Origin of the sequence: Acinetobacter higginsii, assembly GCF_000369845.1 — a bacterium.
Taxonomy (GTDB): Bacteria; Pseudomonadota; Gammaproteobacteria; order Pseudomonadales; family Moraxellaceae; genus Acinetobacter; species Acinetobacter higginsii.
Map to the genome: position 1 here is coordinate 194,377 of NZ_KB850214.1, position 57,671 is coordinate 252,047.

At 40.4% G+C, this 57,671-nt stretch carries 55 protein-coding genes and 1 pseudogene (2 of these 56 only partly in view); 22 read left to right on the forward strand and 34 right to left on the reverse strand.

The genetic code is table 11. The features are described from left to right. Together nirB and F885_RS11460 are read right to left on the reverse strand one after the other, a co-directional pair. Positions 1-1,106, reverse strand: partial view of a nitrite reductase large subunit NirB gene (gene nirB, locus F885_RS11465; protein WP_005315892.1) — the 5' end (the start) only. The gene continues 1,441 nt to the left of window position 1, outside the view; only the first 1,106 of its 2,547 coding nucleotides appear in the window; it begins with the start codon at positions 1,104-1,106; its stop codon lies beyond the left edge, outside the window. A gap of 28 nt (positions 1,107-1,134) precedes the next feature. Then, positions 1,135-2,487 carry an MFS transporter gene (locus F885_RS11460; protein WP_005315893.1) on the reverse strand — a complete coding sequence of 451 codons (1,353 nt, stop codon included), beginning with the start codon at positions 2,485-2,487 and terminating at the stop codon, positions 1,135-1,137. A gap of 532 nt (positions 2,488-3,019) precedes the next feature. Between F885_RS11460 and F885_RS11455 the strand changes: the two genes are divergently transcribed. From F885_RS11455 to accC, 5 genes are all read left to right on the forward strand, one after another. Then, a complete protein-coding gene (locus F885_RS11455) occupies positions 3,020-3,610 on the forward strand; it encodes an ANTAR domain-containing response regulator (protein ID WP_004807526.1) in 591 nt (196 codons plus the stop codon). Further along, complete coding sequence (locus tag F885_RS11450; protein WP_005315895.1) at positions 3,611-4,645, forward strand: ABC transporter substrate-binding protein; 1,035 nt, start codon at positions 3,611-3,613, stop codon at positions 4,643-4,645. It abuts the gene before it with no gap. 728 nt (positions 4,646-5,373) lie between these two features. Then, positions 5,374-5,823: a type II 3-dehydroquinate dehydratase gene (gene aroQ / locus F885_RS11445; protein WP_005315896.1), complete on the forward strand. Its 450-nt coding sequence runs from the start codon at positions 5,374-5,376 to the stop codon at positions 5,821-5,823. 26 nt (positions 5,824-5,849) lie between these two features. Beyond that, a complete protein-coding gene (gene accB / locus F885_RS11440) occupies positions 5,850-6,269 on the forward strand; it encodes an acetyl-CoA carboxylase biotin carboxyl carrier protein (protein ID WP_004807532.1) in 420 nt (139 codons plus the stop codon). A gap of 17 nt (positions 6,270-6,286) precedes the next feature. Beyond that, positions 6,287-7,651 (forward strand): acetyl-CoA carboxylase biotin carboxylase subunit, encoded by a 1,365-nt coding sequence (gene accC / locus F885_RS11435; RefSeq protein ID WP_005315898.1) that lies wholly within the window; start codon positions 6,287-6,289, stop codon positions 7,649-7,651. A gap of 50 nt (positions 7,652-7,701) precedes the next feature. Here accC and F885_RS11430 read toward each other — a convergent pair whose 3' ends face one another. Then, a complete protein-coding gene (locus F885_RS11430) occupies positions 7,702-8,181 on the reverse strand; it encodes a hypothetical protein (protein ID WP_004807536.1) in 480 nt (159 codons plus the stop codon). 204 nt (positions 8,182-8,385) lie between these two features. Between F885_RS11430 and F885_RS11425 the strand changes: the two genes are divergently transcribed. Beyond that, entirely contained in the window at positions 8,386-9,876 is a 1,491-nt protein-coding gene (locus F885_RS11425) for an amidase (protein ID WP_005315900.1), read from the forward strand. Position 9,877: 1 nt separating this feature from the next. On the opposite strand, the gene F885_RS11420 is transcribed toward F885_RS11425, so the two are convergent. The 9 genes and pseudogenes from F885_RS11420 to F885_RS11385 all read right to left on the reverse strand — a co-directional run bounded on the left by F885_RS11420 (position 9,878) and on the right by F885_RS11385 (position 18,950). After that, on the reverse strand, positions 9,878-11,047 hold the full coding sequence (locus tag F885_RS11420) for an MFS transporter (protein WP_032859268.1): 1,170 nt from the start codon (positions 11,045-11,047) through the stop codon (positions 9,878-9,880). Between the two features lie 158 nt (positions 11,048-11,205). Beyond that, positions 11,206-11,823, reverse strand: coding sequence for a MarC family protein (locus F885_RS11415; protein WP_005203302.1), 618 nt, complete (start codon positions 11,821-11,823; stop codon positions 11,206-11,208). Positions 11,824-11,902: 79 nt separating this feature from the next. Beyond that, positions 11,903-13,078: a porin family protein gene (locus tag F885_RS11410; protein ID WP_005315905.1), complete on the reverse strand. Its 1,176-nt coding sequence runs from the start codon at positions 13,076-13,078 to the stop codon at positions 11,903-11,905. 167 nt (positions 13,079-13,245) lie between these two features. Next, on the reverse strand, positions 13,246-13,599 hold the full coding sequence (locus tag F885_RS11405) for a cupin domain-containing protein (RefSeq protein ID WP_005315907.1): 354 nt from the start codon (positions 13,597-13,599) through the stop codon (positions 13,246-13,248). 11 nt (positions 13,600-13,610) lie between these two features. Then, positions 13,611-14,927, reverse strand: coding sequence for an NAD(P)/FAD-dependent oxidoreductase (locus F885_RS11400; RefSeq protein WP_005315911.1), 1,317 nt, complete (start codon positions 14,925-14,927; stop codon positions 13,611-13,613). A 17-nt stretch (positions 14,928-14,944) separates the two neighbouring features. Further along, positions 14,945-16,150, reverse strand: a complete 1,206-nt coding sequence (locus F885_RS11395) for an FAD-dependent oxidoreductase (RefSeq protein WP_225761830.1) — start codon at positions 16,148-16,150, stop codon at positions 14,945-14,947. Then, positions 16,139-16,300: pseudogene (locus tag F885_RS21220) on the reverse strand (rubredoxin); the annotation flags it as partial. The gene F885_RS11395 and the pseudogene F885_RS21220, both read right to left, overlap by 12 nt. Before the next feature lie 27 nt (positions 16,301-16,327). After that, the gene (locus F885_RS11390) at positions 16,328-17,758 is read right to left on the reverse strand and encodes an aldehyde dehydrogenase family protein (protein ID WP_005315913.1); all 1,431 of its coding nucleotides are present in this window, start codon (positions 17,756-17,758) and stop codon (positions 16,328-16,330) included. Between the two features lies 1 nt (position 17,759). Further along, positions 17,760-18,950, reverse strand: coding sequence for an aromatic ring-hydroxylating oxygenase subunit alpha (locus F885_RS11385; protein ID WP_005315916.1), 1,191 nt, complete (start codon positions 18,948-18,950; stop codon positions 17,760-17,762). 523 nt (positions 18,951-19,473) lie between these two features. On the opposite strand from F885_RS11385, the gene F885_RS11380 reads away from it, so the two are divergent. After that, positions 19,474-21,141 (forward strand): BCCT family transporter, encoded by a 1,668-nt coding sequence (locus F885_RS11380; RefSeq protein ID WP_005315918.1) that lies wholly within the window; start codon positions 19,474-19,476, stop codon positions 21,139-21,141. A 97-nt stretch (positions 21,142-21,238) separates the two neighbouring features. Here the strand turns inward: F885_RS11380 and F885_RS11375 are convergent, their stop codons facing one another. Further along, positions 21,239-22,174 carry a LysR substrate-binding domain-containing protein gene (locus F885_RS11375; protein WP_005315919.1) on the reverse strand — a complete coding sequence of 312 codons (936 nt, stop codon included), beginning with the start codon at positions 22,172-22,174 and terminating at the stop codon, positions 21,239-21,241. A 293-nt stretch (positions 22,175-22,467) separates the two neighbouring features. Beyond that, complete coding sequence (locus tag F885_RS11370) at positions 22,468-23,856, reverse strand: amino acid permease (protein ID WP_005315922.1); 1,389 nt, start codon at positions 23,854-23,856, stop codon at positions 22,468-22,470. Between the two features lie 356 nt (positions 23,857-24,212). Between F885_RS11370 and fahA the strand changes: the two genes are divergently transcribed. The 4 genes from fahA to F885_RS11350 all read left to right on the forward strand — a co-directional run bounded on the left by fahA (position 24,213) and on the right by F885_RS11350 (position 27,767). Continuing rightward, positions 24,213-25,517 carry a fumarylacetoacetase gene (fahA, locus tag F885_RS11365; protein ID WP_005315924.1) on the forward strand — a complete coding sequence of 435 codons (1,305 nt, stop codon included), beginning with the start codon at positions 24,213-24,215 and terminating at the stop codon, positions 25,515-25,517. Next, positions 25,504-26,136 (forward strand): maleylacetoacetate isomerase, encoded by a 633-nt coding sequence (maiA, locus tag F885_RS11360; RefSeq protein ID WP_005315926.1) that lies wholly within the window; start codon positions 25,504-25,506, stop codon positions 26,134-26,136. The genes fahA and maiA overlap by 14 nt, the downstream gene beginning before the upstream one ends. A 19-nt stretch (positions 26,137-26,155) precedes the next feature. Continuing rightward, positions 26,156-26,704 carry a VOC family protein gene (locus F885_RS11355; protein WP_004653219.1) on the forward strand — a complete coding sequence of 183 codons (549 nt, stop codon included), beginning with the start codon at positions 26,156-26,158 and terminating at the stop codon, positions 26,702-26,704. 283 nt (positions 26,705-26,987) lie between these two features. Next, complete coding sequence (locus F885_RS11350; RefSeq protein ID WP_005315929.1) at positions 26,988-27,767, forward strand: IclR family transcriptional regulator; 780 nt, start codon at positions 26,988-26,990, stop codon at positions 27,765-27,767. 68 nt (positions 27,768-27,835) lie between these two features. On the opposite strand, the gene hppD is transcribed toward F885_RS11350, so the two are convergent. Beyond that, positions 27,836-28,891, reverse strand: coding sequence for a 4-hydroxyphenylpyruvate dioxygenase (gene hppD, locus F885_RS11345; RefSeq protein WP_005315933.1), 1,056 nt, complete (start codon positions 28,889-28,891; stop codon positions 27,836-27,838). A gap of 468 nt (positions 28,892-29,359) precedes the next feature. Between hppD and F885_RS21105 the strand changes: the two genes are divergently transcribed. The 4 genes from F885_RS21105 (at position 29,360) to F885_RS11325 (ending at position 34,161) form a co-directional block, all read left to right on the forward strand. Further along, on the forward strand, positions 29,360-29,593 hold the full coding sequence (locus tag F885_RS21105; RefSeq protein WP_004653215.1) for a hypothetical protein: 234 nt from the start codon (positions 29,360-29,362) through the stop codon (positions 29,591-29,593). A 442-nt stretch (positions 29,594-30,035) separates the two neighbouring features. After that, entirely contained in the window at positions 30,036-31,427 is a 1,392-nt protein-coding gene (locus tag F885_RS11335; RefSeq protein WP_005315936.1) for a GntP family permease, read from the forward strand. A gap of 37 nt (positions 31,428-31,464) precedes the next feature. Then, a complete protein-coding gene (locus F885_RS11330; protein ID WP_005203274.1) occupies positions 31,465-32,628 on the forward strand; it encodes an iron-containing alcohol dehydrogenase in 1,164 nt (387 codons plus the stop codon). 36 nt (positions 32,629-32,664) lie between these two features. Beyond that, a complete protein-coding gene (locus F885_RS11325) occupies positions 32,665-34,161 on the forward strand; it encodes a CoA-acylating methylmalonate-semialdehyde dehydrogenase (protein WP_005315939.1) in 1,497 nt (498 codons plus the stop codon). Positions 34,162-34,205: 44 nt separating this feature from the next. Here F885_RS11325 and F885_RS11320 read toward each other — a convergent pair whose 3' ends face one another. Beyond that, a complete protein-coding gene (locus tag F885_RS11320) occupies positions 34,206-34,955 on the reverse strand; it encodes an IclR family transcriptional regulator (RefSeq protein ID WP_005315942.1) in 750 nt (249 codons plus the stop codon). A 272-nt stretch (positions 34,956-35,227) separates the two neighbouring features. On the opposite strand from F885_RS11320, the gene F885_RS11315 reads away from it, so the two are divergent. After that, positions 35,228-36,898 (forward strand): FMN-binding glutamate synthase family protein, encoded by a 1,671-nt coding sequence (locus F885_RS11315; protein ID WP_005315943.1) that lies wholly within the window; start codon positions 35,228-35,230, stop codon positions 36,896-36,898. Positions 36,899-36,928: 30 nt separating this feature from the next. Here the strand turns inward: F885_RS11315 and F885_RS11310 are convergent, their stop codons facing one another. Genes F885_RS11310 through F885_RS11295 form a run of 4 tightly spaced genes read right to left on the reverse strand, consistent with a single transcriptional unit; the run spans position 36,929 to position 40,659 of the window. Further along, entirely contained in the window at positions 36,929-37,957 is a 1,029-nt protein-coding gene (locus F885_RS11310) for an alpha/beta hydrolase (protein WP_005315945.1), read from the reverse strand. After that, positions 37,957-39,093, reverse strand: coding sequence for a YdcF family protein (locus tag F885_RS11305; protein ID WP_005315948.1), 1,137 nt, complete (start codon positions 39,091-39,093; stop codon positions 37,957-37,959). The genes F885_RS11310 and F885_RS11305 overlap by 1 nt, the downstream gene beginning before the upstream one ends. 8 nt (positions 39,094-39,101) lie before the next feature. After that, positions 39,102-40,136: a UDP-N-acetylmuramate dehydrogenase gene (murB, locus tag F885_RS11300; protein ID WP_005203267.1), complete on the reverse strand. Its 1,035-nt coding sequence runs from the start codon at positions 40,134-40,136 to the stop codon at positions 39,102-39,104. Positions 40,137-40,149: 13 nt separating this feature from the next. After that, positions 40,150-40,659 carry a low molecular weight protein-tyrosine-phosphatase gene (locus F885_RS11295; protein ID WP_005315951.1) on the reverse strand — a complete coding sequence of 170 codons (510 nt, stop codon included), beginning with the start codon at positions 40,657-40,659 and terminating at the stop codon, positions 40,150-40,152. 600 nt (positions 40,660-41,259) lie between these two features. Between F885_RS11295 and F885_RS11290 the strand changes: the two genes are divergently transcribed. From F885_RS11290 to F885_RS21390, 3 genes are all read left to right on the forward strand, one after another. Beyond that, a complete protein-coding gene (locus F885_RS11290) occupies positions 41,260-41,892 on the forward strand; it encodes a glutathione S-transferase family protein (protein ID WP_005315953.1) in 633 nt (210 codons plus the stop codon). A 154-nt stretch (positions 41,893-42,046) separates the two neighbouring features. Then, positions 42,047-42,169 (forward strand): hypothetical protein, encoded by a 123-nt coding sequence (locus tag F885_RS21350; RefSeq protein ID WP_263974999.1) that lies wholly within the window; start codon positions 42,047-42,049, stop codon positions 42,167-42,169. Between the two features lie 11 nt (positions 42,170-42,180). Further along, entirely contained in the window at positions 42,181-42,282 is a 102-nt protein-coding gene (locus tag F885_RS21390; protein ID WP_322783564.1) for a hypothetical protein, read from the forward strand. Between the two features lie 491 nt (positions 42,283-42,773). Here the strand turns inward: F885_RS21390 and F885_RS11280 are convergent, their stop codons facing one another. Then, positions 42,774-43,241: a BLUF domain-containing protein gene (locus tag F885_RS11280; protein ID WP_005189133.1), complete on the reverse strand. Its 468-nt coding sequence runs from the start codon at positions 43,239-43,241 to the stop codon at positions 42,774-42,776. 39 nt (positions 43,242-43,280) lie between these two features. Further along, positions 43,281-43,730, reverse strand: a complete 450-nt coding sequence (locus F885_RS11275; protein ID WP_005189145.1) for a BLUF domain-containing protein — start codon at positions 43,728-43,730, stop codon at positions 43,281-43,283. 545 nt (positions 43,731-44,275) lie between these two features. Here F885_RS11275 and F885_RS21230 point away from each other — a divergent pair. Beyond that, a complete protein-coding gene (locus F885_RS21230; RefSeq protein WP_005203261.1) occupies positions 44,276-44,611 on the forward strand; it encodes a hypothetical protein in 336 nt (111 codons plus the stop codon). Between the two features lie 232 nt (positions 44,612-44,843). Here the strand turns inward: F885_RS21230 and F885_RS11265 are convergent, their stop codons facing one another. Beyond that, positions 44,844-45,833: a DUF6670 family protein gene (locus F885_RS11265; RefSeq protein ID WP_228253477.1), complete on the reverse strand. Its 990-nt coding sequence runs from the start codon at positions 45,831-45,833 to the stop codon at positions 44,844-44,846. A 293-nt stretch (positions 45,834-46,126) separates the two neighbouring features. Between F885_RS11265 and F885_RS11260 the strand changes: the two genes are divergently transcribed. Beyond that, positions 46,127-47,287, forward strand: coding sequence for an iron-containing alcohol dehydrogenase (locus F885_RS11260; protein WP_005315962.1), 1,161 nt, complete (start codon positions 46,127-46,129; stop codon positions 47,285-47,287). Next, positions 47,284-47,718 (forward strand): acyl-CoA thioesterase, encoded by a 435-nt coding sequence (locus F885_RS11255; protein WP_005203254.1) that lies wholly within the window; start codon positions 47,284-47,286, stop codon positions 47,716-47,718. Before F885_RS11260 ends, F885_RS11255 begins: the two co-directional genes overlap by 4 nt. Before the next feature lie 71 nt (positions 47,719-47,789). Here the strand turns inward: F885_RS11255 and F885_RS11250 are convergent, their stop codons facing one another. The 11 genes from F885_RS11250 to F885_RS11200 all read right to left on the reverse strand — a co-directional run. Continuing rightward, positions 47,790-48,371: a TerD family protein gene (locus F885_RS11250; protein WP_004807602.1), complete on the reverse strand. Its 582-nt coding sequence runs from the start codon at positions 48,369-48,371 to the stop codon at positions 47,790-47,792. 32 nt (positions 48,372-48,403) lie between these two features. Continuing rightward, positions 48,404-49,123, reverse strand: coding sequence for a TIGR00266 family protein (locus tag F885_RS11245; RefSeq protein ID WP_004807604.1), 720 nt, complete (start codon positions 49,121-49,123; stop codon positions 48,404-48,406). 12 nt (positions 49,124-49,135) lie between these two features. Next, a complete protein-coding gene (locus F885_RS11240; protein WP_005315963.1) occupies positions 49,136-50,434 on the reverse strand; it encodes a VWA domain-containing protein in 1,299 nt (432 codons plus the stop codon). Positions 50,435-50,513: 79 nt separating this feature from the next. Then, positions 50,514-51,089, reverse strand: a complete 576-nt coding sequence (locus F885_RS11235) for a TerD family protein (RefSeq protein ID WP_004653185.1) — start codon at positions 51,087-51,089, stop codon at positions 50,514-50,516. Between the two features lie 87 nt (positions 51,090-51,176). After that, a complete protein-coding gene (locus F885_RS11230; protein ID WP_005203250.1) occupies positions 51,177-52,247 on the reverse strand; it encodes a DUF475 domain-containing protein in 1,071 nt (356 codons plus the stop codon). 59 nt (positions 52,248-52,306) lie between these two features. Further along, entirely contained in the window at positions 52,307-52,885 is a 579-nt protein-coding gene (locus tag F885_RS11225) for a TerD family protein (RefSeq protein WP_005315964.1), read from the reverse strand. A 102-nt stretch (positions 52,886-52,987) separates the two neighbouring features. Beyond that, entirely contained in the window at positions 52,988-54,187 is a 1,200-nt protein-coding gene (locus tag F885_RS11220) for a TerD family protein (protein WP_005315965.1), read from the reverse strand. Between the two features lie 25 nt (positions 54,188-54,212). Then, positions 54,213-55,094, reverse strand: coding sequence for an HpcH/HpaI aldolase/citrate lyase family protein (locus F885_RS11215; protein WP_005315966.1), 882 nt, complete (start codon positions 55,092-55,094; stop codon positions 54,213-54,215). A gap of 4 nt (positions 55,095-55,098) precedes the next feature. Continuing rightward, complete coding sequence (gene stiP, locus F885_RS11210) at positions 55,099-56,250, reverse strand: cysteine protease StiP (RefSeq protein WP_005315967.1); 1,152 nt, start codon at positions 56,248-56,250, stop codon at positions 55,099-55,101. Beyond that, positions 56,234-57,055 (reverse strand): HAD family hydrolase, encoded by an 822-nt coding sequence (locus F885_RS11205; RefSeq protein ID WP_005315968.1) that lies wholly within the window; start codon positions 57,053-57,055, stop codon positions 56,234-56,236. The genes stiP and F885_RS11205 overlap by 17 nt, the downstream gene beginning before the upstream one ends. After that, on the reverse strand, positions 57,048-57,671 hold the 3' portion of the coding sequence (locus tag F885_RS11200) for a phosphoribosyltransferase domain-containing protein (protein ID WP_005315969.1). It continues 516 nt past the right edge of the window; only the last 624 of its 1,140 coding nucleotides appear in the window; the start codon falls outside the window, past its right edge; the stop codon is at positions 57,048-57,050. Before F885_RS11200 ends, F885_RS11205 begins: the two co-directional genes overlap by 8 nt.

Below are 57,671 nucleotides of genomic sequence, written 5' to 3' on the forward strand. Positions count from 1 at the left end.
AAGACTGCACCGAGCAACTTGGTTTTATCTGCATCCACCACGATCTTTTTATACACAAGGCTATCTTCATCGGCATAAAAATAGCTAAGTGAGTTTGGTGTCATGCCATGTGCATCACCGACAGAGGCAACGTCAACGCCCATCAACTTCAACTTGGTGCTCATATCTGCACCAGCAAAACAATGCGTATCTTCGGCTAAGATATGTTTTGCTGCAATACGTGCCATGTCATAGCCGGGTGCGACTAAGCCATAAATTTTATTATCCCACAGCGCACATTCACCAATCGCATAGATATGTTGATCTGAGGTTTGGCAATAATCATTAATTTTAATCCCGCCACGCTCACCCAACGCCAAACCACTCAAGCGCGCTAATTCATCACGCGGACGAATCCCTGCCGAGAATAAAATGATATCTGTTTCCAGCTCACTGCCATCAGCAAACTTCATGATGTGTGTTGTGCTATTACCGGCTTCAATACATTGCGTGGCTTTTTGGGTATGGACTTTTACCCCAAGATTTTCAATTTTACGGCGTAATACCTTGCCACCTAGATCATCAATTTGTACCGCCATCAAACGCGGTGCAAACTCCACCACATGTGTTTCCAGATTTAAATCTCGCAATGCTTTGGCAGCTTCCAGACCCAGTAAGCCACCACCAATCACCACACCTGTTTTGGCATTTAAGCTTGCAGCACGAATGGCGTCTAAATCTTCAATGGTCCGATAGACAAAACAGTTTTCACGATCATTACCTGAAATTGGAGGAACAAAGGCATAAGAACCTGTTGCTAAGATCAGTTTGTCGTAATGAATCACATCACCGAAATTGGTAGTCACGGTTTGCTCAGCTGCATTAATTTCTACCGCTTTGGTATTCAGTCTTAAATCAATACCGTGCGCGTCTGCAAAATCAAAGCGAGCCAGTGATAAGTCTTTTGCTGTTTTACCAGAGAAGTATTCAGTCAAATGGACACGGTCATAGGCAATACGTGGTTCTTCTGCAAGGATGGTAATTTCTAATTCATCATCAGCTTTCTCTAAGATGGCTTCGATGAATTTATGCCCCACCATACCGTGACCAATCATCACTAATTTCATTGTGTTTCTCCTCAAATCGAATCTTTGATTAAGCTGCGCTGCTTTGTTCTGAGCTACGTTCCAACATGGCTTGTTCAAACAGCTGTTGTTCTTTTTGTTTATGCTCTACCGAGAATCGGATCAGCATTACCGAGCTTGCAGCAATCACCACCAAGCCGCCTAAAACCATTAAACAGGTTTGAAAATCGACCATTCCTTTCAGCAAGAATCCTGCTGCCACTGCCCCGACATTGCCGCCTGCACCAATAATGCCAGCCACCCCACCGAGCGCTTCACGATCAATAAAAGGAACCAAGGCATAAGTCGCACCACATGCCATATGGGTAAACAGTGCGAAGATGGTCATACTAAGGATTGCGAGTACCGCGCTGTTCATATGCGCGAATAACATCAGGAATAAGCCTTCACCCAAGATCAACAGGAACAAGATTTTGGTACGACCATCCAAACCTTTTTTCAGCGCGACTTTGTCTGAAACAATACCGCCAAGTGCACGGGCAAACAGTGCCAGCAAACCAAAAACCCCTGCTGCCAGTCCTGCTTCTTTTAAACCAAAGTTAAAGTGCTCGACGTAATACATCGCAATGATGTTGTGCATGAAGATTTCAATGCCGAAACATGCCGCATAAGAGCAGAATAGAATCCAGACCCGATAGTTACGCGCTGCGTGCATTAGGATTGCCAAGCCACCTTTTTTGTCGCTTCCCACCACCACACCTTGCGCACGAAGCTCTTTGAAATCGCCTTGCGGGCAATCTTGAGTCAGCTTCCAATAAAGCACACCCACGATCAGCATCATCACACCCGGTACCAGCAATGCAATTCTCCAACCCATGGCTTGTTCAACACCGAACATCACTAAGGCAGACAATAGTAAAGGCATCAAGACTTGTGTCGCACCACCACCTGCATTCCCCCAACCCGCTGAAGCAGCATTTGCAGTGCCTACAACATTTGGCGCAAACATAATGCTGGTATGGTATTGAGTGATGACAAAGCTTGCGCCAATTGCACCAATCAATAGGCGGAAAAAGAGGAAGGATTCATAACTATTGGCTGCAGCAACACCAAATACAGGAATGCTGCCCAGCAATAACAAGGCAGTATACGTTTTACGTGGGCCGTATTTGTCACACAGTGGACCAACGATTAATCGAACCACAATCGTGATTGCAACAGCAGCAATATTAATATTGGCGATCTGATCTTTGGTGAGATGGAACTCGCCTGCGATCACTGGCATTAACGGTGCACAAGCAAACCAAGCAAAGAAACAAACGAAGAAAGCAAGCCAACTCATGTGGAATGCCCGCATCGCTGGTGCGGAAAAGTTAAATAACTTAATTGATGTGGCTTTTTTCGCCGATAAATCTAAAGACATTGCCATCTCCCATACTGAACGTATCATGTGTTGTTCATACAGCACGCTGTATCAACAAACCGATCAGATCGGACATCGTTGGCCGTCTTACAATTTTGCAAGTCATCTTTGACTCAAGGAATAGTTAGCAAATGCTGTGCCAAGTTCTAACCACAATCACACCAATAAAAAATTAGTTATTGTTTTATATTAATTTTATTCATTTACTCTTTATTTTTAATGAATACCAATTCGGTTGAAGAGAACAAGTTCAGTACAACGACCTGTTTTAAAGCACAATTCGCACTGCTTCAAAACAACTCTTTTTACGCACTTAAAAAGTGCAGTTTTTATTCTGGAAGATATAATTCAAATTTTTCATTTCTTCTACTTGGTCACAGCGATACAATAAAGCGCATAAACAAAACGCCCCATGGAGCGATTGCACCGAATAAGAAATCAAAATAGATTCACTGGCACTATTTTTGCTTCAAAAACAATACGCACAGCACTTTAATCTCTGTGCATAACCCCACCGTTTGACCTAAATACTATGCCGAAACTCAAGATCGCACTTATTGATGACGACCAGGCTCGGGCTGAATACATAAAAACCTGTTTGATTGAACATGACTTTGATGTAGTGGCTTGTTTTACCCTCGATCATCTCAATATTTTTAAACTCGAACATCTTCAAGCCGATGTCATTCTGCTTGATATGGATCACCCACACCGCGATGTGATCGAAAGTTGTGTCAGCAACTTTGATCTACCTACGGTACTTTTTACCAAGAACACCGATAAGGATATGATTAAACAAGCGATTGATGCAGGGATTACCGCCTATATCGTCGATGGTATAGACCCAAGCCGCTTACACACCATTTTAGATATTTCGATTGAGCAGTATAAAAAGCATAAAAAACTGGAATGTGACCTTAAAGATGCCAAGACCAAACTTGCGGACCGTAAAGATGTCGAAAAGGCCAAAGTGTTGCTCATGCAACTGCATGGCTTAACTGAAGATACCGCGTTTCAATTACTCAGAAAAAATGCCATGAGCCACCGTATGACCATTGGAGAAATGGCACGCCGTTTACTCGATGCCCAACAACTTTTAAATAATCAACTAAAGGATGAATAGATGAGCCATTTAGTCGAATTAGCAAAAGTAGAAAAAACCGAATTACAACTGGGCTATATTCCCTTACTTGATTGTGTCGCATTACTCTGGGCAAAACAGCGTGGTTTTTTTGACGAAGTCGGTTTAAATGTCAATTTAGTCAAGGAAGCTTCTTGGGCCAGTTTACGTGATCGTTTAGCTTTTGGCTTACTCGATGCAGCACATTGCCTATCTGCCATGCTCCCAGCAGCAGCGGTCGGCACAGATCAAATTGGCATTCCACTACAAACCCCTCTCGTGCTGAGTGAAAATCGAGCCTTTATTAGCTTAAGCCAAAAGCTCTGTTATGCGCTGAATATTCAGAAACAAGATACTGCGGAAAGTTCAGCCAAGAAACTGACGGATTATATCCAGCAAGATCAAAACGTCTCTTTGGCACATGTATTTCAACACTCAATTCATCACTATTGCTTAAGAGAATGGCTCGCTTTGGCCGACCCTCAACTAGCGCAAACCATTCAAATGAAAACCTTACCGCCACCTTATATGGTTGAAGCGATCAGTAACCATTTAATAGATGGTTTTTGTGTCGGAGAACCGTGGAATACTCAAGCCGAATTACAGGGTTTCAGCCAAATCGTCTGTTCGAGTCAGCACATTATCCCGAATGTTGCTGACAAAGTCTTAGCGGTCACGCAAGAATGGGCACAACAACATCCACACAGCTTAATTGCCTTGACCGGTGCTATTCTCAAAGCGCAACAAGAATTACGTCAACTCGAAGATTTTGCACCTGTATGGCAGCTTCTGATTGAGTTTGATGTGATTCAATTCCATTGCTCGCCAGACGTTCATGTTGAAAAGTACTTTACCATCCAGAATATCATTCGTAACTTTGTACAAAACAGTGCTGAGCCAAAAGCCCAAGACTTTGAATGGCTATTTCAACAAATGCATAAATGGAATGCTGTAGAACTTGAACAAGACACCTATATGATTCAAGCACAAAATTGCCTATTGCTTGAAACCTATAAAGCTGCTGCGAATCCCCCATAAAATAAAGGACAAAAAAAAGCTGTCTTTAAATATCAAGACAGCTTTTGAAAGACCCAAAAGGGATTACACCAATCACAAGTAATCCCTTAAGTAGTCACTATCATATTGAAAGCAGAGATATCTTTTTCGGACATTTTTATGTCATTAACTGCCATCTAGAATGCGAATTTTTATCATTTCTGCCAACTGATTAAGCGACAACAGTGTTCAATCTCTAATCATCTTGCATTGCAGTCATCAAGCGCTTCACAATGTCACGCAATCAACAAGTAGCATCAGAAAAGGTTCAATATTCATATTTTAGCAACTACAGGTTTACTATCCTCATAAATAATAATTTAAACACATAAAAACAATATGTTAGTATAAAACCTTCATCCTATTGGATCACATAAAAATACACTTTACCCAATTCTTTTCTAAGGATTTAAGTCGCACTAAGATACCAAAATATAAATAGCTTGACTGCTGAGTTACACAAATCCCATGAACGAAATGAGGTAATTCAGTTTAGAATGTTTAAAAATAAAATTACGCTAAATTTTGTCATATTTTAACATTGCCAATTCCTTGCAAAGTTTTCATTATATGCACCATGCTTGGCATGCAAATTTCTTCATCGATTAAAACAAATTATAAAAAAATTGCAGAATTTTGTGCCATAATAAGCAAACTTTGCAGACATCTTGCAAAAAACTTTTGCAGATTTAGAAATTGGAGCAGGCTGAATGAGCTCAACCATTTTGGTAATTCATGGACCGAATTTGAACTTGCTAGGAAAACGCGAACCAGAGGTATATGGTTATCTCACGCTAGATGATGTTAACCAGCAACTCATCGCTCAAGCCCAACATGCATCACTCACACTAGATACTTTTCAAAGCAACTGGGAAGGTGCGATTGTCGATCGTATCCATCAAGCACAAAACGAGGGTGTGAAATTTATCATTATCAACCCTGCAGCCTTGACCCATACCTCAGTTGCTTTACGCGATGCCTTACTTGGTGTTGCCATCCCATTTATTGAGGTTCATTTGTCAAATGTTCACGCCCGTGAATCATTCCGTCATCACTCATATTTATCAGATAAAGCCATTGGCGTAATTTGTGGCTTAGGTGCAAAGGGTTATTCCTTTGCTCTCGATTACGCTATCGAAAAAATTCAATCTTCTAACTAATTTAGACTTTTTAGGAATGCTCACTCATGGATATCCGTAAAATCAAGAAGCTCATCGACTTGATGATTGAATCTGACTTACAAGCGATTGAAGTTAAGGAAGGCGACCAATCCATCTCATTAACTCGCCCTACTCCTGTTTATGCCGCGGCTGCTGTAGCTGCAGCTCCAACGGTTGCTGCTCCAGCACCAGCAGCAAAAACACCACGTGGTGCAGTTGAATCATCACCTATGGTTGGTGTGTTCTATGCAGCACCAAGTCCAGGTGAAGCACCATTTGTAAATGTAGGTCAAACAGTATCTGCGGGTGAAACATTAGGGATCATTGAAGCAATGAAAATCATGAACCCAATTGAAGCAACAAAAAGCGGCGTAATTGAAGAAATTCTAGTGAAAAATGGTGAAGTGATCCAATTCGGTCAACCACTTTTCCGCTACCGTGCTTAATCAGTTTGGGGATTCCTATGTTGCAAAAAGTATTAATTGCAAACCGTGGCGAAATCGCTTTACGAATTACTCGGGCTTGTAAAACTCTTGGCATTAAAACAGTTGGTATCTATTCAGATGCCGATAAAGATTTAATGCACTTACGCTTCGTTGATGAAGCAGTGTGTATCGGACCGGGTGCAAGTAGTGAAAGCTATTTAAATATTCCTGCAATTATTACTGCTGCAGAAATCACAGGCGCGGATGCAATCCATCCTGGTTATGGTTTTTTATCCGAGAATGCGGAATTTGCTGAAATCGTTGAAAGTTCTGGCTTTATTTTCATTGGCCCTCGCCCTGAACATATTCGTCTTATGGGGAATAAAGTATCAGCGATTATTGCCATGAAAAAGTCAGGTGTACCAACGGTACCTGGCTGTGATCATGCCGTAACCATTAACAATGCACTCGCGGAAGCAAAAGAAATCGGCTTCCCATTGATCGTGAAAGCGGCTTCTGGTGGCGGCGGTCGTGGTATGCGTATCGTAGAACGTGTCGACACGCTACTTGAATCGGTTCAAGCGGCGCAACGCGATGCAGAGATGTGGTTCGGTGACGATACGGTTTATATGGAACGTTTCTTACAGAAACCTCGCCATGTCGAAGTACAGGTTCTTGGTGATGGTAATGGTCATGCGATTCACCTCTATGATCGCGACTGTTCTTTACAACGTCGTCATCAAAAAGTATTAGAAGAAGCACCGGCACCAAACCTACCTGAACAAGCACGTGCTGATATTTTAGAAGCCTGTGTGAATGCATGTAAGTTGATGCAGTATCGTGGTGCAGGTACATTTGAATTTTTATTTGAAGATGGCGAATTCTTCTTCATCGAAATGAATACTCGCGTGCAAGTTGAACATCCTGTCACTGAAATGGTGACTGGGGTTGATATCATTGAACAGCAACTTCGTATTGCAGCTGGTTTAGGTCTTGAACTTGAACAAGAGCAAATCGAAGTTAAAGGTCATGCGATTGAATGCCGTATCAATGCTGAAGATCCAACTACTTTCTTGCCTTCTCCTGGTAAAATTGAAAGTTTCTATGCACCAGGTGGTGCTGGTATCCGTTTGGATTCACACATCTATCAGGGCTATAACATCCCGCCTTACTATGACTCAATGATTGCAAAATTGATTTCTCATAGTAAAGACCGTGAAACATCGTTAGCTCGCATGCGCCAAGCATTAGATGAAATGATTTTGACAGGAATTAAAACCAATATTCCTTTGCATAAAGATTTGATCTTACAAGACAAAAATTTCTGTGAACAGGCAATGGATATTCATTATCTTGAAAAACATTTGCTAAAACAGCTTGAACCAAAAGCTGAAAAAGCCTAAATAAAAAAGCCTCTTACTCAAGAGGCTTTTTTATGTCTAACTCAATCTTATTAAGGTAAAACACGACGCAAGGTCGCAAAACATTTATCGCCTTTTTCACTGGCACAAAAATCGATAGTTGAATCATTGGCCCATTTTACAAAGTATTGGGAGACTTCACCCGTTTGATCTTGCTTTTGACCTGAACAGTCCATTTCATTATTGTCATATTTGATTTGCAGAACTAATGCGGGCAAGCGCTCTTTATGATCTTCTGATGGCTGATAATCATATAAGCCATACGACCATTCTTGACCACTTTTAATCACCACATCACTGGCACCACGGAAGTTATAGTATTCGACACACTTTTTATTGTTTGGAATTTCCATTCCCCACAGCCCCATAATCTCAGGGCGAGTTGTGACCCGAATCGCATTGGCTTTGGCTATTTGTTGAGGGGTTACTGTTGCTTTGTCATTTACGACCGTCTCTGCCATAGTCCATGTTGAGCAAGCCCATAATAATCCAATAATATAAATATTTTTCATAGATTTAATTAAGTCGTCATCTTAACGGTGCATAGGCTTAAATTAGCATATTTTTTGATAAAAGCATGCATTCATAACCATATAAACACAATATTTTTACCATGTAATTTAATTGCTTGTTTTGACACTTTTTCAGGTATGCTATTTTTCAAATTGTATTTAACTTTTTACTTTATAAAGATTTTCGCTTTAGGGATAAAAGCCATGAAATTTTCAGAATACGTACAGTACGATGGTTTAGGGTTAGCCGAGTTAGTCAAAAACAAAGAAGTTCAGCCGTCAGAGCTGCTCGAAATCGCATTAGAACGAAGCAATCAAGTCAATCCGAAACTGAATGCCATCATTATCCCAATGTATGAACAAGCCAAACAACGCGCTCAACACGCTTTATCAGGTCCATTCGCAGGTGTTCCATTTTTAGTCAAAGACCTTTTCCAAGAATATCAAGGTGTGCCAACGTCTTATGGCAGTCAAGCATTAAAGAAAATCAACTACACGCCAGACTTTAATGCAGAAATTGTCAATCGTTGGGAACAAACTGGTATTGTCACTTTTGGACGAACGAATACGCCTGAATTTGGCATTAAAGGGATTACAGAACCAGAGGCTTGGGGTTCATGCCATAATCCATGGAATTTAAAACATAATACGGGTGGCTCTTCAGGCGGTTCTGCTTCGGCCGTTGCAGCGGGGTTAGTACCGATTGCGGGTGCCGGTGATGGCGGTGGATCAATTCGTATCCCTGCTTCGTATTGCGGTCTATTTGGACTTAAACCCAGTCGTGGACGTACGCCATGGGGGCCACAATTCAGCGAAGCTATGCACGGCGCTGCCATGCAGCATGTACTCAGCAAAACTGTTCGAGATAGTGCAGCCATGCTTGATGCGGTGCAAGGCCCTGAACAAACTTCATTATTTCGAATTGAAGCCCCTAAACAAAACTACTTAGATATCATTCAACAAAGCCCAAAAAAACTCCGCATTGCGTTTAGCACCCAGTCACCGATTGGTAGCAAGATTTCTAAAGATGCAATCCAAGTGGTGCAACAAACCGCTAAACTTTTGGAATCATTGGGTCATATTGTGGTTGAAGACCGACCTAAAATTGATGGCCTCGAACTGGCAAAAGATTTTGTCACCACATGGTTCAGTCAGTTCTCCTATATGCAGGCACAAATCAAACAAATGGCAGGTGCTACCGACCGTGATTTTGAACTGGATTCGATTGCTTTAGCCGCCTTTGGTGCGAAGACTACGGCGACAGAATATATTCATACTCTCAATAATTGGGGACTGTACAGCACCCAGATGAATATTTTCTTTGAAAAATATGACTTATACCTCACCCCAACCACAGCCTCAGTCGCGCCTAAAAATGGTGAGGTTGCTACACCTGCTTGGCAGAAGCCAATCCTAAAAGGCTTGCTAAAACTAGGAAAAGCCCACTACTTGGCACAAGGTAAGTTGGTAGAGAAAATGGTACAGGACAATTTGAGTTGGGTACCTTTTACCCAGCTCGCCAATGTAACCGGTTTACCTGCCATGTCAGTCCCTTTGTATTGGAATAAATACGGTATGCCACTGGGTAGCCAGTTTATCGCGCCTTTTGGATGTGAAGACCGCTTGTTGCAACTTGCCGCTCAACTGGAACAAGCACAACCATGGTTGCCGCAATATAAACACATCCAAATCTAGTCTAAGTTTTGGCTGCTGTTTCCACTTGATTCGGCAGCCATAGCACCAGTATTAAACCCAACAAGACCACCACACTGGCACAGTAGAAAATTGTCGCACCTGAATAAGCTTGCCAATAGTGCCCTGCCAACAAACTTCCAGATGCTACCCCTAAGCCCCACATAGTGCTATACAATGCCTGTCCTCGGCCTTGCTGCTCTGGTGTAAAGTTTTGGAAAATCACTTTCATGGCAATCAGATGGAACAGGCCAAAACTAAAGGCATGCAAGCATTGAGCAAGCAACTGTCCAATATAATTGTTTTCTAAAACACCAACCAAGAACCAACGTAAACTGGTTAACACTAAGCAAATCACTACCAATGTTCGCCATGAAAAGCGAGTGAAGAATAGCTTTTGTGCCACAGCAAACATCACAATTTCAGCAATCACCCCCATCGCCCATAAGCTGCCAATTTGTGTGGCGCTAAAACCAATCTCTTTGAGGAAGTTACTATAGAAGCTATAAAACGGTGCCAATGAAAACAGCAAAATAAATTCAATACTAAAAAATGCAGCAACGATGGGCCGTTTTAAAATCGGGAGTAGCGGTTCAAGCGTTTTCTGAGAGCTTGGTGCATGTTCAGGTTCTTTAATACTAAATGACCAGAGAAAAGCCAGAAATGAAACAGAGAGCAATAAAATAGGCAGCATTGAAATCGGAATAACCTCCAACAAAGCCCCAATTACAAATACACCGACAATAAAACCAACAGATCCCCATTTACGCACTTTGCCATAGAGTTCCGCACGCTTTTCACCTAGCCAAAATAAAGTCACGCCCTCAAATTGCGCCAAGATAGCATTTTGGAAGAAGCTAAAAATCAACATCAGTAAAGCCACCGATTGGAAGCTATTCGGAATTACGAAGATGGCGAACCAGATACAAGCTTCCATCCATGTCGCAATTCGAACCAAAAGCATTCGTTTACCTGATTTATCGGCAATCAAACCCCAAATCAGCGGTGCAAAAAAACGCGTGATAATGGCAATCGAAGAAAGAATGCCGATCTCTTGATAATTGAACCCCTGATCTTGTAGATACAGGTTCCAATACGGCATGAAAGTTCCGACTATGGCATAGTAGAAGAAGTAGAAACCTGCGAGTCTGGTATTGATGGTCAGTGGTTGCATTTATCTTGGATCATTAGACCTATATAAAGAGTTCCACTCTAACAGAGTGATCAGCTAATTTATTTTTAGTATCCAATTATATATACAAATCATTGGCTTTAAATCCTCTATAAACCGATAATTAGCCTGCACTTCCAAATGCGCTTGCTGCATTTACACTAAGCAGTTTTCATCACCAATCTGGTAACCCCATTCACAATCATATCAATTGCAATTGTGCCAATAAGTAATGCCGCCAACCGGCCAACAATATCGAAATAGCGATCAATATATTTGGCATGCTTATAGCGCAAATGATCATGCGAGAGTTTCATCACAATTAATACACTACATGTTAAAAATAGCGTACATGCGATCACGATTGCTGCCTCAGCAATTGACATACTCATGCCAGTTACAACAGCAGCACTGATTGTTCCAGGCCCAATCATAAAAGGCATAGCCACTGTACCTGCTAAATGTTCTGGAGCACCTCGCATTTCACCAATCGTATCTGCCCCCTGGAAAACATAGCGATAGCCAATGACCAAAAAAATAAGGCCACCAAATATCTGGAACGATTCAAACCGTACATTTAAGTACTTACTAAAAATTGCTTCGCCTCCCCAAGCAAAAAGTAAAAACACAACATAAGCAATCAGCCCACCTTGTATCAGCGCACGATTAAATATTCTGGTCTCTGTATGTCGAATTAACCCGATCATATAGACACTCATCAGAAATGGATTCAACAATGAGAAAAATAAGAGAAATGTGCTCAAATAAGAAGAAGTCATCGCCCCACACTCCAATGCGTCTTCAATACGTTAATCAACTTTCTACAAAAGATTGAGTTCATACGTTTTTTGCAAATGATTAAAAATTATAAACAAACATGACATTCAACAACTTGTTCCATTGACCATCATCACCGCTGGCCAAAGAATTTATGCTTCCTCCAATAAATGGGTCATTTTTACTGGTGATATATTCTGAATAAAGCGAGATCTGCTTATAGTTCCAAGCTGCGCCGATGATATTACGTTGAGAGTTTTTATAATTCTGCTCATCTTTATTCAATCCACTTAAGACCACATAAGGCGTGACATTCAGGCCATTTATGACATCTTTAAAGCTATAGTTCATATCGACGGAATAAAAAGTGCCGCTATTTGCAATGTTGTAAGCAGTATCAAATGATCCAAATGTGGAGTAATTTAAAATTGGATCTTTATTGTCTATTTTGATCTGTCCTGCCGTCAGGGTTATGGCTAAGTTTTTATAATTAAGAGTATTAAATAATGACCAAGCTTTGCGATTGCCCTCTTTATGATTTTGTTGATTCTCAATGATTGAATACCAGTAACTTCCGCCAACAGCCATATCTAAGTCATCATTATTGAAAAAGCTAAGCTCTTGTTTGGCTCTCATCACGAACATATTTTTTTCTTTTAAGCTCGTCATGGTTGGATCATTTGTTTTCACTGTATTGGCAGAATAACGAGCCGTATCATTATCTGCTGTACCTGTGTAATGACCGCCATCTCTGGCAAAGTAGGCCAAATCAATCTTGGTGGCCGAAGGTAATTCAGTATGATAATTAATCCCTAGATTGAGTACATCTTGTAGCCCCATTGTATAATTGAGACCAGCATAAAAACTGCTATCCCAAAAACGGCTAGGACCAAAAGGTACAGGCTGTAAGCCAAGCGTAATGTGATCTGTACGATTTAAACGATAACCTGCATATGCAGAAACTAAAGTTGAAAAATCGCATAAATCAGACCATTGATAACAGCGCCACTGTATATTTCCAAATACATTTGGTGACTCATATCCAATATTCACAATAGCGGCATCAAACTTAATACTATTATCTGAATCAGTATTTTGACCGTAATCTTTATAGTTGTATTTAGCACGTAGTGCACCAGAAACAGTGAAGGCTCCTGTATCCATTTTTGGATCACCGAAAGTAATGCCCGCACATACAGGAAAAGCGATACCAACTGCCAACAATCCCATACTTAGCTTGATATTTATCTTATGCACTGATATCTCCTTGTATCGATATTAGAGAGAAACCCATTCCAATTTCTTTCTTGATTTTTAATAAAAGCATCTTATTCTGATCGAAAATAGTCCTTTTAAATTAAGCACTCAGGATTGATTTAAAACTTGTAATGACCTGATCTAAAAGGGTTGATATATTTTAAAATTCAAATTAAACCATGTATTTCTTTCCAATTACCGGGATGAACCACGTAACCAAATACAGCATGTCCAGCGTAAATTAGCTCGGTTCCCTCAGGTATCCACAGCATCTGCCCTGGTCGAACTTCGTACTTCTGCCCATTTGCAGTAAGTTCGAAACAGCCCTCTATGACAAAAATGACTTCGTCATAAAGTAATTTCCAACTCACTTCCGCACCTTCCCAACGTGCAAACCCAATACCCATATTTGGAGAATCATCAGCTCCTAATGCTCTGGCAACATAAGCAGTACCTTGAGGTGTTTCACCACGGAGGTTGAAAATTAATTGTTTACTATCAACTAAACGAACTTCATTCATGATCTTTTACCTTACAATTCACTACGGCTACGCCATTTTTCAAATCGAATACGCGTCTTCACACCTAGACCTAAAAACGGTTCTGGCGGATTTAAACTTGGCATACCCGTCACGTACTGGATATCACGTAGAGCCTGAGAATCAGTTCCCACAACTAGATCGGCTAATAATGTTCCCGAGATTGTGCCCCAAGCTGCTCCAACCCCATTGTCACAAGCACTTGCATAAACACCCTCTTCTAATTCACCAAAGAAATTGGTGAAATTACGAGAAATCGCGTAAACACCACCCCATGTATGTGTAAATGGCACATCAGCTAACTCTGGATAACGTGCTAAAAAGGCTTTACGATGATCAGCTTGTATCCAATGACGATTATCATCACTCACATTGGAACCATATTTCGGTACATGTTTATAAGTATTACGGATCAAGATACGACGATCTGCCGTCATACGTAATGTCGTTCCAGCATGATCTGCTGGCGTTAGCCCCCAATCCAACTCACCCAGATAAATATTCATTTCTTGGTCTGTCAATGGACGTGTCCAACTCGCAAAGGTCATGACGGGTAATAAACGATTTTTCAAATAGCCAAATTCACGTGTGAAAATACTGGTTGCTAGAAGTACTTTAGGCGTAGTGATTAGGCCATGATCACCTTCTAAAACCCATTGATTATTATTTCTTTTCAAATCACGGATTGGTGATTGCTCTAATAACTCAACATTTTCTGGTAAATGATCACCCATACCCCTTACAAGCGCCGCTGGTTGCATTAAATAAGAACCAGGAGTAAAAATTGCACGACTATAAAAATCTGTCCCGAGTACTTTTTTTAGCTCGGCCTTTTCAACCCAACGATATGGTTCACCTAAATCTTTCATCAAATGTTCAAAATGATTGAGATGAGCTTCACCTCTTTCCCCTACCGCACCTTGGTATTTACCAACTGCCGACCACTGACAATCAATGTTATGGCGCTCGACTAAACCTTGTAATTGTGCAATTGCAGATCGGTTTAAGCTTAACAACTTTTGCTTATGCGAAGGATCTGGATGTGATAATGCAAATTTATGCGGTAAATCAATCACAAACCCTGAATTACGACCAGAGGCACCTTCAGCTACACGCTGTGCATCTACTAGAATAATACGGGCGTTTGGCTTGAGTTCTGCCAATCTACGAGCTGCGGCTAATCCTGCGAAACCCGCTCCAATAATGACGTAGTCTGCTTTTTGTTGACCTATTAACTTTTTAACAGGGTCTGCTGGAGGTAATGCCGCATACCAGCCACAGGTACTATCATCATTTGGTAAAGCAATCATTTTGTTATTCCCTTAACTTAAACTGTGGTTGGACAGGAATCTAGTTTTTCAAGCCACTCAGTACGGTGATGTTGTAATTGACGTCCGAGTAAGGCGAAGCCTGTTAACTTACCTTGTTCATTGTAGAAACCAGCAGCAAACTCTCCGTCATGTTTTTCCACTTTCCACTCACCTGTTCCCATTGCAGGTAAGACTGATAACGGCAAAATTGGAGTTTTTACTAAAACTGGTGTTGATTTCAAATCCGCAGCCGTTGACTGACCTAAAAGATTATTCACTAAAGCAGGTAATGCTTGCGTGATTGGATTGATATAAGGCACCCACTGACCATTCACTTCCGCACAATCTCCCAAAGCAAAAATTGCGGGATCACTACTACGGTGATCAAGTCCAGTACAGATACCCCGTGCTGTCTCTAGACCAGCTGCTTGAGCAAGTGCAATATTAGGTCTCAGCCCTACTGCACTTAACACCAAGTCAGTTTCAACTGATTGACCATCTTGGAGTGTTAATTGGTAATGACCGTTTGCAGATTGAATAGAATGAATACTATTTTGTAATTTCCACTCTACGCCTAACTCACTTAGCGCATTTTGTAGTGTATGACCTAAAGGTTCTGGAATAAGACGTTCCATCGCCCATTTACCTAGCCCAACAACGGTAACTTTGACACCATGTGCAGCTAAATCATTGGCGAACTCACAACCAATCAGACCATCTCCAAGAATTGTGACATGTTGTTTATTTGATAATTGCTGACGGAAACGGCGATAATCTGCGAGATCATTTACGCTTATTGTTGCTGTAGAATCCCCATCAATCGGAATGACGACTGGTATTGCGCCAGTCGCAAGTACCAGTCTGCCGTAAGGATAATCACCAATTGTGGTTTGAAGCTTTTTATTAACACGATCAATGTGAGTCACTTTGGTATGAGGATAAACACGGATATTTAAGCGTTGTTCCCAACTAAGAGCGGTCTCACGGACTAAACTATCGCCATTTTTACCTAATGCCAAAGCATTCGATAAAGCAGGTTTGCTATATAAAGCCCCATCATCAGCAGTAAATACGGTAATAGACACGTCTGCAGATTGTGCACGTAAAGTCGAAGCCACTTGATAACCCGCATGGCCGCTACCAATAATCACCACAGGCTCAATCACTGTAGTTGTTGCTACTTGAGAAATTTCGTCCTCTTCCACATCCGTGATATCGAGCATTTCAAAATCAGCTTTACCAACCTGACACTCTGGACACATCCAGTCATCTGGAATATCTTCCCATTTTGTTCCTGGCGCTATCCCGTCATCAGGCCAGCCTTTCGCTTCATCATAGATCCAGCCACAGACAATACATAACCACTTTCTCATCTTGTCTATTTCCTTATTTCGTACACATTACACGCTATATTTCAAACGAATACCGATGTTACGAGTCTGAACATAACTGTAGATGGCTTCCTGCCCTTTCTCACGACCAAAACCTGATAAGCCCACCCCACCAAACGGTGTTTCAATACCACCTGCAAACCATTCGTTAATAAAGACCTGACCTGCAATAAGACGATTTGCAACTCGAAGTGTTTGATTTAGATTTTCACCAAACACACCAGCGACAAGACCGAAGTCCGTGCCATTAGCAATCGCAACGGCTTGGTCTTCATCATCAAAAGGCATGATCACCATTACAGGACCAAAAACTTCTTCCTGAGCAATCGACATATCTGCTTTTGCTTCAATAATCGTAGGTAAGACAAAATAGCCGTCTAGATCTGCAGCTTGACCACCCGTTAAGATTTTTGCACCTTCTTCACGAGCCTTATCAATCATGCTAAGAATCTGTTGCTGCTGATCTTTAGAAACAACTGGTGTAAGTTCCGCATTACTTTCACCAATGCCTATTGTTAGGTTTTCTGCCAGATGAATAACGGCTGCCTTAACTTCTTCATAGCGACTACGGTGTACTAATAATCGTGACATTGCTGAGCAGACTTGCCCTGAGTTATAAAAAATTCCGACTTTAACACTACGTAGTAACTGTTCTAGATCAACATCTGCAAAAGCGATAGCCGCTGACTTACCACCTAACTCCATTACAGAAGGTGTTGCACGTTCAGCCGCATCTTTCAAAATACGTTGGCCTGTTGCAACAGAACCCGTGAATACAATCTGATTGGTCTCTTTGTGTTTAACCAGATGGGTGCCAACTTCTGACCCTTTACCACACAATAAGTTCACTGCACCTTGGGGAAAACCAGCTTGCTCAATGGCTTTAATGAGTAAAATCATTCCTAACGGCGAAACTTCAGGTGACTTAATCACCACCGCATTGCCAGCTGCTAAAGCTGGTGCAAGTGAACGTGCACAGATCGAAACAGGAAAGTTCCAAGGTACGATCTGAACCGATACACCCATTGGAATATACGAGGTGAAATCAATATAATCTTTACCTAAAGGGACTGAGATTCCTTCAATTTTATCTGCCATACCTGCGTAGTATTCGAAATAGCGAGCAGCTTCATCAAATTCTTCACGTGCCGTATCAACATTTTTACCGTTTTCACGACATAGGATTAATGCGCCCTCGTCTGCAATTTCACGAATGGCTGCTGCTGCTTTTAACATCCAAGTTGTACGTTGTGCAGGACGTACATCAATTAGTGCACCACTGTTTACACAACCTCTAGCCGCAGCCATTGCTGCATCTGCGTCTTCGATACTTGCACGTGCTACGGTTGCAAAAACATGAGCTGTAGCAGGGTTGATCACCTCAAATTGGTGTGCAGCATCTCGCCACTGACCATTCACATAGTTCAGGTAATGTTGCATGTTATGCCTCCAACGCAGCTTTAGCCTGAGTCGCTAACCACTTCTGGAAAAAGTGTGTTGGCAAATCCATTTCAGGAGAAAAAACACCTCCACCAAAACCTGGTGAATGACGACCTTTCTGCATATTTTCGACAGCAAAAACATCTTCAGCAAAAACGACCTTCCATGATTCTAATGTTGCTTCACGGCATGCATCATATTTGGCATTTAGAGACTCATCACTGACGTAATATAGGCGAAGCCTTTCTATGGTCTGTTCTGGCGCAATTGGATCAATCATCATGGCAAATGCATGATCAGCTTGAATACCTAACAATACGTTTGGAAATACAGCAACATATTCTGCATGGCGTAATTGATCTTCAGGCCAAGTTGGGAATTTTGGTAAATGGGTGCCTGCTGTCGCTGATAGGTTATATTTATAACTACCCTGACCTGCAAAGCGATCTTCGAACATAATGTTGTAATGATCTTCAAGTTTGGAGTAAGTATTTAGTGCTGGATGTACCCAAGGTAAATGATAGGCTTCACAATAATTTTCAACGGTAAGCTTCCAATTGCTTTTTACTGGAAGTTCAAAATGTGACCCCACATTGCTACTGCGGATGAGTTCTAAACCATTTTCACCTAAGAAAGGTTTCCAACGCTCTACCAAAGGTGCAATATGCGATTCAAATGTTGCGGCATCGCCAGAAATATTAACGAAGACCATATCCATCCAAATTGCTGAACGAAGTGCCTTTAAACCATGTTTTTCACACTTAAACCGTTCATCTTTGTGCTGGCCAATTCCACCGACATGCGGAGTACCTTTCAAATTACCATTCAGGTCATAGCTCCATGAATGATATGGACAGCGAATAACACCTTCAATCGCACCTTCATCATGTACCAGTTGCATGCCACGATGGCTGCATACATTATGAAATACTTGAACTAAGCCATCACGGTTACGCATCATGACCAATGGCATACCCATAAAATTCACTGGCTTTACATAACTATTTTTAGGTAAATCTGAAGCAAAACCCACACACACCCATGTTTTACTTAAAATATTGTCACGTTCGAAATTAAAATATTCATTGCTGGTATAAGCCAAATTTGGCATGCCATTGGATTCAGTAATTGGATTTAAAACATTATCAACTTGCTGAACCGTAATTAATTGTTGGCTAACTCGACTATTCATCTGATGATCTCCCTTATATTTAAACGAATGCAGAACTCCCTGCGCTGAGATGATTTGCACACTCTGCTATTTCTTTGGAGATTGTGTTAAATATCGGGTTGTCCCACAAACGACTTTTTAGCTTGGTATCTATGAGTTTTAATCATGCTCTTCAGATTTATTTTTTATGACCAAATTAAATATTAAAAAATAGAGTTCTTTGAAAAATCGAAGAATGATCCATCATTAATAAAAATTGTTGCTGAGAGTTCCTTATTAGGATGAGGGGGATTCTTCATATAAATTCTCTCCCGCTTGCGCGTAACGATGCTCATCCTTTTAAAAGGAAAAGGGACTTTCGTTGCGAATTCACTACAGCTTAAAAAAGACTTATGCAAGAGCGCTAATCATCTCCCATGATTAAAACTCACTGATGAATGAGAATAAATCAGTTGAGTGTTCTTCCTCCTCATTACTACTCTGTATTATTCGCATCTGATAGCTAATAGTTTTTAGCTATTTGCAACGCATCCAAGGAGGAGTTATGCGTACAACAACAGGGGCCACTGATTCTCATTCAGTCGTTTCAATAATTTCAAAAGTATTTGTAGTTGCATTCGTTATATTTTGTGCTGTTTTCGCAGATTCCGCGGGAAAAATATTCGCCGATCTATCCAGTGTTTTATTACACAATATGAAGTGGTTTATTTTGTCTTCTGTATCGGCAATGTGCTTTTTCCTGCTGTATGTGATGTGTAGCAGATACGGCTTACTTAAAATCGGGAAAGATACAGATAAACCTGAATATAGCTATTTTGCATGGATCTCCATGCTATTTTCTTGTGCTATGGGAGTTGGTTTGGTGTTTTGGGGTGTCGCCGAACCGATGAACCATTATGCAAGCAACCCTTTTACCAAAGGCTTAACGGATGAAGCAGCCAGTATGGCAATGCAAATTTCCTATTTTCATTGGGGTTTACACGCCTGGTCCATTTATTGTTTAGCCGCTTTAGCCATTGCGTATTTTTCATTTCGCAAAGGCTTGCCCTTTTCATTACGTTCAGTTTTGCATCCCATCATTGGTGATCGTATTTATGGTCCAATCGGGCATATCGTTGACATACTTGTGATTATTATTACAACCTTCGGCATTTCTCAAACGCTCGCCATTGGTGTATTACAGATTAATGCGGGCTTGCATAAAGTTTTTGATATAGAAGTCAGCGTTACTGTTCAATTTATTCTCATGATTTCATTGTCGAGTATTGCGACCTTCTCGGTTGTGCGTGGTATCGGCACAGGTATGCGCCGTCTTTCAGAAGTTAATATTATCTTATCCATCTTGCTCATTTTGATTCTGATGTTTATCGGCCCTGCACGCTATATCACCAATTCATATATCGAAGGCATTGGCAACTATACATCGCACTTTATTGGGATGAGTTTATGGAGTGACGCCCAAAAAGATTCAGAATGGCAAAATTGGTGGACCGCTTTCTACTGGTTATGGTGGCCGACATGGGCGCCGTTTGTAGGAATGTTTATTGCCAAAATTTCTAAAGGACGTACCATTCGCCAACTCATTTCAGGTGTGCTGATTGTTCCAACTTTAGTGACTTTCTTTTGGTTTGCAGTATTTGGTGGTTCTGCCCTCAAAATTGAACAAGATGCCCGTAAAAGTTTTGAACAACAAACCGCATTGATTGAAAATCAAATCGCGCCATCTGCGGATACGATTGCATCTCAAGCATCAGCAGCAATCACACCTGCTACTGTTGAATTTAAGGGTGGACCAATTGTAAAAGCAACTCAACAAGATAATACGCTGGCTGTATTTGAATTATTTAATGCCATAGATAGTGGATTATTAGGATCAATCCTCAGTATGGCGACCTGTCTATTACTGATTACCTATCTCGTTACTTCTCAAGATGCGGGTACCCATGTATTGTGTTTTCTAGATACGCGTTCCGAAAAGGATACACCTATTCGTATTCGAATCATTTGGTGTCTATTCGTTACCGCAATTAGTCTAGGTTTACTCTATGCAGGTGGACTAAAAACAATTCAAGCCGCTGTTATTCTGTTTGGCTTTCCAATTATCGTTTTCCTTACTATTTCAATGTTTGCCTTAATGAAGGCATTTAAACAGGAAGACATTTCTAATATTGGTGTTGTGCCAAAGCATCCTGAAAGTGAAACCAAAATTTAACTTTATGGAATCTACATATAAAAAAGAGAACCGCTTTTTAAGCGGTTCTCTTTTTTATAGCATAAGCTGGAAAAGCTGTTTTCGCTTAAATATATTGCTAGTCCATTAACAGCTCATTCAAACCTTTCTGCCCAACTTGCCCTGGCAACTGCTCTAAAAGCCAATGACGGAACTGTTTGACTGTATAAGGAATAACCCCTCGATCAGTAGGTTCTAACATACAGAAATTCGCTTGGGTGCGTAATACGGTTTCAACAGGACGAACCAATGCCCCACTTTCTAAATAATCATCGACTAGAGAACCCCATGCCAAAGCTACACCCTGCCCATTAACAGCAGCCTGAATGAGTAATGGGTAATTATTAATATTGACTCTGCTTTTGGGCTTGAACATCGGATATCCCACCAAAGCAAACCATTCAGCCCAATTTACCCAATCCTTTTGCGATTCATCCAAAGACAATAAACTCTTTCCAAAGATATTTTCAGGGCTTTTATCCTGAAATTGAGCAAGATAAGCAGGACTACAAACAGGAAAAACTTCTTCAGGGAATAAAGGTGTCACTTTCATCTCGATTGGTGGTACTTTGCAATAAAATAAAGCTAGGTCACAATCCATTTTATGCAGGTCAAGAATATTCTCAGTGGTTAATATTCTTAAATCAATGCCTTCATTTTGTTGAAAACTCGCCACTTTGGGTAATAACCACAAGGCTGCCATAGCATTGGTTGTAACAACAGTCACCTGATGCTCACCCTGCCATTTTTTAATTTCGGCTGTTGCCTGAGACACATCCTGTAAAGCACTGTATATCGTTTGATAATATTGTAAGCCTGTGGGCGTTAAAACAAGATTGCGATTGGCACGGACAAATAACTCCTTCCCTAGATACTCTTCGAGTTGCCTAATCTGGCGACTTATTGCACCTTGAGTCACATTCAGTTCATTCGCAGCCTGCGTAAAACTCAGATGGCGTGCTGCTGCCTCAAATACAATCAAACTGTTCATGGGTGGCAATGGTTTAATTCTCATGGACGCTCCTTATTTGTCCTCTATGTCGATGTCGAACAGTTGTGTTAACCACCTTGTTCAAGTAAAGGTGGCTAAAGGTTCAAACGGACTTCCTTGTGATGTCACTCAATTAACTTATTATCCAAGTCATAAATTATTTCATTTTTTTAATTTCGATAAAGTCTCATAAATCACAATCGATAAAAAGTGAGAAAAACAAATAGATGCATGAGTTTTTCTCATTCAAAATAATTTGCCCAACATAAAAACAAAAGGGCTGAATTTTCAGCCCTTTTTAACGATCAATTTACAACTTAAGCATCTGTATTCAACGCCACACTCGGTTGAGCATTTCTTAACTTACGTTGCTTTACATAATACGCCAGCATCAAACACAGAATCCATGCAGGAATCATCATGACTGCGATCCGCATATCTGCAGTCAATGACATCACCACAAGAATACTAAGCATAAAAATAATGCATAGATAATTACTGAATGGATAAGCAATACTTGGGAACTTGGTGGTTAACCCTTGTGCTTGCATGGCTTTACGGAACTTTAAATGCGTCCATGAAATCACCACCCAGTTAATCACAATCGCAGCAACCACCAGCATCATTAACAAACCAAATGCTTTCTCAGGAAATGCATAGTTCAACAACACACACAGTACAGTGACGAATGCAGATACATAAACAGCATTGGTCGGAATACCACGTTTATTGATTTTCTTAAGGAACTTAGGTGCATTACCTTGTTGAGCCAAGCCCAATAACATACGGCTACTGCAATAGCTGGTTCCGTTATAAACAGATACAGCCGCAGTCAAGATCACAAAGTTCAACATTGTTGCCACGCCTTGGCTATCTAATGATGCAAAGACCATCACAAATGGGCTACCACCTTGCGCCATTTGGTTCCAAGGGAACAGCGCGAATAAGATGAAAAGCGTTGCAATATAGAAAATCAAAATACGATAGATAATTTGATTTACTGCTTTCGGCAAGGTTTTATCAGGATCACGTGCTTCTGCCGCAGTGATACCAAATAACTCAATTCCACCAAAGGCGAAAATGATCACTGCCATGGCCATCACTAGACCTTCTACACCAAATGGAAAGAATCCACCCAATGCCCAAAGGTTACTGATACCAGCCTGTGGCCCTGCCGTTCCTGTTGCAAGTAAATACGAACCAAAACCAATCATGGCCAAGATTGCTAAAATTTTGATGATAGAGAACCAAAACTCCATTTCACCAAAAAACTTGACATGCAAAAGGTTGATACCGTTAATTAAGATAAAAAAGGCCAATGCCGAAACCCATGTCGGGATTTCAGGCCACCAATATTGAATATATAACCCAATCGCCGTGAGCTCAGCCATACAGACCAGAACATTGAGTACCCAATAGTTCCAACCTGACATGAAACCTGCAAATGAGCCCCAGTATTTATAAGCAAAATGGCTAAACGAACCACTGACTGGCTCTTGTACCACCATTTCACCTAACTGTCGCATCATTAAAAATGCAATGAGCCCTGCAATCGCATAACCCAGAATGACCGATGGGCCAGCCAGCTTAATCGATTGTGAGATACCTAGAAACAAACCTGTGCCAATCGCACCACCTAGCGCAATAAGCTGGATATGCCGATTGCTTAAACCTGGGTTCAGGTTTCCTTGCTCCTGTTTTGACATATGATTATTCTCATCCGTGTCGCGTAATTTTTCTGTCTAAAATTACGTATATCATAAGTTAATCACAAATGCCTATATCTAACCCGAAAAATAATTAATTCACTTTTCGAATAACCGCGCATATAAACAGAAAATTCAATAAATAACAAATATTATGAATAATGTAATTAAATTATGTATTGCGTAATTAATTATTTTAAGTATGATAGAAATTAAGACACAGGGATTTTTGCTCTAAGCAAACTAGAATTGACCGATAAAAACCTATACATCATTTTATCTTTCAATCGCTTAATCAAAACACTCCCTAAATAACCAGATTAGACCGACAGAATTAAAGACAAGGAAAGCGAATCATGGCACATCATTTAACTTCTTTTCTTGAGATTGATGCCCAATCAGATTTCACAATACATAATTTGCCATACGGTATTTTTAGCGAGACCGCACAAGCTGAAAAGCGCGTTGGCGTTGCAATTGGTGAATGGGTGCTTGACCTTGCCGCATTAGAGCAAAAAGGCTTATTACAGCTCACGACAGCAAACTGCTTTAATCAGCCAACACTGAATAAATTTATTGAAACTGGCAAACAGAATTGGCATACGGTTCGCAGCACTTTGCAAAGCTTATTGTCCGCAGAAAACCCGACCTTACGTGATCATGCCGATTTACGTCAGCAAGTGATGTTTAAACAAGAAGATGTGGTTTTGCATTTGCCAATTCATGTTCCTGGCTATACCGACTTCTATTCATCTAAAGAACATGCCACCAATGTCGGTACCATGTTTAGAGATCCTAAAAATGCGCTATTGCCGAACTGGAGCGAACTTCCTGTAGGCTATAACGGACGTGCCAGTTCTGTGATTGTAAGTGGTAAAGATATTGTGCGCCCTTCAGGACAAATCAAATTACCCAATGAAGAGCGCCCTGTGTTCTCGGCGACACGTAAACTCGACTTTGAACTCGAAACCGCTTTTGTCGTGGGTAAAGCAACTGAATTGGGTGAACCGATTGCCATTGAAAACGCATGGGAACATATCTTTGGCATGGTGTTGCTGAATGATTGGTCAGCTCGTGATATTCAACAATGGGAATATGTGCCTTTAGGCCCATTCAATGCCAAAACTTTTGCTAGTGCCATTTCACCATGGGTGGTGACCATGGAAGCGCTTGAACCATTTAAAGTCAAAGGTCCAGAGCAACAACCAAAACCATTGGGCTATCTACAAGAAAACACTACAAATAGCTATGACATTCACCTCAGTGTTGAAGTGCAAACACCTCAATCAGAACAAGCCGATGTGATTTGCCAAACCAACTTCAAATACATGTATTGGTCAATGTCACAGCAACTGACTCACCACACCATTGCAGGCTGTAATGTACAAGTCGGCGATTTAATGGGTTCAGGCACAATTTCAGGCCCAACTGAAGATTCTTATGGCAGCTTACTGGAACTGACTTGGAATACCACCAAACCGCTCAACCTTTCCAACGGCGAAAAGCGAGGTTTCTTGGAAGATGGTGACCGTGTCGTGATGAAAGGCTACTGTGAAAAAGATGGGATTCGCGTGGGCTTTGGTGAAGTTGCCAATACCATTTTACCAGCACGTCACTTTCGTTTTAATCAACAAAAGGACGAGCGTTATGAAACTGTATAGTTACTTTCGTAGCTCTGCGGCCTATCGGGTACGTATTGCACTCAACCTGAAAGCATTGCCCTATGAAACTGAAGCAGTGCATCTCGTTAAAAATGAGCAGCAACTGGCAAGTTATCGTGCCCTCAATCCAAGCCAGTTGGTGCCAACACTACTTGACCAAGATCAGACCTTTACCCAGTCACTCAGCATTTTGGAATATCTGGAAGAATGCTATCCAGCCAAAGCACTGTTACCTAAAGATCTAGTGGAACGCGCCAAAGTCCGCGCCTTTGCACAAAGCATTGCCTGTGACATTCATCCAATCAATAACTTGAGAGTGTTGAAGTACCTGCAAAACGATCTTGCGATCAGTAACGAGCAAAAAACACTGTGGTACCGACATTGGATTTTAGAAGGCTTTCACAGCTTAGAAATGCAATTACAGCATTCCAATGGGCAATTCTGTTTTGGCCCACAGCCGACTTTTGCCGACTGCTGTTTGATTCCTCAAGTCTATAACGCCAAGCGCTTTAAAATCGATTTAAGTGCTTTTCCCAAGATTGAGTCGATCTACCAACATTGCTTAACCCTTCCCGCATTCTTGAATGCGACCCCAGAACAACAACCAGATTGGGAATAGAGATAAAAGGAGTTTTATCATGAGCTTTGCAATTAAAAAAATTCATCATGTGGCTTATCGCTGTAAAGATGCGAAAGAAACCGTCGAATGGTACAAAAAAATGCTGCATATGGATTTCATTTTGGCATTTGCAGAAGACCATGTGCCATCCACCAAAGCCTTTGACCCGTATATGCATTTGTTTCTAGACGCGGGCCAAGGCAATGTATTGGCATTTTTTGAACTGCCGACGCAACCAGATATGGGCCGTGATGAAAATACACCGCAATGGGTACAACATATTGCTTTTGAAGTAGAGGATTTAGATGCACTGATGGCAGCAAAAGCACATCTCGAAGCCAATGACGTGAAGGTATTAGGGGTGACCAACCATGGTATCTTCCATTCGATTTACTTCTTCGATCCAAATGGTCATCGTCTGGAACTGACCTATAATGATGTCCATGCCGATGCCAAGATTGCACGCATTACCGAAGAAATGAAATTAGAAATGCTGGATGAGTGGAGTCGTACCAAACGTGCACCACACCATACTCATTTCTTACACGAAGATGAACTCGGTGCATAAATCCAGTTCCATGAATTTGGCATTAGCATTGTAAAATGTTAATGCCTTTTTTTATGGTCTAAATTTAAAGCATTTTGTATGTTTTTAAGGCATAGTAGGCTCAACAAAATAGCGTGCAATCTCTCTAAAAACAATTGTATGCTTATGCAATTCACCGATTTGATTCATTTAAAAAGATGATTTCTATTTTGCCAACTGCTCAGGCATTATGTGCTGGATGTAAATTGTCCATGATTGACAGCAACAAACACGGCGTGAAAGCACGCAGCTTAAGGGTTATTGAATGATTGAAGAAAAGTTATCTGGTGGGGTTCAATCACTTGAGGTCGGTTTAGCGGTACTCAATGCCCTTTTAGAGCATAACAAGCCCATTATATTAAAAGACCTATCCAGCAAACTGGATATGCACCCTGCCAAGGTACACCGTTATCTGGTCAGTCTGATTCGCATGAATTACGCCAAGCAGCTCACCGATGGTCAGTACGCCTTAGGCGATCAAGCATGGCGTTTAGGCTTGAACTGTATCCAGCATACCGATGTATTACAGCTGGTTCAGCACCTGATTTATGAATTACAAAACAAGATTGGCTGTGGTATTCAAATCAGTAAATGGTCGCCCAAAGGGCCTTTAGTGGTTCAATCGATTGAATCCAACCATCCAATTTCAATCGTGACCAAGGTTGGTTCGATCATGCCATTGGTCAATTCCGCAGCGGGTCGTGTGTTTGCCTCTTATATGCCTGAAGCCGTGATTAAGCCGTTGATGCAGGCGGAATGGGAAAAAGCAGCACATAACCATTACCCGATTAAACCGACCAATTGGGACGAGTTTTTATTACTCAAAGAAAACGTCCTGCAACACGGCATGTCGATTGCTCAGGGTGATCTTTTGGTCGGGATCAATGCCGTTGGTCTACCGATCTTTAATGCGCATCATTCAATGGAGTTTTGTATTGTGGCATTGGACAGTGAAATGTTTTTCTCGGTTCATGAAGGCAGCGAAAACTTAGAACTGTTTAAACGTGAAGTTGCAGCAATCAATCAATATATTCAAACCCGTTAATTTTTCATCCACATAAAAAAGCCAAGAAGCGAACTTCTTGGCTTTTTTGTTTCAAGCGTTGAGCTGAATTATTTTGCTTCTAGTACACCACGGCGGATCTGGTCACGTTCGATGGATTCAAACAATGCCTTGAAGTTGCCTTCACCAAAACCATCATCATCTTTACGTTGAATAAATTCAAAGAACACAGGCCCAAGCATATTTTGCGAGAAAATCTGCAACAACAGTTTTTTCTGACCATCTTTGGTATTGCCATCCAACAAGATACCGCGTTTTTGCAGTTCTTCCGTTGGCTCGCCATGATTAGGTAAACGCTCTTTCAGCATTTCATAGTAGGTTTCAGGTGGTGCGGTCATAAACTGCATGCCGATCCCCTTTAACTTGTCCCATGTTGAAAGCAGGTCATCGGTAATAAATGCGATATGCTGAATGCCTTCACCATTGAAATCTGCCAAGAACTCTGCAATTTGACCGTTGCCCTTGTCTGAATCTTCATTCAATGGAATACGAATCATGCCATCTGGCGCAGTCAAGGCTTTAGAGGTTAAGCCTGTATATTCGCCTTTGATATCAAAGTAACGGATTTCTTGGAAGTTAAAGATTTTTTCGTAGAAGTTCGCCCAATACTCCATACGTCCTTTATAGACGTTATGGGTTAAATGGTCGATTTCGTTCAGGCCTGCACCTTTTGGATTTCTATCTGCATCATCAAAGAAAACGAAGTCATTTTCATAGATATCACGGTCCACAAGGAAAATTGGCATGCCACCAATCCCTTTAATCGCAGGGATATTTAATTCCATTGGCCCAGCTTGTGAATATATTGGCTCTGCACCAAGCTCCACGGCTTTGCTAAATGCTTTGGCTGCATCACGAGTTCTGAAACCCATTGCACAGGCTGAAGGACCATGTTCTTTAAAGAAGAATGAAGCATAAGATTCAGGCTGGTAGTTCAAGATAATGTTGATATTACCCTGACGCCATAAATAAACTTTTTTAGACTTATGCTTTGCGACTTTAGAAAAACCGATGGTCTCAAAGATCTGATCTAATCCGTTTTCCGTCGAAACAAATTCAATAAAAGCAAAACCACATAGTTCTAATGGGTTATCTAAAATGTCCATCTAGTTTCCCTTATTTAGATAAATTCATCCGTTTAATGCTCTGTATAGGTCTTATTCTTCAATTGCTTAATCGCTATCTAAAAGCATCAACCTATACATGCGTTATCAGAAAAGGCGACAGGTGTTTTTATAAGTATGTAAAAGCATCCGTGTTAAAGCCCTTTCCGTCCATAAGTCAGCCAAATGAAGAAATCATGATTCTTGATCTTGGCTCTCAGCTATAAATTCATGCTACAAGAAAGTCCAAATTTATGCAATACATAATTCAATTATGTTATGTGTAATTTTATTACTATTTGGCTCTGCCAATAAAGGTCGCTATTAAAGAATAATTGGCGATATCTCTAAATCAGACCATGGTCTCAAGCTGATAGGAATAAATGTATTGTGAGTAGACTGCCTGTCTTATTTCCTTAACAAAGTTCGATTAGCTTAAACCTATGAGCTACGTAGGCGAATGAGATAGACATGACGCAAACTTCGATTTTAGAACAGTTAACTCAACTCATTGAAAGCTATAGTCATGAGCATAGTGGTAGACCACAAAAGATCTTAATTGGTTATAAGGCCTATTATGACTTGATGGGAAATTCGAGTTTTGCCACTGAGGTCACTGACTCGGCTTTGAACCCGAATAAAAGAAAGTATAAAAAGATTAAAATAAAAGTCACCAAAGATGACTATCAGCTTGAGCTAGAGTAATTTTTTTGCCTTGAGAAATACCTTTTCCTACATTCTTTCATAAAGCATAACACCCCACCAAAACAACAATTAAAAGTTGTGGGGTGAATAATAAATATTGAATTAGATCATATCAGCACGAAGGTCTTGATCACTCTCTTTTACTCTTAGTTTTAAAACACGGTTCCTTAAAAATTTGCTTATCGGACTTTGTTTTTAATGTCTTTTTTCAGAAAAAAACCGCATGCAGTCTAAAATTCACCAAAGAAACATGATCCGTTCATTTTAATCTTTTTCTAAGTTTGCTATTCATCATCTCCCGAAAGTTATTTTTATAGAATCGACCAACCTTCCAATTACTTCAGACTAATTTCGACGCTTGACTTCAGTTAGATTAAATTATATACATTAATAATGATACGTTTCGTATCATTATACAAAACTACAAAAACAGGTGTATAAAATGGTAGGACTAATTGGAATAGTCTTGTCCTTAATATTGTTGATGTATTTAGCATATAAAGGATTTAGCGTAATCGTACTTGCACCCTTACTGGCATTATTTGCTGTCGCATGGAGCGGTCTCAGCGACCAACTACTTGGGTTTTATTCCCAAGTGTTTATGACAGGTTTAGGCGGTTATATCATCAAATACTTCCCTCTATTTTTACTAGGTGCGGTATTTGGAAAATTAATGGAAGATTCTGGCTCTGCACAAACCATTGCCAATTTCTTTGTTGAAAAGCTTGGTCATCATAGAGCGATGCTTTCGATCGTGCTGTCTTGTGCAATTTTAACCTATGGAGGCGTTTCACTTTTTGTTGTCGGTTTTGCAGTTTTTCCGATTGCTTCGGCATTATTTAAAGAACTCGGCATTCCTAAACGCCTGATCCCCGCAGCGATTATGCTAGGTGCACTCACCTTTACCATGACCGCATTACCAGGCACACCCGCAATTCAGAATGCAATTCCAATGCCTTTTTTTGATACTGATCTCTATGCTGCACCTGGTTTAGGTGTTTTAGCATCTATCTTTATCTTGATCACAGGCATGTGGTGGCTCAATCGGCGAGTTAAAAAAGCGGATTTAAGTCTCGAAGGATATGGCAACCATCTCGAAAGTCATCTTGAACAAAATCCAACGAGTGCAAAACCAAGTCTTATGGTCGCGTTTATTCCAATTTTCATAGTGATTGTGAGCAACTTAGTCCTCACTAAACTGATCTTACCTTCACTGGATACCGCCTATTTAGCAACGGATCAATTTGGGAATACCTCACTTAATTCAGTGATTGGATTATGGGCAATCATATGCGCCTTGGTTTTGGCTTGTTTAAGTATCATTGTTCTCAACTGGAAGTCTATTGTTGATATCAAAAACTCAATTCAACAAGGTGTTTCCTCATCTTTTTTACCTATTTTTAATACCGCCTCAGAAGTCGGTTATGGCTCAGTGATTGCGTCTTTGGCAGGCTTTATTATTTTACGAGACTTTCTTGTCGGCATTGCTCCCAACAACCCACTCATTTCAGAAGCAATCGTGATCAATGTATTAGCAGGTATCACGGGTTCTGCTTCGGGTGGTTTGAGTATTGCGCTGAATACAATGGGAGAAACCTATAAGGATTTGGCCTTCCAACATGGCATTTCATTGGAACTGATGCATCGAGTTGCCTCTATGGCTTCCGGTGCACTGGATTCACTTCCTCACAATGGTGCTGTGATTACCATCATTACCCTGTGTGGTTTAACCCATAAACAATCTTATTACGACATGTTCATTGTCGCCGTCATCATTCCATTGATTGCGCTAAGTGGCGTGATCACATTGGGAACAATATTCGGTTCATTTTAAAAACAATCAATTTTGACTTTAATACGGAGAATTAAAAATGTCATTTTCAACACACCTTCCAAGGATTATGGAAATTGGAAAAAATGCGAGAGCTAAGCTTCCAATGATTCTAGAAAGCTTAGGCGCAAGCAAGCCACTGATTATTACCGATAAAATGATGGTTTCACTTGGGTATATCAAGAAAATTCAAGACCTGTTAAAAGCAGCACATATAGACAGTGACTATTTTGATGAAACCATTCCAGAGCCGACCTCTAGCTCCATAGAAGCAGGTGTGAAATATATTCAGGCGCAGCAGTATGATGCGATTATTGCGATTGGTGGTGGCAGCCCAATCGATAGTGCCAAAGCGATTAGTATTTTAAGCAAACACGGCGGTGACATCTCTGATTATAAATTCCCTAGACAAGTCAATGAGCTAGGTCTGCCCATCATTGCCATTCCAACCACCGCAGGAACAGGCTCCGAATGCACGCGTTTTACCATTATTACCAATGATAAAACCAGTGAGAAAATGCTGTGTGCTGGGCTCGGTTTTCTACCAATCGCGGCGATTATCGACTACGAACTCACCCTATCTCTGCCTCCACGTACCACCGCAGATACAGGTATTGATGCACTTACCCATGCCATCGAAGCTTATGTCAGCAAGAAAGCCAGCCCATATAGCGATGCACAAGCGCTTGCAGCGATGAAACTGATTGGTCCAAATTTACAGATCGTTTATCACCAACCCAACAATGAACGAGCACGTGAAAAAATGATGCTTGGCTCTACTTTGGCAGGTATCGCTTTTTCAAACGCCTCTGTTGCACTGGTGCATGGTATGAGCCGACCCATTGGTGCTTTCTTTCATGTTCCGCATGGCTTATCTAATGCAATGCTGCTTCCTCTTATCACAGAGTTTTCTATTCAGGCAGCACCAGAACGCTATGCCGATTGTGCCAAGGCAATAGGTTGTGCACATGCAGATGATCCGATTGAGGTCTCCAATCAAAAGCTCATCAAAACCTTAATCGCGATTAATCAAGATTTGAAAGTCCCCACATTAGCTGAGTTCGGGGTCGACAAACCATATTTTGATGAGGTCGTTCAGACCATGGCTGAGCAAGCACTGGCCTCGGGTTCACCATCCAATAACCCTATCGTGCCGACGCTTGAGCAAATGGTCAGCTTGTATCAACAACTTTGGTCAGCATAAAAATCTTTCATTTTTTATAACAGAGGATAAATTCACATGGAACTCATTGGACATTTTATTCAGGGTGCAATCAATACAGCACATACACGTACGCAAGCCGTCTATAACCCTTCATTAGGCATACAAACAAAAGAAGTCGCACTTGCCAGCAAAGCAACCGTGGAGGAAGCGGTTGCAGCGGCAGAAGCGGCTTTCCCAGAGTGGCGCAATACCCCAGTGATCAAACGGGCTCGCGTCATGTTTAAATTTAAGGAATTGCTGGAAAACAATGCTGAAAAAATCTGCCAACTGATTGGTGAAGAGCATGGCAAAATTGGACATGATGCCGCAGGAGAATTACAACGTGGCATCGAAAATGTTGAGTATGCTTGTAGTGCCCCCGAATTTTTAAAAGGTGAATTTAGTAAGAATGTCGGACCTGCAATCGACTCATGGAGCGAGTTTCAACCTTTAGGGGTTGTTGCAGGGATTACCCCATTTAACTTTCCAGTTATGGTTCCATTGTGGATGTTCCCAATGGCCATTGTGTGTGGAAATACTTTCGTGCTTAAACCTTCCGAGCGTGATCCATCCTCCACTTTATTTATCGCTCAACTGCTTAAAGAAGCAGGGCTTCCTGATGGTGTATTAAATGTTGTGAATGGAGATAAAGAAGCAGTCGATACCCTACTACATGATCCGCGTGTTCAAGCGGTTAGTTTTGTCGGTTCTACACCGATTGCAGAATATATCTATAAAACCGCGACTGCGGCAGGTAAACGCTGTCAGGCACTGGGGGGCGCAAAAAACCATGCCATTGTAATGCCCGATGCAGATTTAGATAATGTAGTCAGCTCTTTATTAGGTGCAGCATTTGGTTCATCTGGCGAACGCTGCATGGCACTTTCAGTCGCAGTCGCGGTAGGTGATGACATTGCCGATCAAATGATTGCAAAATTATCCAAAGAAATCGATTTGCTCAAATATGGTCCATATTCCAATAAAGACAATGATTTTGGTCCAGTGATTACGGCGCAACATAAAGCCAAAGTAGTCAACTATATTGATAGTGCAGAACAACAAGGCGCCAGCGTGATTGTCGATGGTCGAAATGCAGCGCCTGAAGGCTATGAAAATGGTTTTTATGTTGGTGCAACGCTAATTGATCAAGTAACACCAAATATGACCAGCTATAAAGAAGAGATCTTTGGTCCCGTACTGCAAGTCATCCGTGTAAAAACCATGCAGGAGGCAATGGACCTGATCGACAATCATGAATATGGAAACGGCACCTGTATTTATACCCGTGATGGAGAAGCCGCACGCTATTTTAGCAATAATATTAAAGTGGGAATGGTCGGCATTAATATCCCACTTCCAGTGCCTGTGGCTTATCATAGTTTTGGCGGTTGGAAGCGTTCGCTGTTTGGTGATTTACATGCCTACGGACCAGATGGTGCTCGTTTCTATACGCGTCGTAAAACCATTACTCAACGCTGGCCGAGTACCAATGTTCGTGAAGGCGCTCAATTTTCAATGCCGACACTCAACTAATTTATTTACTCACTAGAAAAGAGTGAGCATTCAGCTCACTCTTTTTATACATCGATCAGTTTATTTAAATCACTTGCCGCCTGACGTAACAAAGGCTCATAAGCCACTAGATCTTCAAGAGACTTTCTTATTGTGGGTGCATGCACATATAGGCATGCGACAATGGTACCTGCTCTTTGAATCGGGACTGAACACGCCACCATACCTGAAATAAACTCTTCATTATCAGTTCCAAGTTTATTCAAAAAAATTCGCTCTAGATTTTCTTCAAGTAATACTGGATCGGTAATGGTATTTTTGGTGAGTTGCACAATCGGGAGATGTTCTAATATATTTTTCCTACGATTCACAGGCTGAAAACTTAAAAATAATTTTCCACTCGATGTACACCACAAAGGTACTGTCGCACCAACGGGTAAATAAACCTGTAGCGGCCAATTCGCCTGAACCCTGTCGGTGTAGAGCATTTGATTATCACTGAGTATTGCGATACCACAGGTTTCATTAATCTGATCAGATAGTTTTTGCAGGATTGCCAAGCGTTCCATCTTTCGAGGTTCCTGCTCCCAAGCATTCATCAGCAGCTTATAGGTGCGATCACCTAAAATATAACCACCATACATATCCGTCTTCACAAACTTTTCTTGTTCTAAAGTTTGCAATAAACGATGGATACTTGGCTTTGGGATATCCAACTCTACTGAAAGGTCTAAAGGTGATGGTGGATGTTTTGCAGTTGAAATTGCCTCAATAATGTCTAAAACCCGAGTAATTGATGAACCTTTTTTATTCATTTTTAAGTCCCAAAACCTGTATGTAGCCAATTTCTTTTCGAATACAGTACATCTATATTTATGAAAATTACCAATATTCAAGATAGTAATCGTGTTAGGAACATGGATTCAAGTCATTCTTCCGCTGTAAACAGGAAAGTTACTTTCCAATAAAGAATCAAATAAGTAGGCTTATAAGAGAATAATTCTCATATCTAACAATTCATTACTTGAGCTTATGTGAGCTTCTTGGCATCGTTTGTCAGTTGCTTCATTATGGGAATCTCCTGCCGATGGCTAGTCCAGCGCAAGCTATAAGACATAAATTACTTAACACTTTCTTTTCAAGACATTCTGTTTGGTTTCTTTGTATTTTTACTGCTTTAACCATTACTTGGTTTAAATTTACCTATACCCCACATACCATTTATTATTTTATATCCGATACGCTTTTAAACGGTCTTTGGTTAGTCACTGGATTACTCAGCATTGTTGGTTTACGCGATTTACTGCAAAAGAAACATGCCATCTTAAGAAACTATCCAATTTTAGGACATTTTCGTTTTCTGTTTGAAGATGTTCGCCCTGAAATTCGTCAATATTTCATTGAATCGGATCAAGATGCCCTGCCTTTTTCACGTATGCAACGCAGCCTTGTTTATCAACGTGCAAAAAATGAAAATGCGGATAAGCCCTTTGGTTCAATCATTGATGTCTATGATCCAAACTATCGCTTTATTGTGCATTCAATTGCGCCTTGCCCACCTGCGAACCCAGAGTCTTTCCGCGTGCTGATTGGTAATACGCAATGTAGCCAGCCGTATAGCGCATCGATCATGAATATCTCAGCAATGAGTTTTGGTAGCCTGAGTGCTAACGCAATCCGTGCATTGAACAAGGGTGCACATTTAGGCAACTTCTACCACGATACCGGTGAAGGTAGTCTCAGCCCCTACCATTTAGAGCATGGTGGCGATATTGTCTGGCAAATTGCTAGTGGTTATTTTGGTTGCCGTACAGCTGAAGGCTTATTTGATCCAGACAAGTTTGCACAGCAAGCCAAAAATCCGAATATTAAAATGATTGAGGTCAAGCTCTCACAAGGGGCAAAACCAGGTCACGGCGGTATTTTACCTAAGCATAAAATCACTGAAGAAATTGCCCGTATTCGTGGTATTTCCAGAGATCATGACTGTGTTTCCCCTTCTAAGCACCCAAGTTTTAACACCCCAATTGAAATGATGCATTTCATCCAAAAACTTAGAGAGCTTTCAGGCGGTAAACCTGTTGGCTTTAAATTATGTATTGGCCAACCTTGGCAATTTATGAGCATTGTCAAAGCCATGCTCGAAACCAAAATTGTGCCTGACTTTGTGGTGGTTGATGGCTCTGAAGGCGGAACTGGTGCAGCGCCAATCGAGTTTAGTGACTATATTGGTACGCCACTCAGAGAAGGTTTGCGCTTTGTACACAATACATTAGTGGGTGCAGGGCTTCGTAGCCAAGTCAAAATTGGTGCCAGTGGTAAAATGATCAGTGCCTTTGATATTGCCAGCACCTTTGCCTTAGGTGCGGATTGGGTCAATTCCGCACGTGGCTTTATGTTTGCGGTAGGTTGTATCCAAGCACAAAGTTGTCATACCAACCAATGCCCTGTTGGTGTTGCAACGCAGGATAAAGATCGCCAAAAAGCGATTGATGTGCCGAGTAAGGCTGAACGCGTGTTTAATTTCCATAAAAACACGCTACACGCCTTATCTGAAATGATTGCAGCTGCAGGTTTACATCATCCATCCGACATCAAAGCACATCATTTGGCACAGCGTATGAATGACCGTGAAATCAAAAACTATGCACAGATCCACTTCTTCTTAAAAGAAAATGAATTGCTGCATAGCGATTTAAATGATGACGAGAATTTCTACTATCGTATGTGGAAAATGGCGGATGCCAATCAGTTTTAATATAAACGTTTAAGCCAATAAAAATCACCACTAGTAATAGTGGTGATTTGGTTTTGCATGCAGGAAAGCAGGAATTAACCCCGTCAGTGCAGCACGAATATCGGCACGTTCATTAATTAATTGATGCGAACCTTCTTCCAGCATCAATAAAGTCTGCAATCTAAACTTACGGCGAATATATTCAATGTTATAACGCCAATCTACGGTTTGATCTAAAGCACCCTGTGCAAGCCACACAGGAATACGACATGCTGGTCGCTGTTCCATTTCCAGCATCCATTTTGACATCGCCAAAATCCAGTCCATGCCCATCATTCGAGGTTGCAAGGGATCTTTTAAACGAACAAAACGTAGAAACTCTGGATTATGGTTATTACGACGGAAATGTCGTGGCACTTGGCTTTTAATCCGACGAATAATGCCTAGCCCAACCGAGTTGTGCCACCATGCCGTTTTCGCAGGTCGGATCAATGGCGACAACAATAATACCCGATCGACAATAGGATCTTCTCTGCGCTCTGCATATTCAAGTAAGTGATGCATCCAAATTGCACCACCTGTACTTTGCCCAATCCCTAACCACGGCTTCGGTAATTGTTTCGCCCCACGAACTGCATCATAAACCGCGTGTAACACTTGCTGATAATGATCAAAATTCTGAATACTGGCTGGTGAGCCATTGCTTAAACCATGTCCAGGTAGATCGTAAGTGACGATGCTAAAGCCCTGATCTAGAATCTCTTTAATAATCGGTTGGTAAATACCACTATGTTCCAAATAACCATGTAGCAAACATACGGTACCTTGGATTTTTTGTTGTTTGGGCTGAAATACTTGGACATGTAAACGAAACAATGGCATTTCTACATAACCCTGCCAATGCTCACAATCCAATAAATGTAAACCATATAATTTACGATAGGCTTGTAATGGTTTCGAGATTTCAGTGACATTAGATAAGTCCAAAGGTTCAAGCACCTGTGGTGTTGTCTCTCGATTGGGTACAGGTAAATCTAATTGTTTTAAAATTGTCGGATTTAAAAATGGAAGATCAGACATTATGGTATCTCTCGACAATCACTTGAGCCAAATAACATATCACGTATTGTTGCCAACATTTCGTAGTTGGCACGACGGCTATGATCATAGTTTTGTTCACTTGGACGCCATTCGGTTAACTTTGTTGGCATCGGAGCAACCACAGGAATCGTTTCAATTCCATTCAAGGCAAACAAACGACGAGTACGCGGCATGTGGTATTCATCAGTAATGAGGATCACTGTTGGTGCTCCGCCTTTCTTTTGCAGCAATAAAGAACTGAATCGAGAGTTTTCACAAGTATTCATACTGCGATTCTCAAGTAGCTTCGCTTCAACACCACGTTCTTTTAACCATGCTTGCATGTAGGGTGCTTCAACACCACTCAGTACGATTGGTAATGCATATTTCTTCTCGACTTGTAATGTTTTTTCCAAGCGCAAGCGAGTGTAATTATTCACAACAATATCTTTACCATTTGCCCCAAGCGTCAACCCGCCACCCAATACGACAATTGCATTCGGCTGCGAAATACTTTGTTGCTCGGCCGCACTATCTTTGTTTTTTTTGAGTTCAATCAAATCTTTATTGGTCTGATCTTTGTCATCCTCGCTCACAGGCAATGCGATCGGATAAGTTTCTAAAAAGGCAATATACTTCCCCATAAGTGCCTGATTATCTGGTGTATTCCATTGTAAAAAGTCCAATGGCGTATTGATCACAACTGCAGAACTCTCCAGATCCTGATCAGGCTGCTGTTCACTCATTAATGGAATATTCGGTTGCTTTTTCTCATCTTGGTTTTCTTTTTCTTGCTCTTCAGCAATCAATTCTTGCAGCAATTTATAACGCGCTTGAATTAACCTTAAATCCTCTGATTTTTCAGATTGAAAGGTTTTTTCCATAAGCTTCAAATAAGCCTGACGAGCAATCCATAAATTCGAACCTGGCTCAAGCGTTTCATGTTCACTTAAGGCTGCTGGTCGTTGACTTTGTGCCGCCACCTCATTGACATCGACAGGGACAAAACGATTCAAACCTTTTACAACAAACTGTGAGTAAAAAGGTGAATATAAAAAAAGTACAAAACAGCCTAATAGCACGAATAATATAGTAATTACCCGTACTAAACTGACCATCCAATGTACTTTCGCCATAGATTTCTTCACCCACTATGCGCTTGAATCAAACCTTGTTCACTGTATAACACAGGTTCAGGTTCCAATAGAATACTAAACTTTTGTTTTACATCACTTTGTACAGCCTGATAAGTGCTTTGTACATCCGCTAGAGTCGCCTCAGCATAATTCACCAAAACCAAAGCTTGTTTATGAAACATCCCAACTGAGCCTAATTGCTTACCCTTCCAACCTGCTTGATCAATTAACCAGCCTGCAGCCACTTTAACACTGCTATTTGCCTGCGGATAATGCGGAATGTTTGGAAATTGTTGAGTAATTTTATCAAATTCAACTTGTGCCAAAATTGGATTCTTAAAAAAGCTTCCAACATTTGGAAATTCTTTCGGGTCTGGCAATTTACTTTGGCGAATGTGTATCACCTGATTCTGTAAGTTTTCTGCGGTCAGTTCATCGCCTACTGCTTGCTTCAGATCACCATAATTCAGTTTAAGTTCAGCTTGTTTCAATAGTTTAAAAGTCACACTGACAATGATGTAACGATTGGGGTGATCTTTGAAAATACTATGGCGATAAGCAAAATGGCAATCTTGCGCAGAGATCGAATCAAACTGTTTTAGTTCACGATCATAAACTTGTACCGATTCAATAAACTCACCCGCTTCAACGCCATAGGCACCAATATTCTGGACAGGTGAAGCACCGACTAACCCCGGTATCAAAGCAAGATTTTGCAATCCAAACCATTGCTGTTGCGTGCTATATAAAACAAAGTCATGCCAGACTTGCCCAGCACCCACCTTAACCGTAATAGTATTTTCATCTTCAGAAAGAACTTCAATTCCCTGAATATTTAAATGCATCACCAAGGCTTGTACTTGCTGTGGCAATAAAACATTACTGCCACCCGAAAGTACCAAAACGTTTAAATGCTGCTGCTCCGCAAATTCTAATGCCGCAAGGACGTCATCTGGATGATTGATTTGTACATAATGTGAAGCAATCGCATTCAAATTTAATGTATTTAAGTTTTTAAGCTGAACCTGCGCTTGTAGCTGCATATTAAATTAAATCCTATTGCCCTGCTTTCATTTGATTTTTAAAAATATCGACCCACGCTTGGCTGCTGGATTCACACTGATCAAGTACTCGATCAAATCCATCTGCACCACCATAGTATGGATCAGGCACCGCTTGTTGACTAAATTGAGGATCATGTTCACTCATCAATGCTAACTTGGCGCGAATCTGATGTGTACCGAACTGTTGCACAGCCTGAGACATGAGTGTTTGAATATCATCAAAGTTTTCATGGTCCATTGCTAAAATCAAGTCGAATTCAACAAAATCTGCTAAAACAATCTGTCTAGCACGTAAGGTAGATAAATCATAACCACGTTTTGCAGCATGTTTTTGACTACGTAGGTCTGGTGCTTTGTTCGGATGGTAATTACTGGTCCCAGCAGAGTCGACCGTGACATTTAGGCCATGCACATCACAATAATGTCTGAGAATCGCTTCCGCAGTTGGAGATCGACAAATATTCCCTAAACAGACACATAACACCTTATATTTTGTAGCCATCAGAAAAATATTCCAACATTATGTTTTATAAGGAGATTAAAATATTGCATGCAAAATTCCTGCAAAATAAACGCAAAACGATTAAATGTCATTATGCCTGAATTGACCTTTCTGACATCAGCTATTTTGTCAAAAATTGCTTTGATTTGAAAGGAAATAGTGTTTGTCTCTTTTGAATATTCTGTATGAATATGTACTTTTTTGGAATTAACAATGTGTACCACTCACAACCGTTGCATGAAACCACACTGAACAACCAAGCTCATAAAGAAACTGAATGTTTAAAGGTCAATTATATAAAGCTAAAATGCAAAAAACGCTCAAAGAATACGGTTTTTGCGGACGGGCATTCTCGACTCACACCACCTCTATCAAAGACTAAGAATGATTGTTGAAAAAGTTAAGATACATTTTTATTAAGGAATCACTTAATCCTGCTCTGCAACTTCAAACATTGAAAACATTTGCTTTTTCATATTTGCTATAGCAGTTCGACTGTTATTTATGTAGATAAACAGCACTATCTGTAAACTTAAGCGTATATTGGAAACCGTAAAATTTTGGGAAATGACCCATAAGATTTTTAAAGCAGGCATTATAATGATTACATTACATCACTTAGATCAATCACGTTCTTTCCGAATTTTGTGGTTACTCGAAGAAATCAAACAACCATATCAATTGCAACGCTATTATCGTGACTTAACGACTCATTTGGCACCTGAGTCACTAAAAACCATTCATCCTTTAGGAAAATCTCCTGTAATTGAATGGCAAGGTAAAGTGATTGCGGAATCAGGCGCTATAGTAGAGTTGTTGATTCAAAGACTTGCTCCACATCTTGCACCAGATATAAATGATGCTATTTATGCAGATTATCTACAATGGATTCATTTCGCTGAAAGCTCTGCTATGGTGCCATTTTTATTAAAAACGTTTAATCAGATAGAAGCTAAGCATGGTACGAAATTGGTATTTCTAGAAAACTATACTCAAGTTGAGTTTGATAAAGTTTTTGGTTTTTTAAATAATTATTTAAAAGATAAAAATTTTTTAGTGGATGATCGTTTAACAGGGGCAGACTTTATGATGGGATTTGGGCTTCACGGCTTAATTCATCATATGGAACAAGGTGAAAATTATCCATATATTAAAAGTTATGTAGAACGTTTAAGCTCACTACCAAGTTGGAAGGCAGCAGAAAAAATTGAACAAGACGGCATGCTGATCTAAAGATAAAAAATATATGGGTGAATCACTTAACAAATATGAATCGTAAAGTCACACTTTGAACAGATTAACTGATGAAACAAGTCCTCTTATGAGAACTTTTACACAAATTTCAGTGTGATTACGAAGACGAATAGAGAAATAGAATGTTTTAGCCATGTTTATGCTGGGCTATTTAACTAAAGATGAACCATATAACGGCGGCTATGACATCTCTCCAGTATATTTCTTGGAGGCTGATCCAGTAAAGCAGAAGATCATGACTTTCGCGCTTAAGTAAACGCACCATTACTGAACCAAGCCCGTGAAAACTTTAAACAGTATAGCGCAATGGAAGAACGATTTATTAGGGAGGTGGGAAAGCCAACGGGGCCTGAGATTCCTAAAAATTAAGATCTCTCAAATTATAGGCCTACTGTACAACGTTTACTTAAATAAGAAGCCAGTATAGACCGTTACATCTCCTAATTTTTCTTAAAAATTATTTTACATTCTGAAATGTGACTCTATCCTCGAATTGTATAAAATTACATCTACCTATATTTTTTAAGAGGCATTTTTTTGAAGATTAATGCAGTGGTTCTTCAGGATGAAGACTTAAAGTTACATAAGCTCCAAAAAGTGCAAGACTCCGTGTACGGCTCAGCCCACAACAATAGAGTTTCAAATTGGCTATGGATTTATGCTGAAACAGCCGAGTTTTTTAACTTTGATATATGGGATGAGCTAGACAATGCATATGTCAATAAAGTAATTCATTATAAGAACAAGCTTTACAAGGTCATTGAAATTAACTCTATGGGTAAAATTAGATATTCCTGAACCACTGATACAATACACATTTACCTAAAAACCTATCCCCCCATAAGCTTCAATCAATTTTTTCAAAGATATGGGTGAATACCTCTTTGATTTAAACCCACTCTTTTACGAACGCGAGTTTGATTTTCATTCAATAATGCTTCAAGCAATCCATTCAAATTTTGATCGTTCAAAACAGATGGGATAAATTCTTCACAGCCTAACCGATTAAAGAAAATATCTACTTTCGAGCTTTTTTGAACATACTTCATAGACCAGTTTTTAAAACTATATTTCTGAATTTTTTTAACTTCAAATTCAATAATACTGTTATGTCTAGCGTCTTTTTTGATACTTTCGAATAAAGGTAAAACAATAAAGTCTTCCCCTTCTAAACATTGGAAGAATGCATTATTTGCATAATACAAAACTCCAAATACAGCATTCTTGGAATTAAAGTCTCTTGCTACAGTCAGGATATTGCTTAGATCATCAATCAGATCGTCAGCAAGACCTTGTCGTGAACTTGCATAGCACAATTGAATCTTCATTTTCTTCTCTCATGTACGATGCATGGTTAAAATTTGGTACTAGTCATTTACTTCAAAAACATATGGCTCTGTTGCATACTCTGAAGCTAGAAGCTCAATGAATGATGGTATTGAGTTTGTAGTAAGTAAGAAAGGATTAAAATCATCTCTATGGTTTTCTAAAAAGAAGTCTCCTAATCTTTTATTAATTGGTGCAAACTTCATGTTCCAATGTTTAAAAAGTCCAAAATCACATTTTTCATAAAATAAAATTTCGCAGTTTTTATGACGATCATCTTTTAAAATTTTTTCATAGAAAAGCTCATCAATTTTACTCTTACGCCCTTCTAAACACTGAACAAAGTATCCATGCCCATAGTAAAGAACGCCTGTAATTTCATTTCGAGAATTGAAATCTACAGCTGTATCCAAGATTTTTATCAAATCCTGTTTAAGATCTGGATAGATATTGGTGGCCTTGCTTGCGTATAAAACTCTCACGAACTCCATTTTGATCACTTCCAGCTATAAAATTACATAATAGGTAAAAGCTAAATCTACCGACTAAAGTGAAAAGCCTATAGGATCAGCAACTACAATAAAACCGTCTAATACAATACATGCATTTGTTTTTTAATACTATTTTAATTTTTTACTTCATTACGTATGCCTTCTGCCATACTTCTGTTAAAAAATATTAATGGATTTTTGAGAATTTCAGAGATATTAAAATTAAGAATTTGATATAAATAAATATTAAATTTTTATTCCAACTATTTATTGATCAAATAACAATCAAATGTACGAGATTTCTTATGATCATGTAAGCCAAAGATTATACCGTTAGATTTTTGAATAACTATAATTTTCTCATACACCAGTATTTCGATAATCCATTATTTTTATTGAGTTTAAAATTCTAGCCATGATTATTTTAGACGACAAAACCAATAGATAGGCTTACTTTATAAATGGTGTACACACAAATCCCCACCTTTGAGATGAGGCCCTTAAAGGTGGGGATTTTCTTTTCAACTTGAATTAGAGGAAAAACAATGAATATCATCAAGAATTTTTTTATTTTTGCTCTTTCTGTAATAATTATTTCTCTAGTTATAATCGTGTTTGACAAGATGGGAATGAACCAAAACTTTAATTTATTCTTTTCCTCACTCTTATACTCTGTATTTATCACACTGTATTTTAAAAATTTTTTGGTCAGTCTTCTATGCTTTTCTGTGTTTTACACGATACTATTCCTATTAAGTCATTCTCTAGAAGTTTTGTTGATGCTTTTGACTTCACTATCTACACTAATTTTAATTGAAACGCTTATGCCAAAACTAAAAAAGAATGTAGTAATCCCACTTTATAAAACTGATGCTTTTTAATTTCTTAGTCGGTATTCGAATACAAGGCTGATAGACGCATTGAAAATTTAAGGTCGAATCACTTTAATTAAAAAAGCCCTCATCAGAGGACTTTTTTAAAATTATTCAGTTCATTCTTAAGTTAATTTTTTTAACGTCTATCGATATACTCTAAATACCCTCTGCCAATAAGATCTTTCCCTTGGAACATTCCTTGCCACTTATACGAAGAAACATAACCAGCCGCTAAACCTTAGCAATATGCGGTATCTACTTCTGCTCTGATTTCTAAAATCTTCAAATTATCGTGATATGCAATCCATTCAAATGTTTCTGGTACATACATGCTATAACCATCAGGTGTTATCTGAGGTTCAACCTTATTCTTAGTAACTTCAAACCTTATATCACCATTAAATTGAATTGAAGTACCATCGATATGACGGTAATAGACTGATGTTAAAATAGGTTGATCTTCATAACAAATAAAAGCCAGCACCAATTGCTGTTCATCATCTAAGTTAATTACTTGATAACTGAAAATCTTTACAGGAATTTGGATAGCATTTACTAATGTTTGATTTTTTAGCATTGATGTTGCTATAGCTTTCCATGATTCAAGGGTGCAAAGCCCATTTACTTCTATACTTTCATCATTTTGAATCATTCGTCCTTCATATTTCATCAATACACTGAAATGCTTGTATAAAGAACCATATGCAAACCATGTGATTGCTCCGGTAGGTACCAAATGTATTTCAATTTGCAAATCTTCTCTTTTTGTAGTTAGAAGAAACCCATTGTCAATTTCTGTGAGAGAAGTTTCATTGTTAAAAATGACAGAAAATGGCTTTTCACTGAACTGTATATCATCAACTATTGAATATGTTTTAAATGCTTCTTCAGTAGAAGATAAAGCTGTCCCATGGACCAATGAAGCGGTATCACCTTTTCCTCTAATGGACATTTGATATTCTGAGTCTGTTATCGGAAAGCCAACATAACCTATCACTGAAGCCCAAGAGAGATAACGATATGGTTCAGGCAAGTCTGGTACCATGATCCCGTAATGTGTACTTCCATATCGCTTATAGTCAATATGTGGGCTTAATTCAAAAGCTTTAGGAAGTGTACTCTGTTTCTTTGGGGTTACAGCACCTAATAAAGATCCTGAAAACTTAGCTAATTTGCTATTAACTATATCTTTAATGCCCTTTGGCCCTAAATGACTTGAAGCTAACATAAACATTTTTAAATGGGTTACTTAAAATTAGTTCTATATTAGAACTTACAACCAGTTTTATTAATGTTAAATGAGGACAGAACAAATCCTTTTTTGTTTAATTAATTTAAGAATATGACTAGACTGTCCTAAGATGACTATTTATTAATGACGAGAACAAATACCTTTTTCTTCTTTTCTTGCTCAGAGCTACACTTTTTAGGAACGCCTTATGTTAATTTATTTAGACAGTGAAACTTATAGTCACATGATATAAAAATGTTGTATTTATTATGAAAAATAAGGATGTATGTATGAACTCGTTTCAATTTCAAACTGTTCCGAACATCATTGCGGGGCTAGGTTCAATACAAGAACTTAAAAGTGTTTTAACACAACAAAATTATCATAAGGCACTCATCGTAACCGATGCAGGAATGATACAACATCAATTGCATCAACCCATTTTAAAAATTCTGAATCAGATTAGTCTTGAATACATTATTTATTCCGATATCCAAGCAGATCCACCAGAACATATTGTGCTGGAAGCTGTTGATTTTGCGAAACAAGAAAAGATAGATGTGATCATCGGTTTTGGTGGCGGTAGTTCAATGGATGTGGCCAAAATCATTGCCTTGCTGGCACATTCTGAACAACAACAAAACCTCAGTGAAATCTACGGCGTAAACCAAGCCAAAGCCCCTCGTTTGCCACTGATTCTCATCCCGACCACAGCGGGCACAGGTTCAGAGGTCACGCCCATTTCGATTGTAACCACTGGTGCAACCACCAAAATGGGCGTGGTTTCACCAATTTTATATGCCGATGTTGCCATTTTAGATGCGACTTTCACTCAAGGTTTACCTGCGCATCTTACTGCGGCGACAGGCATCGATGCCATGGTGCATGCCATTGAGGCTTATACCTCAAATATTAAAAAGAATTTTTATGCCGATATGCTGGCTAAAAATGCATTGAAATTACTTAATCATAATTTAGCCAAAGTCTTGAAAAATGGGGCTGATTTAGAGGCACGCCAAAACATGTTGGTGGGCTCTATGTTAGCTGGTCAAGCCTTTGCCAATGCCCCCGTTGGTGCGGTACATGCCCTCGCATACCCATTGGGTGGGCATTTTCACCTTTCGCATGGACATACCAATGCATTAGTACTGGTTGAAGTTTTAAAATTTAATGCACCCAAAGCCAAACAACACTATGCAGAATTGATGCAATTACTAGACCCTCGAAGTACGGGTTGTACCGATGGCCTTTGCGACCTGTTTATAGACCATATGCAGAATCATCTGGACCAAAGTGGCTTAACCTTGAAGTTAAAAGAACTCGATATTGCTGAAGCGAAATTATCACAACTTGCCAAAGATGCCATGCTGCAAACTAGACTGTTGCAGAACAATCCAAGAGAAATGACCGAACAAGACGCATTACAGATCTATCAGGCGATTTATGCATGAGCAAACCGACTTTAAAACGACGCGAACAATTTAAGTTCTTTTTTCCAATCCAGACCCGTTGGGCCGATAATGATATTTACGGCCACGTCAACAACGTGACTTATTATAGTTATTTTGATACTGCAGCCAATTCATTACTGATTCAGAAAACAGGTTTCGATATTCATCACAGTGAAATTATTGGTCTAGTGGTTGATTCGGCTTGTAGCTTTCAACAGGAACTGTCGTTTCCAGAAATCATTGAAGTAGGTGTAGCGATTGGCAAAGTAGGAAACTCATCACTTAGATACGAGTTGGCGATCTTTAAACAAGGTCAGCACGAGGCTGCTGCTCAAGGGCATTTTGTCCATGTCTTTGTGGATCGGATAAGCCGAAAAAGCACCACCATTCCAGAAGCAATGCGGGATGTTCTAAACCACTATTTATTATAATTTCAGATTGCAGAAATAAACATGCCGCAATGTATTGAGCGATTGCGGCAGGCCATGATCAATCTAAATCATTAGATATGTGGTAAAGCATAAGGCACAATATCTTGGAAGGTACGACCATGCACATTTTCACCAATCGCATGCATTTTCCATGCATCATTGTGGCGATAAATTTTTGCAATAATCAAACCAGTATGTGCGCCTTGTGAAGACAGCTTATAGCTTGCAATTTCCTGATTGCTGGATTGATCCACCAAACGACAGAATGCATTTTCAACTTTCTCAAATGTCTGTCCACGGAAACTGCTCACAGTAAATACCAACGATTTTACTTGTGCCGGAATCTGGTTCAAATTAACACGAATGACTTCATCATCACCATCGCCCTCGCCGGTTAAGTTATCGCCAGAATGGTGGATACTGCCATCCTTACTTTGCAATTGACCAAAGTAAACCACATCCAATACTTGTTTGTTATCATCAAATAAAATGACAGAGGCATCAAGGTCAATATTCCCACCGCCCCCACCAAAGCCGAAAAAGCCTTTGCTTTTCGCAACGTCCCAGCCCACACCTAAAAAGATTTGTTGTAAGCTGCTGCCATCTGCTTTTTGCAAACTAATTTTTTGGCCCTTTTCTAAATTAATTCCCATATGTTTTTCTCCTCTGGATAAAAATGATTGTTTTAATTGGATTGATTACGGTTTAAATTTAACTTTGAGGTTAACCATTGCAGGAAATTGTTACGGTTTCGAGAACAAATCACCACCTTACCTTGGCCGGAAAAACGTAATACCATCCCTTCGCCACTGGTCACACTATTGACCAAATTGCCAAGAAAACCACTACTCTGTGAAGTAGAAACGGATAAATTATAATTTAAGCGTGAATCCCAACAGACCACGTGTCCATTATCAATAATGACTTCTTTGTTTGGTTCAACTTCAAGCTCAAACAAGGTGCCACAACCAGACACCACCACTTGGCCTTGCCCGCTGGTTTCCATCACCAAAAAACCACCGGTATTACCAAAAAATGCACCACCCAGACTGCTGTTTAAACGAGCTTTGACTTCAACTGAGTCATGTGCCGCCACGAAAGCCCCATCACTCAGCAAATACTGCGTCGCACCGACATCTAAAATCTGCATATCCCCATCCAACGCTGCGGATAACAGACAGTCACCATCACCGCGTACAGCTTCAATATGCTGCTGAAACAACGATTCATCATTGGCAAAACGACGTAATAGGGATTGCATTAAACCACCTTGCAAACGCCCTTTTAACTCCAAAGGCGCTTCCATCATCACCATGGCATTACTTTCGCAATAGATTTTGTCGCCACGGCGCATGGATACATGCAGGAACGGTTCTGGTGAACCAACTAAGCTAAACTGTGCCATTATTTATTCCTTTTAATTTCTAACAATCTGATGTTGCTTCGCAGCGTTCAACCAATCAGGGAATTCTTGTAATAACAATTCATATAGGCGTTCATCTGAAACACTATCAATGCGGTCCAAACTAAAGAAATTACAGTTATCGACAATTCGACCTGACATTTCATCCAGCTTTTCTAGTGCACCATAATCTCGCCCACCAATCCCGACAAATTGCCAGAAAATAGGCAGTTTAGCCGCTTGGGATAATATTTTCTGCATTTGTCGACGGCTGCCCACGCCACCATCCGAAATAAATAGAACATAAGTCGGGATTTGATCTTTGAATTTTTGGAAATAATTAATCACAGCTTCAATTGCTGGAATTTCCTCATTATAACGTGCCCCCACTTGCCAGTTTTTCCAGCCACGTTGGGTGGTATTAATGAAATCATTGACATTGTCGAGCGTCACATCATCCAGTTGTGTCGTTTTAGCAGCAAAAGCCCAACACTCAAAACTGCCATCATCATCAAAATGAATGGCCAGTGGCATCAAGCGATTCACCACCTTTTGCACATCACCACGGCGATATTGCCCATCCATTGAGCCAGATGCATCCAAGACCAGTGCCACTCGTGCGGTTACACCCAGTAAGTTTTTCTTTTCCAGTTGGACCAGTGATTTTTTGGTCAGATCGATAATGGATGCATTGCCCGTTTTTTCGGCCTTTTGCAAAGATAATTTTTTCTTTAAATCGATATTCGATTGTGGTGCTGCAGGTGTCGACTGTTGTGTTGTTGGCTCTTCGGCAACTTCTCCACCAAAATGTTGAATTAAGGCAGCAAGACCTGCATTAAAGCCTTGTCCAATGGCTGCTAAACGCCAAATACCTTCTTTTCGATAAATCTCGATCAGCATGGTGGCACGCTCTTGATCGAAGATGCTGCCATCTAACTTCAGTTCAGCAATCGGCTGTAACTGCAAGTTAAGAATTTGAATCGTCGCTTGCTGTGATTGAGACATGACATTCTGGCCATCAATTGCAGCAGTCAAAACCAGATGTTGAATAGTTGCAGGTAGTTTTGCAGAATCAACTAAAAAACGGCTACATTTATTGTGATTTTCAATCAGACGAACCGCCTGGCATGGCGTTTCAGGCTGATTATAAAAGGTCATGTATCGCTCATCACTCAAACGATACTGCGGATCAAGTCCAAAACTGGCGATATCTAAATCAAAAGCGGCTTGATATTGAATCTGGATATAAAAAGAGGATTGCCCCTGTAAAACATCAGTTAATTTTATTTTTTGTCCGCGAACTAAATTCAACATATTCAGGAATAACCTATTTTTATCATTTATAAATATCGAAAAAGAAGATAGTGCCTAAACACTATCTTCCACAGGTATCTTAAACAGAAACACCATAAGAAGCGGCTAATGGCCCTAAGCCACCAGCAAAACCTTGACCGATTGCGCGGAATTTCCACTCGCTACCGTGTTTATAAAGTTCACCAAAGATCATTGCAGTTTCAGTGCTGCTGTCTTCAGACAAGTCATAACGTGCGATTTCAGTACCACCCGCATCGTTAATTACACGAATGTAGGCATTCGCAACTTGACCAAAGTTTTGGTTACGGGTTTGACCATCATAAATCGTAACCGCAAAGATCACTTTTGCAACGTCAGCTGGAACTTTGCTTAAATCGATACTTAGGGTTTCGTCATCACCATCGCCTTCGCCTGTACGGTTATCACCATTGTGAACCACAGAACCATCAGATGACTTTAAGTTATTAAAGAAAATAAAGTCATTATCAGCACGAACCTTACCGCCTTCATTGACTAAAAATGCAATTGCATCTAGGTCAAATGCAGCACCATCAGTTACGCGAGGATTCCAACCTAAACCAACAGTTGTTTTTGTAATGCCAGGCGCTTCTTTGGTTAAGCTAACGTTGCCGCCTTTGGTTAAACTAATTGCCATTCGAGTTTCTCCTTATTAAATTTCAACTCATTGTTTATTTCATTTGAATCATGGACATCATATAGATGATGTATCCATACATTTTTATCAAGCTTGTGTTTGTTGTTTACTGTAAGCAATCGAAGATAATACAGCCCAAATGATGAATGCAATACCAATCAAGCCTGTTACAACTTCAGGCACATGACCACCTGTTCCGGTATAAAGCATAATTGCAGCCAAAGCACCAATCGCATAATGTGCGCCATGCTCCAGATAGATAAATGCTTCCAATGTGCCTTTCTCAACTAAATAGATCGTCATCGAACGGACAAACATTGCGCCAATTGCCAGACCAAGCATAATCACAACCACATCACTTGTGATCGCAAATGCACCAATCACGCCATCGAAACTAAACGAAGCATCTAATACCTCGAGGTAAAGGAAACCACCAATACCTGCTTTGACGATATTACTTGAAGTACCAGTAACTGGTTTTTCATCGGCTTCATCATCTTCGCTGCTGCCTTCAAGCAAATGACCCAACACCTGTACACCGATATAAACCACGATGCCCCAGATCCCCGCGACAATCACAATCAGTTTTTGTTGCTCAGGTACAAAAGCAGCCATAGTCAGTAAAGCAATCAGTGACACAAATACTGACATCGCGGGGATGTTTGCTAGATTCGATAAATGGGTTTCCAACCAATGGAACCAGTGCGTATCTTTACCATCATCAAACAAGAAGTTTAAGAACACCAACAGTAAGAACATCCCACCAAAGGCTGCAATTTCAGCATGATGTGCAAGTAACTTTTCTGAATAAGTTTTTGGATCATTCAGTGCCAGTTTCGCAACCTCAATCATTCCCATGTCAGCGGTTACACCAACAATTAAGAGTGGGAAGATTAAACGCATACCAAATACAGCAACTAAAATACCAACGGTAAGAAATAGTTTTTTCCAGAACTCGTCCCAGTTTCTGAGTACTGATGCATTGACAACAGCATTATCAAAAGACAGGGATACTTCCATAACTGCCAGTACTGTCGTAATCAATAAAACTTTAAGCATCATCGAGAAACCAGCATTTGGGCCATGCGTAAAGCCCCACCATGCTGATAACCCTAGACAGATTACGGTAAAAATAATTGAGAAACGAAAATGTTTCATTTTTTTCCTTTTCTAAACAGCTTTAAGCTATTCATCATTTATGTGTTGAAATGAGAACCTTAGCCGACCTGAATACCATATTGTTGGCACATTGCAGCAAGCCCACCAGCATAGCCTTGACCAACGGCTTTAAATTTCCATTCGCCATTGTGGCGATAAACTTCGCCAAACACCATGGCAGTTTCAGTTGAATAATCTTCTGCCAAATCAAAACGAACCACTTCAACATTGGTGTCTTGGTTCACAACACGAATAAAGGCATTGGCAATCTGACCAAAATTCTGGCCGCGTGCTTGTGCATCATGAATGGTCACTGTAATCGCAATTTTTTCAATTTCAGGTGAGACTTTTGACAGATCAACCAATAAGGTTTCATCATCACCATCGCCTTGACCTGAACGGTTGTCACCGGTGTGCTCGACTGAAGCATCTTGAGATTTAAGTTGGTTGTAGAAAATAAAGTCGTGATCGCCACGTACTTTACCTGTTGCGGTTAATAAGAATGCACTCGCATCCAAGTCAAATGCTGCGCCATCAGTCGCACGCTCATCCCAGCCCAATCCAATTAAAATACGAACTAAATTTGGATCTGTTTTGCTTAGGGATAAATTTCCACCTTTATTTAAACTAATTGCCATTTTGTTTTTTCTCCTCGTTTGAACACTTAAAATTCAATGGTCTTAATAATGTCTACATAGATACGAAATTGTTGTTATCTAATACATGATTAAATATCAACTTTATTTACTGCCTGCAACCCAGCGCAGACCAAAACCAAAGGCTTGGTCCAACTCCCGATGTCCAGGTACATAGCGCACGTGACGTTGTACTTGAATACTACCGCCTTGATTCACCAATTCAACAATTCCACACATCCCCAAAGGTTGCCCTTCAGTTAAACGGATTTCAATCGGGGGTTGATCTGGAACATAAATGGTGACCACAGCATCTGTTTCAGCCCAGTTCGGGACTCCTTCATAAATAAAGGCAAACAACACTACACGGCGAATCTGTGACCAGTGCTGTCCATTAATTCTGAGCCACTCACCCTCTGTTAATGCACCAGTACGGTCATCCGCAGAAAGTTGGATAAAGGGGAAGCCATTAAAATCACCAAATCGATTACCTAAAGCCTGAATCACCGATTTGCTACCATCGTGCATCTCGAATAGGCAACCCAAATCCAGATCAATACCTTGATTTTGGTTGAGCAGCTTTTTAAAGAAACCAGCTGACTGAGCTTGTTGAGTCCGTTGGTTCCAATTCAGATTAATTTTAATCTCACCAAAACCATGAGCCTGTTTCTGTAAATTAATCTGGCTATTGCGTTTATCTAAGGTAATTTTGCTTAAATTAATTTTAGGCTGTGGTGCTGGCGTAGGTACAGGTTGAGGCACTGGCTCAGGCGTTGCAGCTTGATCACTAATTTCTACGCCAAAATGTTCAGCTAGCGGTTGTAAACCACCATTGAACCCCTGATTGACAAAGCGGAATTTCCACTGCTCTTTATGACGATAAACTTCGGCCAAAATCAGTGCTTTTTCAGTCTTTTCAGCACTTTTTACCGTTGCTGTTGCCGTGAGCTGTCCGTTCTCCCATAATTCAATCTGAATATCTTGAATCGCATTGATTGCACCTTGCCCATCAATCGTTGCACACATCGCAAGCTTGCTGATATCCGCATCGAATAATTGAGTGTTCAGATTAAATTGCGCAATATACGGTGCTTTTGTGGTTGCCTCGACCAATTCCACACTACGGTTCGGTGTCTGCTTTTGCCCATAAAAGATCATGTCCGCATCACCACGAACCTTCGCCTGCGCATTCAAGACATAAGCGGTGACATCTAAACCGATATGCGCCGCTAATGTGGTTTTAATTTTCACTTGGCACTGTGACTGGCTCAATGCCAAATTGGCTCCTGTAATAAGTTGTTGCATCGATGATTCCTATATTTTTTGATTTTTATACTTTTAGCCCAAACACTTTTGCCCGTTCTAAAATCCGTTCCGCCCAACGACGATGGGTTGCGGGTTCAAGCATACTGCCATGACAGGCAAATACAGCCTTGCTGCCATCCTGTAAAATACCCTGCGCTTGTTTCAACTCGATTTCATTGACCTGATAAGCCTGATGCACAATTGAGATCTGTGCAGGATGAATCACGGTTTTACCCGATAAACCATGCTGTAAATCCAGATATAATTCATCCTGCAACAATTTCACCTGACTAAAATGCTCACAGACAGGCGCGCTCAATGCAAAACCATAAGGTAAAAACTGACCTGCTAGGTTTGCAATGAGTGTGCCGATAGGCGTTTGGTATAAGGTCATATCACTTGGGCGGCGCAAAGCCAAACAATTGAGTAAGTCATTGCCCCCAACCCGAAGCACCAATACTTTATGAAATTCTGGCAAGGCTTGTCTCAGCTCTTTCATTTGCCCCATATCAAAACTATCAGCTGTTTCAAGCGTAGGCATATAATGAAGTTCTGGAGGAAGAACGCCAAGCCATTGCTTAAAACTGGCTAAACCAAATTTCGGCAATACCATGCCATCTAAAGCGGTGATTTCTTGCCATTCTGCCAATTCGGCAGCCATCGCAATATGACGAGGGCGAATAAACACTTTCGGATGTTGTTCAAGGCGCTGTTGCTGTTGGATTTGCTGCAATAACTGTTTGAGATTTTGTTTGGCAAATGCGATCTCCTGTTCAGTGATTGCGTCTTCCAGACAGATCACCAGAGAACGCAACTCTGGATATTTTTCACCCTTCACCACAGCCCATAAGTCTGGACGCGTGGCAGGCATATATAATGTTGCCCCTAAAGATAATGCAGATAACATAAAATTATCCTTTCCCCAATTTTTGAATCAATGTAATCGCTCTATACGGCGCAATTTGATCACCAACCACTTGTACCGGTGTCTCAGTGACTTGCGTTAAATAACGCAATAAACGGGTATCGGCATCATCGGCGTCGCGAAGTAAGACCAGATCAGGCACTCGTCTTAAAATCGCTCGGGTTGCTTCAGCAATACTCGGTTTTATTCGATTAATATTTTGAATATCGTATTCTTTGGCCAGTTTCTGTACCACCTGCTGGCTTTGATTTTGTTGTTCCTGTTGTTGTATTTCTGCCCAAACCGCATTGGGTTGTGGATTAAGCTGGGTGCGAATCTGGTTGATGCGCTGAATAAATTGCTGCGAAATATCAAATTCTTTTAAATGGCTATATTCGATACAGCGATGCCATTGATCGATATTCTCGGCGTTGATTTCCTCGGCACTCAAGGCCTCACCTTCACAAATACTGCGGGAAATAAGACCTGAAATGGTCGAACCCAAAATACCGGAAGGAATCAACCAATCTTCACCACTGGCCGCCAACCATGCACAACCGGCAATATCCGACAAGACCACCAAAGGTAACGGCCGTCCAGCAAAACGCGCATCATTGCCTAAGCTACGCTGCAATTCTTGACGAATCGCGCCTTTACCCGTCCAACCATCCACAAACACAATCGATTGGTGTCCATGTTTAGCAATAATGGTTTCTAATGCAGCAAAATCGATGCCACGGTCTCGAATAATACTGATGCCATAATGTACACAGTCACGACCTAAATCCTGTATCGCATGATAAAGCAGTACACCTAAGGGTACGCCCGCACGTACAAAACTCACCAATACAATTGGTTCCTTGAATTGTGCAACCAAAGCTTGTGCCAACTGCTGAACTTCTCGAGCCAAACGTTGTTGCCCTTGCTGCATGGCCTGTTCAAACAACTGTAAATGGCGTTCGGTCGGTGCACTCTCCAAACTGATCATTTGCGAATAATGCTTTTCGCCCGATTGAATCAGGCGTTCTTTTTCGATGGTATCGGTTGGTTCAATATGCGTCCGTTTAAGTAAAAAAGTCACTTGTTCTGATTGATAACTACCGCTAAACCCTTGTTTTAAAATTAATTCACTTGCTTTATCTTTATTGATAATCGCCATAATATCCTTCTTGTTTATATTGCTGCGTCAAATTATGTTTTACCCAACGATTCAATTGACTGTGGTTCGGCATGCCCCACCAATGACATAGATTCAAAAACTCCACATCGGATAAACTATCGCCAAAACCGAGAATCGGACGTTGTTGAGACGCAAACTGTTGCAATAAAAAACGGGCTGCATTGGCTTTGCTTACAGGTTCGGGAATCAAAGCCAAATTATTGCCATTTAAATGAAAATAGAACCCATCTAATACATCTGGACTTAAGCTATTTAATAGTTCTGGTAAGAAATTCGGTGCATAAGGATTATCATTTTCGGTATTTTGCTTGGCCACCACGTATAAACCTAAACCTTGCTCTTCGACCACCCAAGTACGAATAGAACCAAAATGGGTTGCCTGTTGCTGTACCACCTCAATCAAAGCCTGTTGCCGTGCTTGATAAGGGGCCAATGCATGTTGCATCTGTGCATGCCAATCCAGATTTACACTGAAATCTGCATTCAATACCGTACCGCCATGAGAACAAACTGCTCCATACTGAAAAGGTAAATGTACCCGAGACAATGCCTGTGCACTTCGTGCTGTGACGGGAATCAAATGTGTACTATGCAACAACCACTGCACAAAGTGCTGCTGAATCGGGTTCATATACGCCAATGCTTGTCCCTGTTTGTCCGTGGTGACCATTTTAAAGTCAGCTTGGGGAACAATACGGCGATGAGTCTGGAATAAAGTATCATCCAGATCAACCAACATGAGCGGCGTTGCAATATTTGGCGCGTCAAATAAGAAATTAGTCATTCGCACAACACAGATTAAAGGTTTGATGTGGGAATTCTACTGCGCTGATAACTTCAGCATTTGGAATCGCGTCTAATAGGCTATCGGCGACTGACTCAGCACAGGTTTCCACTGTAATAAAGATTCGGTCATACTCTAATGGATTGATATTGTAGACAAAGTTCTGAATACCTAAGCCATAGTTATCTGAAAAAGCTAAAGCAGATTGAATTGCATGCCCTACTGCAATCGGTGAGCGGGTGATCGCACTAAATTTCACCTCTGCGCCCTGACGCTGCAAATCTTCAGCCAATAAAAATGAAGACCAGACATATTCACCACTTCCTAATACTAAAATCCGTTGCTGAGGTTCGACCTGCAAACGAATATAGGCAGACGTATCCTGAATCGGTAAACGTCCCCAAGTCGGTTCAGACAAGGTCGCGTACTCACCAAATGCCACGGTATCGACTTTGGGCATATTGATCTGTGGCGGATTTTCGGCATCCTGCCACTGCCATTTACCTGTCATCAATGCTACGGATTGACAATCTAATCCAGCAATATGAATACCTGATGACCAATCCGCCAAAGTAGCCGTCACAATATGGGAAATTTGATCAAAGCCAGCCGCTTG

Excerpts from the sequence above, each read along its gene's own strand:
- F885_RS11460 (WP_005315893.1), bottom strand. The coding sequence starts at position 2,487 with ATGTCTTTAGATTTATCGGCGAAAAAAGCCACATCAATTAAGTTATTT.
- F885_RS11455 (WP_004807526.1), top strand. The coding sequence starts at position 3,020 with ATGCCGAAACTCAAGATCGCACTTATTGATGACGACCAGGCTCGGGCT.
- F885_RS11450 (WP_005315895.1), top strand. The coding sequence starts at position 3,611 with ATGAGCCATTTAGTCGAATTAGCAAAAGTAGAAAAAACCGAATTACAA.
- aroQ (WP_005315896.1), top strand. The coding sequence starts at position 5,374 with ATGAGCTCAACCATTTTGGTAATTCATGGACCGAATTTGAACTTGCTA.
- accB (WP_004807532.1), top strand. The coding sequence starts at position 5,850 with ATGGATATCCGTAAAATCAAGAAGCTCATCGACTTGATGATTGAATCT.
- accC (WP_005315898.1), top strand. The coding sequence starts at position 6,287 with ATGTTGCAAAAAGTATTAATTGCAAACCGTGGCGAAATCGCTTTACGA.
- F885_RS11430 (WP_004807536.1), bottom strand. The coding sequence starts at position 8,181 with ATGAAAAATATTTATATTATTGGATTATTATGGGCTTGCTCAACATGG.
- F885_RS11425 (WP_005315900.1), top strand. The coding sequence starts at position 8,386 with ATGAAATTTTCAGAATACGTACAGTACGATGGTTTAGGGTTAGCCGAG.
- F885_RS11420 (WP_032859268.1), bottom strand. The coding sequence starts at position 11,047 with ATGCAACCACTGACCATCAATACCAGACTCGCAGGTTTCTACTTCTTC.
- F885_RS11415 (WP_005203302.1), bottom strand. The coding sequence starts at position 11,823 with ATGACTTCTTCTTATTTGAGCACATTTCTCTTATTTTTCTCATTGTTG.
- F885_RS11405 (WP_005315907.1), bottom strand. The coding sequence starts at position 13,599 with ATGAATGAAGTTCGTTTAGTTGATAGTAAACAATTAATTTTCAACCTC.
- F885_RS11400 (WP_005315911.1), bottom strand. The coding sequence starts at position 14,927 with ATGATTGCTTTACCAAATGATGATAGTACCTGTGGCTGGTATGCGGCA.
- F885_RS11395 (WP_225761830.1), bottom strand. The coding sequence starts at position 16,150 with ATGCTCGATATCACGGATGTGGAAGAGGACGAAATTTCTCAAGTAGCA.
- F885_RS11390 (WP_005315913.1), bottom strand. The coding sequence starts at position 17,758 with ATGCAACATTACCTGAACTATGTGAATGGTCAGTGGCGAGATGCTGCA.
- F885_RS11385 (WP_005315916.1), bottom strand. The coding sequence starts at position 18,950 with ATGAATAGTCGAGTTAGCCAACAATTAATTACGGTTCAGCAAGTTGAT.
- F885_RS11380 (WP_005315918.1), top strand. The coding sequence starts at position 19,474 with ATGCGTACAACAACAGGGGCCACTGATTCTCATTCAGTCGTTTCAATA.
- F885_RS11375 (WP_005315919.1), bottom strand. The coding sequence starts at position 22,174 with ATGAGAATTAAACCATTGCCACCCATGAACAGTTTGATTGTATTTGAG.
- F885_RS11370 (WP_005315922.1), bottom strand. The coding sequence starts at position 23,856 with ATGTCAAAACAGGAGCAAGGAAACCTGAACCCAGGTTTAAGCAATCGG.
- fahA (WP_005315924.1), top strand. The coding sequence starts at position 24,213 with ATGGCACATCATTTAACTTCTTTTCTTGAGATTGATGCCCAATCAGAT.
- maiA (WP_005315926.1), top strand. The coding sequence starts at position 25,504 with ATGAAACTGTATAGTTACTTTCGTAGCTCTGCGGCCTATCGGGTACGT.
- F885_RS11355 (WP_004653219.1), top strand. The coding sequence starts at position 26,156 with ATGAGCTTTGCAATTAAAAAAATTCATCATGTGGCTTATCGCTGTAAA.
- F885_RS11350 (WP_005315929.1), top strand. The coding sequence starts at position 26,988 with ATGATTGAAGAAAAGTTATCTGGTGGGGTTCAATCACTTGAGGTCGGT.
- hppD (WP_005315933.1), bottom strand. The coding sequence starts at position 28,891 with ATGGACATTTTAGATAACCCATTAGAACTATGTGGTTTTGCTTTTATT.
- F885_RS21105 (WP_004653215.1), top strand. The coding sequence starts at position 29,360 with ATGACGCAAACTTCGATTTTAGAACAGTTAACTCAACTCATTGAAAGC.
- F885_RS11335 (WP_005315936.1), top strand. The coding sequence starts at position 30,036 with ATGGTAGGACTAATTGGAATAGTCTTGTCCTTAATATTGTTGATGTAT.
- F885_RS11330 (WP_005203274.1), top strand. The coding sequence starts at position 31,465 with ATGTCATTTTCAACACACCTTCCAAGGATTATGGAAATTGGAAAAAAT.
- F885_RS11325 (WP_005315939.1), top strand. The coding sequence starts at position 32,665 with ATGGAACTCATTGGACATTTTATTCAGGGTGCAATCAATACAGCACAT.
- F885_RS11320 (WP_005315942.1), bottom strand. The coding sequence starts at position 34,955 with ATGAATAAAAAAGGTTCATCAATTACTCGGGTTTTAGACATTATTGAG.
- F885_RS11315 (WP_005315943.1), top strand. The coding sequence starts at position 35,228 with ATGGCTAGTCCAGCGCAAGCTATAAGACATAAATTACTTAACACTTTC.
- F885_RS11310 (WP_005315945.1), bottom strand. The coding sequence starts at position 37,957 with ATGTCTGATCTTCCATTTTTAAATCCGACAATTTTAAAACAATTAGAT.
- F885_RS11305 (WP_005315948.1), bottom strand. The coding sequence starts at position 39,093 with ATGGCGAAAGTACATTGGATGGTCAGTTTAGTACGGGTAATTACTATA.
- murB (WP_005203267.1), bottom strand. The coding sequence starts at position 40,136 with ATGCAGCTACAAGCGCAGGTTCAGCTTAAAAACTTAAATACATTAAAT.
- F885_RS11295 (WP_005315951.1), bottom strand. The coding sequence starts at position 40,659 with ATGGCTACAAAATATAAGGTGTTATGTGTCTGTTTAGGGAATATTTGT.
- F885_RS11290 (WP_005315953.1), top strand. The coding sequence starts at position 41,260 with ATGATTACATTACATCACTTAGATCAATCACGTTCTTTCCGAATTTTG.
- F885_RS21350 (WP_263974999.1), top strand. The coding sequence starts at position 42,047 with ATGTTTATGCTGGGCTATTTAACTAAAGATGAACCATATAACGGCGGC.
- F885_RS11280 (WP_005189133.1), bottom strand. The coding sequence starts at position 43,241 with ATGAAGATTCAATTGTGCTATGCAAGTTCACGACAAGGTCTTGCTGAC.
- F885_RS11275 (WP_005189145.1), bottom strand. The coding sequence starts at position 43,730 with ATGGAGTTCGTGAGAGTTTTATACGCAAGCAAGGCCACCAATATCTAT.
- F885_RS21230 (WP_005203261.1), top strand. The coding sequence starts at position 44,276 with ATGAATATCATCAAGAATTTTTTTATTTTTGCTCTTTCTGTAATAATT.
- F885_RS11265 (WP_228253477.1), bottom strand. The coding sequence starts at position 45,833 with ATGTTAGCTTCAAGTCATTTAGGGCCAAAGGGCATTAAAGATATAGTT.
- F885_RS11260 (WP_005315962.1), top strand. The coding sequence starts at position 46,127 with ATGAACTCGTTTCAATTTCAAACTGTTCCGAACATCATTGCGGGGCTA.
- F885_RS11255 (WP_005203254.1), top strand. The coding sequence starts at position 47,284 with ATGAGCAAACCGACTTTAAAACGACGCGAACAATTTAAGTTCTTTTTT.
- F885_RS11250 (WP_004807602.1), bottom strand. The coding sequence starts at position 48,371 with ATGGGAATTAATTTAGAAAAGGGCCAAAAAATTAGTTTGCAAAAAGCA.
- F885_RS11245 (WP_004807604.1), bottom strand. The coding sequence starts at position 49,123 with ATGGCACAGTTTAGCTTAGTTGGTTCACCAGAACCGTTCCTGCATGTA.
- F885_RS11240 (WP_005315963.1), bottom strand. The coding sequence starts at position 50,434 with ATGTTGAATTTAGTTCGCGGACAAAAAATAAAATTAACTGATGTTTTA.
- F885_RS11235 (WP_004653185.1), bottom strand. The coding sequence starts at position 51,089 with ATGGCAATTAGTTTAACCAAAGGCGGCAACGTTAGCTTAACCAAAGAA.
- F885_RS11230 (WP_005203250.1), bottom strand. The coding sequence starts at position 52,247 with ATGAAACATTTTCGTTTCTCAATTATTTTTACCGTAATCTGTCTAGGG.
- F885_RS11225 (WP_005315964.1), bottom strand. The coding sequence starts at position 52,885 with ATGGCAATTAGTTTAAATAAAGGTGGAAATTTATCCCTAAGCAAAACA.
- F885_RS11220 (WP_005315965.1), bottom strand. The coding sequence starts at position 54,187 with ATGCAACAACTTATTACAGGAGCCAATTTGGCATTGAGCCAGTCACAG.
- F885_RS11215 (WP_005315966.1), bottom strand. The coding sequence starts at position 55,094 with ATGTTATCTGCATTATCTTTAGGGGCAACATTATATATGCCTGCCACG.
- stiP (WP_005315967.1), bottom strand. The coding sequence starts at position 56,250 with ATGGCGATTATCAATAAAGATAAAGCAAGTGAATTAATTTTAAAACAA.
- F885_RS11205 (WP_005315968.1), bottom strand. The coding sequence starts at position 57,055 with ATGACTAATTTCTTATTTGACGCGCCAAATATTGCAACGCCGCTCATG.